The following is a 57,671-nucleotide window of genomic DNA, read 5'->3' as shown; positions in this document are numbered from 1 at the left end:
ATGGCAAGCAGCTTGGCTTGGTTTTCGTGCAAGGCGTGACCATGGCTTTAGGGTTCGCAGGCGTCTTTTTACTATTACACAGCTTTGTTGCGGATGCGGTTTTCTCGCTGAGTAGTGCCAGTGATCAAGTGAAACACTATGGTCAGCAATATTTCTCGACCCGAGCATGGAGTGCACCTGCTGCGCTAACTAACTTTGTAATTTTAGGTTGGTTGCTCGGAACCCAAAATGCTAAAGCGCCAATGTGGATGGTGATCATCACCAATATCACCAATATCACCAATATCGTTTTGGATATCGTTTTTGTTATAGGATTAGGGTGGCAAGTGGAAGGCGCAGCATTGGCATCTGTAATGGCTGATTATGCCGGTCTAACATTTGGCCTGATTTGTGTTTACCGAATCTGGGTGAAGAAGCAGTTACCATCGCCATGGGAGCTGCTTAAGAAAACCAGCCAAGGTTTGAGTCGTTTCGTAAAACTGAATCGCGATATCTTTCTGCGTTCATTATGCCTACAAGCGACTTTTACTTTTATGACTTTCCAAGGTGCAAGCTTTGGTGATGATGTTGTGGCCGCAAATGCGGTGTTGATGAGCTTCTTGATGATTATCTCTTATGGGATGGATGGCTTTGCCTATGCTATGGAAGCCATGGTGGGTAAAGCGATTGGCGCGAAAGATAAATACGAGTTAAACCAATCATTGATTGGCACCTTCTTCTGGAGTTTCAATATCTGCTTGGTGCTTACTATTGTGTTTGCGATAGCGGGGTCTAGCTTGATTAATATGATCACCACAATCTCAGACGTTAAGAGCCAAGCTGAAGTGTATTTACCATGGTTGATTGCAATGCCGCTTGTTTCTATGTGGTGCTTCCTACTCGATGGCATTTTTGTGGGGGCAACCAAGGGCAAGGATATGCGCAATAGCATGTTCGTGGCGACCTGCAGCTTCTTTGTAATTTTCTACTTGGCCTCAGGTTTAGAAAACCATGCGCTGTGGCTAGCAATGTTGAGTTTTATGGCGATGCGTGGCATTGGTCTTGGTGTGTTGTTTGTTTCTCAGTGGAAGAAAGGGGAGTTTCTCGCTTAGTTTGCATAGCTTAGTTCAGGGAACGAAAAATAAAAACAGCAAGCTCATGGCTTGCTGTTTATGTATTTGGCCTACAGGTGGTCAAATAGTCCTGTTGCTTCTTTGTTTAGAACAAACGGTTAAGTCCGTTAAGCGCTGCTACGCGATACGCCTCGGCCATCGTCGGATAGTTAAAGGTGGTATTCACAAAGTATTCGATGGTGTTGGCTTCGCCTTTTTGTTCCATGATCGCCTGACCAATGTGAATGATTTCAGCGGCACGTTCACCAAACACGTGGATACCTAAAATCTCTTTAGTTTCACGATGGAAAAGTATCTTCAAGCTACCAATATCTTTACCTGCAATTTGAGCGCGAGCTAAGTGCTTGAATGAAGAACGTCCCACTTCATACGGCACTTTAGCTGCGGTAAGCTCTTGCTCGGTTTTACCGACAGAGCTGATCTCAGGAATGGTGTAGATACCTGTTGGGATGTCTTCGATAAGGTGTCTTTCTGCTTCACCTTTCACCACGGCTTGAGCCACAAATCGACCTTGGTCATAAGCAGCACTTGCTAGGCTAGGATACCCAATCACATCACCGACAGCGTAAACATGTTCAACACTGGTTTGGTAGTTGCTGTTGACTGATACTTGTCCACGAGAGTCCGCTTCTAAGCCAACCGCACCAAGGTTCAGTTTATCTGTATTGCCCGTTCGACCATTGGCATACAGTAGGCAATCGGCACGCATTTTTTTACCTGACTCTAGGTGAATGATTACACCATCATCAGTTCCTTCAATTTTCTCAAAGGTCTCATCGTTACGAATAACAACGCCACTGTTCCAGAAGTGGTAAGAAAGTGCATCTGAGGTTTCGTTATCTAAGAAGGACAACAGGCGATCGCGAGTATTAATGAGATCGGTTTTAACGCCTAAACCGCGAAATATAGAGGCATATTCACAGCCGATAACACCAGCACCATAGATGATGATGTGCTGAGGATCGTGTTTAAGAGAAAGAATCGAATCGCTGTCGTAGACACGTTCATGCATGAAGTCGACGTTGTCTGGCTGATAAGGACGAGAACCTGTCGCGATAACAAATTTGTCTGCGCTGTAGTGTTCTTCAGTACCGTCGCTTTGCATTACGGAGATCGTGTGGGTATCGATAAAACGTGCAGTACCGAAGACTAACGTGCATTGGTTGCGATCGTAGAAACCTTGGCGCAAGCGAGTCTGTTTGTCGATGACCGATTTAGCATGCCCCAGAATATTGGAAAATGTTGAGTGGATACTTTTATTATTCTGACAAAACAGAGGGTTACTGTTGAATTCAATAATACGACTTACGGCATGACGCAGTGCTTTGGAAGGAATGGTCCCCCAATGGGTACAACCACCACCAACGCTGCTCTCTTTTTCAATGATAGCAACGTTCAACCCGGCTTTGGTTAATCCCATCGCTGCCCCTTCTCCTCCGGGGCCACTACCAATTACGATTACATCAAAGTGGTTGGAGTGCGACATAGATATCTTCCTTGTTATATTTGATTAACATTGCTTTAGCGAGATTTTAACTGATTCTGTTCTTGGGTACATGAAAAGGGCATCAGAGAGTCGGTGAGATCACGTCATGCTACTGAAAAAATAATATTTGGTATGTCGTATGTCTCCAAATGACGGTGCGGATATTGAAATGTTTTCTTTGAACGTATTTACTTCGATACGTGAACAAAGAGGTGTGTTTAGTGTCTTATATAACCAGAGTGCCTTATATAAGTAAGTGATTCGCGTTATATTGAATAGAGTATTAGACATGCCTGTTTAGGCTGTAAAAGAAGATGTTGATAAAGTATGAAACCAATGGGCATTCGCGCACAGCAAAAAGAAAAAACTCGTCGTAGCTTAATCGATGCGGCATTTAGCCAACTCAGTGCCGATCGTAGTTTTTCTAATCTAAGCTTGAGAGAAGTCGCTCGTGAGGCTGGAATAGCTCCGACTTCCTTTTATCGCCATTTTAAAGACATGGATGAGCTTGGCTTAACCATGGTCGATGAAGGTGGCTTATTGTTGCGTCAGTTGATGCGTCAAGCTAGGCAACGCATAGTAAAAGAAGGCAGCGTGATTCGCACATCGGTTGAAACCTTTATGGAATTCATTGAAAGCAGCCCAAACGTATTCAGACTGTTATTGCGGGAGCGCTCAGGAACTTCATTTGAGTTTCGTGCAGCGGTAGCTCGTGAGATACAGCATTTCTCTGCTGAGTTAACCGAATATTTGATCACAACAGGAATGACAAGAGACGAAGCTTTTACTCAAGCGGAAGCCTCCGTCATCTTGGTTTTTAACTCAGGGGCAGAAGCATTAGATTTAGATCGACGTCAGCGAGATGAATTGGCTGAGCGTTTGATCATGCAATTGCGAATGATGGCCAAAGGAGCTTTTTGGTATCGTAAAGAACGTGAACGTAACCGATTAAAAGGCGGGATTGAATAATGTCGAATGAAAATAATACTGTAAACCGTGGTTCTGAAAGAAAGACACTCGTACTTGCTGTTGTAGCAGGTGTGTGTGGTGATGCACTGTTATCTTGGGTAACAATGAGCGAAGTGGGCTTCTCTATTTTCCCGCTGATTGCTTTAGTGTTGGCTGTACAAGCGCTATACCAAGAGTACCTAACAAATCCAGTATCTGAAGATATTCCGTTAGTGGGTTTAGCTTGTTTCTTTGTAGGTGCATTTGGCCACTCGGCTTTTGTGAAAGCACAACACCCTGATGCCGGGTCAAACTTCTTTGCGATTATCGTCGCGATGCTACTGCTCGCTTGGGTAGGTAAGAAGCTAGGCTTTATCGGTAAAACTGCTTAAACCAATCTATCAATAAAAAAACGAGCCAATTGGCTCGTTTTTTTGTATCTGCTGCTTAGCTTCGACTTAGAGAGCGAGGTTTACGCTTTACGCTCTAGGAACACACCCGCTTCCATGTGGTGTGTGTAAGGGAACTGGTCAAATAGAGCAAAACGAGTGATGTCGTGTGTTTCGCTTAGAATGTCTAGGTTCTCTTTCAATGTCTCAGGGTTACAAGAGATGTACATGATGCGCTCGTAGCCTTGAACCATCTTACAAGTATCAACATCCATACCTGAACGCGGTGGATCAACGAAGATAGTGTTGCAGTTGTAGCTCTTAAGATCGATGTTCGCTTGCTGTAGACGACGGAATTCACGCTTGCCTTCCATTGCTACGGTAAAATCTTCCGCAGACATGCGGATGATCTGAACATTTTCAATCTTGTTGGCTGCGATGTTGTATTGCGCAGATTCTACTGACGGCTTCGCCAGTTCTGTTGCCAGTACACGTTCGAAGTTCTGTGCCAGTGCTAGTGAGAAGTTACCGTTACCACAGTAAAGTTCAAGTAAGTCGCCTTTGCTGTCTTGAGTACAGTCGACTGCCCACTCCAACATTTTCTCTGCTACTTTACCGTTTGGTTGAGTAAAGCTGTTCTCAACTTGCTGGTAGATGTAGCTATCACCATTCACATCTAGCTTTTCAATAACGTAGTCGCGGTCCAGCACGATTTTCATCTTACGCGCACGGCCGATCAGGTTTAGGTTAAAACCTTCATCGTTTAATTGCTGCTTAAGTGCTTTAGCATCTTGAATCCACTGCTCACCTAATTGGCGGTGGTAAAGCAGTGACACCAAAATCTCGCCGCTTAATGTAGAAAGGAAGTCTACTTGGAATAGTTTGTGGCGTAGAGAGTGGTTGTCCTTCATTGCATCCGTTAATAGAGGCATTAGGTCGTTAATCAGGCGGCTAGCCGCAGGGAACTGGTCGACACGGTATTTTTCTTTAGTTTCTTGATTGAACATGACGTAATACATATCGTCACCTTCATGCCACACGCGGAACTCTGCACGCATACGGTAGTGTTGTTCTGGAGATTCATACACTTCCAGCTCAGGCACATTATATTCTGAGAACATTTCAGTAAGACGCTCAGTCTTTTCTGCCAGTTGTTCTTGGTAGCGTTGCGGGTTTACTTCTAAATTCGCCATTGTTATGCCTTTTGCTATCGTGCTTTTAAATCAAGAGCGCAGATTTTATTCAATCTCAGCACTATGTCCAGTGTTGTCCTAACAATGAGTAAAAGATCGTTCGTAAATAATAGCAATCTAATATCACTAAGGTTCTGTAGCACGGAAATTTTGAATATTGACTGGACAAAAGAAAGATAGCTTAATACCATCTTTGCAAGCTGGTGCTATCTAGATGTATAGATGGCTGAAAGGGAATCTGGTGAAAATCCAGAACTGACGCGCAGCGGTAAAAGAGAACAAGTATTCATAGACACTGCAAATAGCATTTTGTGGGAAGTCGAATATTAGGTAACCGCAAGGTTGTGCTCTTGAGTCCGAATACCTGCCAGCAGCTAAACCATAAAATGTGGTTTGGTAGGACTTTACGCGATTTAGGATCACAACAACATGAACAAATCCCTTTTAGCGGTTGCTGTAGCATCGCTGCTTTCACCTATCTCCAATTTACACGCACAAGAAGCATCTGCTGACGAAACCATGGTGGTTACGGCTAACCGCTTTGAGCAGTCTGTGGGTCAAGTTACAGCAACAGTCGATATTGTGACTAAAGAGCAAATTGATAACCTGCAAATCAAATCTCTAACGGAAGCTTTAGCATTATTACCTGGTGTGCAAGTAACGCAAAATGGCGGACGTGGACAAAACAGTTCAGTCTTTGTTCGCGGTACCTCATCGAATCAAAGCATTGTCCTCTATAACGGGGTGAGAATTGGTAGTGCGACAACTGGTAGTGCGAACTTCTCAGCGATTCCTCTAAGCGGCGTTGAACGTATCGAGTTAGTAAAAGGTGCTCGTGCTGCGGTATATGGTGCTGATGCAATAGGTGGTGTAATTAACATTATTACTTCATCAGGGGCTGATGTTGACTCTGGTACTGTTCAAGTTGGTGCTGGTACTGATAACTATCGCCAAGGTGCAGCTGGTGTGAGCTCTAAAGTTGGTCAGAAATCTTGGATCAATATGTCTGTAAACACTGAAGCGTCAGATGGTTTTGATGTCGTAGGCACTGGCCCGGCTCAACCTGATGAAGATGGCTATAGCCGTCAAGACTTAACGCTTGAGGTTGGGACAAACTTTTCACCTGAGTGGTCTGCCAAAGTGATGGGCTTCTATCATAAAGGTGTGACTGAATATGAAAGTTATAAGGACTTTTCAACAGGTAAGCTATCAGCTGATGAGCAAGAATCTATTCTTTTCAACTACGCAGCGCTTGTTGCATATAATGGTGAGAAGTATCGTTCATCTTTGTCTGTATCAACTAACCGCGACGATAGTAACAATAAAGGCGGTCAAGTTCCGGGTAGCCACTTAATCACTGACCGCCATGCTCTTAACTGGCTGAACTCTTATAAGTTATCTGAGATCTTTGTACTTAATGCAGGCGTCGACCTAACTAAAGACACCGTGGCTGATTCCAAAATTTGGAGCAGCAATAGTTACCAGAAATATGACGGTACTAGTCGTAAGAATAATGCAGTATTCGCTTCGGCTTTCTATGACAATTCAGGTTTGCAAATTGAAGCAAGTGTTCGTCATGATGACAACGAAGTCTATGGCGGAAAGTCGACATGGCAGCTAGGAATTGGTTATCTTGTTAATCAGAATTGGCGTTTGATTGCGTCTGGTGGTACTGCCTTTCGAGCTCCGACATACAATGACCTATTCTGGCCTGGCTATGGTAAGAGTGACTTGAAACCAGAAGAGTCTTTGAGTTTTGAGGCTGGATTTGAGTTCTTCTCTGACGTATCAGATATACGCGTTGTAGGTTATTCAAACAAAATTACTAATTTGGTAAGTTATCAGTCAAAAGGTGAAGTTTTAAAGAATTCTGATGCGACAATACGTGGTATTGAAGTAAGCTCGCAGTTTGAGACCGGCGTGATTTCACACTCAGTGTCGCTAGACTTCCTAGACCATAACAACAAAATCAATGTTGCTGGTTATGGTCAACCAGAAGACATTCAAGATAAAGAGCTGTCTCGTAGAGCAAACTTTGCAGCGAAATGGTTGGTCAGCTATGAACACAATCACTGGCGTGGTGATTTGAGCTATCAGTATCAAGGTAAACGCTATGACGATGCAAAAAATACGGTGGAACTTGAACCGTATAGCCTCGTGAACTTTACACTAGCTTACCAGTTGACCGAACAATGGAAACTACGAGCTAAAGTTGAAAACTTGTTTAATACTCAATACCAAACGGTGGATAAGTATGAAACGCAAGATCAAGCATACTACCTAAATGCTTCATATCAGTTCTAACTGGTATGCAAACCGCCTTCGGGCGGTTTTTTCTTATTGGATGTATCAATGAAAAAGAAAGTCGTCATAAGTTGGTCGTCAGGTAAAGACTCTACGTTAACGTTAGAGCGCCTACTTGAAAGCACCGAGTATGAAGTTGTTGCTCTGTATACTACGTATGTTGGAGATGAAGTTCCTTTCCAGGTAACTCCTATTGAGGTAGTTGCAATGCAAGCTCGATTGGTCGGTTTACCATTAATCATGATTGAGCTACCGGAAGTCTTCCCAAGTAATGAGGTTTACCAAAGTACGATTGTCTCGGTACTTAAAGATTCTAGCTTATCAATCGATGCGGTCGCGTTTGGAGATATGTTCTGTAATGGCATTGCCGATTACCGAAGAAGTTATATAGAGCCAGCTGGTTGGGAGTGTGTGTTTCCCCTAATGGGAGAGAGCAGTCAGGTACTTGCGAGTGAAATAATAGACAGAGGAATCGAAACCTTTCTCGTCACGGTCGATACCGATGCATTAGACATGAGCTATTGCGGGAAAGAATACACGTTTGAGCTAATCGACAGTTTACCGAGTCACGTCGACCCATGCGGCGAAGATGGTGAGTTCCATACTTTAGTCACGTCAGCGCCATGCTTTAAAGGAAGGCTTGAGATAGAGCTGGAAAATGTAGAGCAGGGTGAGCGCTTTGTGCATCAACGCTACCGAGCCTGCATTATGTAGAGTGATGATTGGCGAAAACTAAGTGAAGGGGTATCATTGCAACGGAACTTATTACAGGTAATGGTTGTGTCGGAAAGCATACAAAAAAACATATTGATCTTTGATTCTGGAGTTGGCGGTCTGTCCGTATATAAAGAGATAAGCCAGTTACTACCGAATCATAACTATACTTATGTATTCGATAACGAAGCTTACCCATACGGTGAGCTAGACCAGCAAGTCCTTATCCACAGAGTTCAAAGCATCGTCGCCAGTTTTGTGGCTAGCCACGCTATTGATATTGTGGTGATAGCCTGCAATACAGCAAGTACAATTGTGTTGCCTACACTAAGGGCAAATAACCCAATCCCTATTGTCGGGGTTGTTCCGGCAATCAAGCCAGCATCCCTACTTGCCAATAAAGCCGTTGGTCTTATTGCGACACCCGCAACGATTACTCGTGAATACACACACGAGCTCATCAAAAACTTCTCTAGTAATAAAAGAGTTGATCTTTTAGGTTCGACTCAGTTGGTGGATATGGCCGAAGATAAACTCAGAGGTGAGGTGATTAACCTTGAAGAGCTGCAGCAAATCCTTCAACCAATGATCAACACAATTGATGTGGCTGTTTTAGGGTGCACTCATTTTCCACTGATCAAATCAGAGATTCAGCAAGTGCTAGGTAAAAACGTGATGTTGATTGATTCAGGTAAGGCTATTGCTAAACGGGTTCAAGATTTATTGGATTTAGAGAGCAGTACTGAAGAAGGGGGAGTGCGTGAGGCTTTTTGTAGTGCACTTCCTAAAAAAGAAAGTGCACTAAATAGTATGCTGAAGCAGTTAGGGTTTAGCTCAGCTCAGCTTCGTCCGTTTCTGGATGTTTAGGATCGTTTGCAACGCGTACTTTTAAAGTACGTTGCATGTAATCTTTATCGTTAAGTTCTGAAATAGCATGATTCACATCATTACTTGCCATAACAACAAATCCAAAACCTCTTCTTTTACCAGTACGTTTGTCTTTCATTAAACGTACAGCAAATACTTCACCATATTCAGAGAACAATTCACGTACATGTGATTCATTCGCTTTGTATGGAAGGTTACCTACATAAAGTGTTTTTGTTGAAGCCTTAGGTTCTGACTCTGATTTTGAGTTGGTGCTTGAAAAATTAACAACAAAAGCGGAAGCCAAGACACCAAGGATAAAGGTAATTGCAGGCGATATATCTACCTGAGAGAAAACAATGCCGCCCAATACAGCTAGCGCGACAATTAACAACATCGATTTTTTTGAGTTCATATCGGAATACTACATATTAATAAACGAAATATACGCATCTACCATTAACAAAATAGACACATGAATCTTACGTTCATGGCTTCCATTTTGCCAATGTATTGCTGTGATACGTCTCAAATGTTTAGTTTTTATTCGAAAAATGCGGATGTGGTGGCTTTTTAGGCGAACAAAACTTTTATTTAAAAAAGCTCTTGTGCTCTATATCGAACTCTCTATAATGCCGCCTCACCGACAAGGAGTGAGACGAAAGTCACGCAGCGAAATCGGTAGAGAATAAGAGTTTAAAAATAACCCTTGACTCTCTAAGTGGTGCAGGTATAGTACGCACCCCTAGCGACTGAGATTTGAGTCACAAAACGCTAGCGCTCTTTAACAATTTAAACCTATCAATCTGTGTGGGCACTCGTTGATGAATATCAAAACGTTATTACTTAGGTAGTAACAGTTACTTCGGTAACAACATTGATTTCAATGAACTGAGTGACCAATACGTTTAACTACTTGTAGTTATTCGGCACAGTCAATTCATTACCATTCTGTTGGAATGGTAATAGCTTTAAAATTACATAGTAGTTTTGAAGTCAGTATTCGTTGAGTCACAAAATCTTAAATTGAAGAGTTTGATCATGGCTCAGATTGAACGCTGGCGGCAGGCCTAACACATGCAAGTCGAGCGGAAACGACATTAACAATCCTTCGGGTGCGTTAATGGGCGTCGAGCGGCGGACGGGTGAGTAATGCCTAGGAAATTGCCTTGATGTGGGGGATAACCATTGGAAACGATGGCTAATACCGCATAATGCCTACGGGCCAAAGAGGGGGACCTTCGGGCCTCTCGCGTCAAGATATGCCTAGGTGGGATTAGCTAGTTGGTGAGGTAATGGCTCACCAAGGCGACGATCCCTAGCTGGTCTGAGAGGATGATCAGCCACACTGGAACTGAGACACGGTCCAGACTCCTACGGGAGGCAGCAGTGGGGAATATTGCACAATGGGCGAAAGCCTGATGCAGCCATGCCGCGTGTATGAAGAAGGCCTTCGGGTTGTAAAGTACTTTCAGTTGTGAGGAAGGGTGTGTAGTTAATAGCTGCACATCTTGACGTTAGCAACAGAAGAAGCACCGGCTAACTCCGTGCCAGCAGCCGCGGTAATACGGAGGGTGCGAGCGTTAATCGGAATTACTGGGCGTAAAGCGCATGCAGGTGGTTCATTAAGTCAGATGTGAAAGCCCGGGGCTCAACCTCGGAACTGCATTTGAAACTGGTGAACTAGAGTGCTGTAGAGGGGGGTAGAATTTCAGGTGTAGCGGTGAAATGCGTAGAGATCTGAAGGAATACCAGTGGCGAAGGCGGCCCCCTGGACAGACACTGACACTCAGATGCGAAAGCGTGGGGAGCAAACAGGATTAGATACCCTGGTAGTCCACGCCGTAAACGATGTCTACTTGGAGGTTGTGGCCTTGAGCCGTGGCTTTCGGAGCTAACGCGTTAAGTAGACCGCCTGGGGAGTACGGTCGCAAGATTAAAACTCAAATGAATTGACGGGGGCCCGCACAAGCGGTGGAGCATGTGGTTTAATTCGATGCAACGCGAAGAACCTTACCTACTCTTGACATCCAGAGAAGCCAGCGGAGACGCAGGTGTGCCTTCGGGAGCTCTGAGACAGGTGCTGCATGGCTGTCGTCAGCTCGTGTTGTGAAATGTTGGGTTAAGTCCCGCAACGAGCGCAACCCTTATCCTTGTTTGCCAGCGAGTAATGTCGGGAACTCCAGGGAGACTGCCGGTGATAAACCGGAGGAAGGTGGGGACGACGTCAAGTCATCATGGCCCTTACGAGTAGGGCTACACACGTGCTACAATGGCGCATACAGAGGGCAGCAAGCTAGCGATAGTGAGCGAATCCCAAAAAGTGCGTCGTAGTCCGGATTGGAGTCTGCAACTCGACTCCATGAAGTCGGAATCGCTAGTAATCGTGAATCAGAATGTCACGGTGAATACGTTCCCGGGCCTTGTACACACCGCCCGTCACACCATGGGAGTGGGCTGCAAAAGAAGTGGGTAGTTTAACCTTTCGGGGAGGACGCTCACCACTTTGTGGTTCATGACTGGGGTGAAGTCGTAACAAGGTAGCCCTAGGGGAACCTGGGGCTGGATCACCTCCTTATACGAAGATACTTACGATGAGTGTCCACACAGATTGATGGTTTAGATTTAGTTAAAGCCAGAGCTTTAATTAATAACGTAAGTTATTGATTAAAGCTTTTTGCTTTATGCTCTTTAACAATTTGGAAAGCTGACTGATTGATTTACTTACGAGTAATTCAATCAAATTTAAAAGTTCTCAATGTTTATCTTTCATTAGATAAACACAACAAACACATTCAAGTGTCTTGTATTCGAATCAAATTTATTTGATTCACAATTGAGTCCGGCAAACAGTTATCAGGAATTAACCCTTCTTGATGACAACCAAAAACCTTGGTTAGTTGCCATACGCTAAGACCCTTTCGGGTTGTATGGTTAAGTGACTAAGCGTACACGGTGGATGCCTTGGCAGTCAGAGGCGATGAAAGGCGTAATAACTTGCGATAAGCCCAGATTAGGTAGTAATAACCTTTTGAGTCTGGGATTCCTGAATGGGGAAACCCACTTACATAAGTAAGTATCCTGTTGTGAATACATAGCAACAGGAGGCAAACCGGGGGAACTGAAACATCTAAGTACCCCGAGGAAGAGAAATCAACCGAGATTCCGAAAGTAGCGGCGAGCGAAATTGGATTAGCCCTTAAGCTTTTAATGATGCAGGTGAAGAGTCTGGAAAGTCTCGCAATAAAGGGTGATAGCCCCGTAACCGACACATCATAATCAGTGAAAACGAGTAGGGCGGGACACGTGATATCCTGTCTGAATATGGGGGGACCATCCTCCAAGGCTAAATACTACTGACTGACCGATAGTGAACCAGTACCGTGAGGGAAAGGCGAAAAGAACCCCTGTGAGGGGAGTGAAATAGAACCTGAAACCGTGTACGTACAAGCAGTAGGAGCACCTTCGTGGTGTGACTGCGTACCTTTTGTATAATGGGTCAGCGACTTAATTTTAGTAGCAAGGTTAACCGTTTAGGGGAGCCGTAGGGAAACCGAGTCTTAACTGGGCGTACAGTTGCTAGGATTAGACCCGAAACCAGGTGATCTAGCCATGGGCAGGTTGAAGGTTGAGTAACATCAACTGGAGGACCGAACCGACTAATGTTGAAAAATTAGCGGATGACTTGTGGCTAGGGGTGAAAGGCCAATCAAACCTGGAGATAGCTGGTTCTCCCCGAAAGCTATTTAGGTAGCGCCTCGGACGAATACTACTGGGGGTAGAGCACTGTTAAGGCTAGGGGGTCATCCCGACTTACCAACCCTTTGCAAACTCCGAATACCAGTAAGTACTATCCGGGAGACACACGGCGGGTGCTAACGTCCGTCGTGGAGAGGGAAACAACCCAGACCGCCAGCTAAGGTCCCAAAGTATAGCTAAGTGGGAAACGATGTGGGAAGGCTCAGACAGCCAGGATGTTGGCTTAGAAGCAGCCATCATTTAAAGAAAGCGTAATAGCTCACTGGTCGAGTCGGCCTGCGCGGAAGATGTAACGGGGCTAAGCTATACACCGAAGCTGCGGCTACGTACCTTAGGGTATGTGGGGTAGGGGAGCGTTCTGTAAGCCGTTGAAGGTGGTCTGTAAGGGCTGCTGGAGGTATCAGAAGTGCGAATGCTGACATGAGTAACGATAAAGGGAGTGAAAAACTCCCTCGCCGGAAGACCAAGGGTTCCTGTCCAACGTTAATCGGGGCAGGGTAAGTCGACTCCTAAGGCGAGGCCGAAAGGCGTAGTCGATGGGAAACGGGTTAATATTCCCGTACTTCTTACAATTGCGATGGGGGGACGGAGAAGGCTAGGTGGGCCTGGCGACGGTTGTCCAGGTTCAAGTACGTAGGCGGAAAGTTTAGGTAAATCCGGACTTTCTTAACGCTGAGATACGATGTCGAGCTACTACGGTAGTGAAGTCATTGATGCCATGCTTCCAGGAAAAGCCTCTAAGCTTCAGATTGTAAGGAATCGTACCCCAAACCGACACAGGTGGTCGGGTAGAGAATACCAAGGCGCTTGAGAGAACTCGGGTGAAGGAACTAGGCAAAATGGTACCGTAACTTCGGGAGAAGGTACGCTCTTATCAGTGAAGTCCCTTGCGGATGGAGCAGACGAGAGTCGCAGATACCAGGTGGCTGCAACTGTTTATTAAAAACACAGCACTGTGCAAAATCGTAAGATGACGTATACGGTGTGACGCCTGCCCGGTGCCGGAAGGTTAATTGATGGGGTTAGACTTCGGTCGAAGCTCTTGATCGAAGCCCCGGTAAACGGCGGCCGTAACTATAACGGTCCTAAGGTAGCGAAATTCCTTGTCGGGTAAGTTCCGACCTGCACGAATGGCGTAATGATGGCCACGCTGTCTCCACCCGAGACTCAGTGAAATTGAAATCGCTGTGAAGATGCAGTGTACCCGCGGCTAGACGGAAAGACCCCGTGAACCTTTACTACAGCTTGGCACTGAACATTGAACCTACATGTGTAGGATAGGTGGGAGACTATGAAATTGCGTCGCTAGATGTGATGGAGTCGTCCTTGAAATACCACCCTTGTAGTTTTGATGTTCTAACGTTGGTCCCTGAATCGGGATTACGGACAGTGCCTGGTGGGTAGTTTGACTGGGGCGGTCTCCTCCCAAAGAGTAACGGAGGAGCACGAAGGTGGGCTAAACACGGTTGGACATCGTGTGGTTAGTGCAATGGCATAAGCCCGCTTGACTGCGAGAATGACAATTCGAGCAGGTGCGAAAGCAGGTCATAGTGATCCGGTGGTTCTGAATGGAAGGGCCATCGCTCAACGGATAAAAGGTACTCCGGGGATAACAGGCTGATACCGCCCAAGAGTTCATATCGACGGCGGTGTTTGGCACCTCGATGTCGGCTCATCACATCCTGGGGCTGAAGTCGGTCCCAAGGGTATGGCTGTTCGCCATTTAAAGTGGTACGCGAGCTGGGTTTAGAACGTCGTGAGACAGTTCGGTCCCTATCTGCCGTGGGCGTTGGAAAATTGAAAGGGGCTGCTCCTAGTACGAGAGGACCGGAGTGGACGAACCTCTGGTGTTCGGGTTGTCATGCCAATGGCATTGCCCGGTAGCTAAGTTCGGAATCGATAACCGCTGAAAGCATCTAAGCGGGAAGCGAGCCTTGAGATGAGTTTTCCCTGACGCTATAAGCGTCCTAAAGGGTTGTCGTAGACTACGACGTTGATAGGCAGGGTGTGTAAGTGCTGCGAGGCATTGAGCTAACCTGTACTAATTGCCCGTGAGGCTTAACCATACAACACCCAAGGGGTTTTGTGGACTCAAAGAAATACCAAACGCTTGAATGAGTTTGATGAGAATTTAACAGCTTTCCGAATTTTAAAATTTGCTTGGCGACCATAGCATTGTGGACCCACCTGATTCCATGCCGAACTCAGAAGTGAAACACAATAGCGCCGATGGTAGTGTGGGGCTTCCCCATGTGAGAGTAGGACATCGCCAGGCTTTAAATTTATTTTCACTTTTTTAAAAGTGAAGACAAAAGCTCGACTTTGTCTATTTAATAGACAAGTCACCATAGAGTTCTAAGTTTTCTTAGAGTTTTATGTTGACTTTCAAAGTGGAAAGCGTATTATACGCGTCCTGCTTAAGTGCTAAGGCACTGAAAGCGTTCTCTTTTTAGAGAACACGCTCTTTAACAATTTAAACCTATCAATCTGTGTGGGCACTCGTTGATGAATATCAAAACGTTATTGGTTCTTTTTCGAAAGAGCGTAATAGCAGTTACTTCGGTAACAAACTTGATTTCAATGAACTGAGTGACCAATACGTTTAACTACTTGTAGTTATTCGGCACAGTCAATTCATTACCATTCTGTTGGAATGGTAATAGCTTTAGAATTACATGTTCATTTTCGAATGAATATTAGTTTTGAAGTCAGTATTCGTTGAGTCACAAAATCTTAAATTGAAGAGTTTGATCATGGCTCAGATTGAACGCTGGCGGCAGGCCTAACACATGCAAGTCGAGCGGAAACGACACTAACAATCCTTCGGGTGCGTTAATGGGCGTCGAGCGGCGGACGGGTGAGTAATGCCTAGGAAATTGCCTTGATGTGGGGGATAACCATTGGAAACGATGGCTAATACCGCATAATGCCTACGGGCCAAAGAGGGGGACCTTCGGGCCTCTCGCGTCAAGATATGCCTAGGTGGGATTAGCTAGTTGGTGAGGTAATGGCTCACCAAGGCGACGATCCCTAGCTGGTCTGAGAGGATGATCAGCCACACTGGAACTGAGACACGGTCCAGACTCCTACGGGAGGCAGCAGTGGGGAATATTGCACAATGGGCGAAAGCCTGATGCAGCCATGCCGCGTGTATGAAGAAGGCCTTCGGGTTGTAAAGTACTTTCAGTTGTGAGGAAGGGTGTGTAGTTAATAGCTGCACATCTTGACGTTAGCAACAGAAGAAGCACCGGCTAACTCCGTGCCAGCAGCCGCGGTAATACGGAGGGTGCGAGCGTTAATCGGAATTACTGGGCGTAAAGCGCATGCAGGTGGTTCATTAAGTCAGATGTGAAAGCCCGGGGCTCAACCTCGGAACTGCATTTGAAACTGGTGAACTAGAGTGCTGTAGAGGGGGGTAGAATTTCAGGTGTAGCGGTGAAATGCGTAGAGATCTGAAGGAATACCAGTGGCGAAGGCGGCCCCCTGGACAGACACTGACACTCAGATGCGAAAGCGTGGGGAGCAAACAGGATTAGATACCCTGGTAGTCCACGCCGTAAACGATGTCTACTTGGAGGTTGTGGCCTTGAGCCGTGGCTTTCGGAGCTAACGCGTTAAGTAGACCGCCTGGGGAGTACGGTCGCAAGATTAAAACTCAAATGAATTGACGGGGGCCCGCACAAGCGGTGGAGCATGTGGTTTAATTCGATGCAACGCGAAGAACCTTACCTACTCTTGACATCCAGAGAAGCCAGCGGAGACGCAGGTGTGCCTTCGGGAGCTCTGAGACAGGTGCTGCATGGCTGTCGTCAGCTCGTGTTGTGAAATGTTGGGTTAAGTCCCGCAACGAGCGCAACCCTTATCCTTGTTTGCCAGCGAGTAATGTCGGGAACTCCAGGGAGACTGCCGGTGATAAACCGGAGGAAGGTGGGGACGACGTCAAGTCATCATGGCCCTTACGAGTAGGGCTACACACGTGCTACAATGGCGCATACAGAGGGCAGCAAGCTAGCGATAGTGAGCGAATCCCAAAAAGTGCGTCGTAGTCCGGATTGGAGTCTGCAACTCGACTCCATGAAGTCGGAATCGCTAGTAATCGTGAATCAGAATGTCACGGTGAATACGTTCCCGGGCCTTGTACACACCGCCCGTCACACCATGGGAGTGGGCTGCAAAAGAAGTGGGTAGTTTAACCTTTCGGGGAGGACGCTCACCACTTTGTGGTTCATGACTGGGGTGAAGTCGTAACAAGGTAGCCCTAGGGGAACCTGGGGCTGGATCACCTCCTTATACGAAGATACTTACGATGAGTGTCCACACAGATTGATTAGGTTTAAAAAAGTAAAGAGACGAAGAACTCCCAAGTTCTTCAATATCCAGTGTCCCGTTCGTCTAGAGGCCTAGGACACCGCCCTTTCACGGCGGTAACAGGGGTTCGACTCCCCTACGGGATACCATCTTTAAGCATTCTTCTAAGCAAAAAGCTGATGAGAATATTTAAAAATGATTACTTCATTATGAAGTGATTTGCTCTTTAACAATTTGGAAAGCTGACTGATTGATTTACTTACGAGTAATTCAATCAAATTTAAAAGTTCTCAATGTTTATCTGCTCTTATTTAATAAGAACGGTATAAACACAACAAACACATTCAAGTGTCTTGTATTCGATTCAAATTTGTTTGAATCACAATTGAGTCCGGCAAACAGTTATCAGGAATTAACCCTTCTTGATGACAACCAAAAACCTTGGTTAGTTGCCATACGCTTATTTGTCTTCACTTTTTTAAAGTGAAAGCAAATAGAAACCCTTTCGGGTTGTATGGTTAAGTGACTAAGCGTACACGGTGGATGCCTTGGCAGTCAGAGGCGATGAAAGGCGTAATAACTTGCGATAAGCCCAGATTAGGTAGTAATAACCTTTTGAGTCTGGGATTCCTGAATGGGGAAACCCACTTGCATAAGCAAGTATCCTGTTGTGAATACATAGCAACAGGAGGCAAACCGGGGGAACTGAAACATCTAAGTACCCTGAGGAAGAGAAATCAACCGAGATTCCGAAAGTAGCGGCGAGCGAAATTGGATTAGCCCTTAAGCTTTTAATGATGCAGGTGAAGAGTCTGGAAAGTCTCGCAATAAAGGGTGATAGCCCCGTAACCGACACATCATAATCAGTGAAAACGAGTAGGGCGGGACACGTGATATCCTGTCTGAATATGGGGGGACCATCCTCCAAGGCTAAATACTACTGACTGACCGATAGTGAACCAGTACCGTGAGGGAAAGGCGAAAAGAACCCCTGTGAGGGGAGTGAAATAGAACCTGAAACCGTGTACGTACAAGCAGTAGGAGCACCTTCGTGGTGTGACTGCGTACCTTTTGTATAATGGGTCAGCGACTTAATTTTAGTAGCAAGGTTAACCGTTTAGGGGAGCCGTAGGGAAACCGAGTCTTAACTGGGCGTACAGTTGCTAGGATTAGACCCGAAACCAGGTGATCTAGCCATGGGCAGGTTGAAGGTTGAGTAACATCAACTGGAGGACCGAACCGACTAATGTTGAAAAATTAGCGGATGACTTGTGGCTAGGGGTGAAAGGCCAATCAAACCTGGAGATAGCTGGTTCTCCCCGAAAGCTATTTAGGTAGCGCCTCGGACGAATACTACTGGGGGTAGAGCACTGTTAAGGCTAGGGGGTCATCCCGACTTACCAACCCTTTGCAAACTCCGAATACCAGTAAGTACTATCCGGGAGACACACGGCGGGTGCTAACGTCCGTCGTGGAGAGGGAAACAACCCAGACCGCCAGCTAAGGTCCCAAAGTATAGCTAAGTGGGAAACGATGTGGGAAGGCTCAGACAGCCAGGATGTTGGCTTAGAAGCAGCCATCATTTAAAGAAAGCGTAATAGCTCACTGGTCGAGTCGGCCTGCGCGGAAGATGTAACGGGGCTAAGCTATACACCGAAGCTGCGGCTACGTACCTTAGGGTATGTGGGGTAGGGGAGCGTTCTGTAAGCCGTTGAAGGTGGTCTGTAAGGGCTGCTGGAGGTATCAGAAGTGCGAATGCTGACATGAGTAACGATAAAGGGAGTGAAAAACTCCCTCGCCGGAAGACCAAGGGTTCCTGTCCAACGTTAATCGGGGCAGGGTAAGTCGACTCCTAAGGCGAGGCCGAAAGGCGTAGTCGATGGGAAACGGGTTAATATTCCCGTACTTCTTACAATTGCGATGGGGGGACGGAGAAGGCTAGGTGGGCCTGGCGACGGTTGTCCAGGTTCAAGTACGTAGGCGGAAAGTTTAGGTAAATCCGGACTTTCTTAACGCTGAGATACGATGTCGAGCTACTACGGTAGTGAAGTCATTGATGCCATGCTTCCAGGAAAAGCCTCTAAGCTTCAGATTGTAAGGAATCGTACCCCAAACCGACACAGGTGGTCGGGTAGAGAATACCAAGGCGCTTGAGAGAACTCGGGTGAAGGAACTAGGCAAAATGGTACCGTAACTTCGGGAGAAGGTACGCTCTTATCAGTGAAGTCCCTTGCGGATGGAGCAGACGAGAGTCGCAGATACCAGGTGGCTGCAACTGTTTATTAAAAACACAGCACTGTGCAAAATCGTAAGATGACGTATACGGTGTGACGCCTGCCCGGTGCCGGAAGGTTAATTGATGGGGTTAGACTTCGGTCGAAGCTCTTGATCGAAGCCCCGGTAAACGGCGGCCGTAACTATAACGGTCCTAAGGTAGCGAAATTCCTTGTCGGGTAAGTTCCGACCTGCACGAATGGCGTAATGATGGCCACGCTGTCTCCACCCGAGACTCAGTGAAATTGAAATCGCTGTGAAGATGCAGTGTACCCGCGGCTAGACGGAAAGACCCCGTGAACCTTTACTACAGCTTGGCACTGAACATTGAACCTACATGTGTAGGATAGGTGGGAGACTTTGAAACCGCGTCGCTAGATGTGGTGGAGTCGTCCTTGAAATACCACCCTTGTAGTTTTGATGTTCTAACGTTGGTCCCTGAATCGGGATTACGGACAGTGCCTGGTGGGTAGTTTGACTGGGGCGGTCTCCTCCCAAAGAGTAACGGAGGAGCACGAAGGTGGGCTAAACACGGTTGGACATCGTGTGGTTAGTGCAATGGCATAAGCCCGCTTGACTGCGAGAATGACAATTCGAGCAGGTGCGAAAGCAGGTCATAGTGATCCGGTGGTTCTGAATGGAAGGGCCATCGCTCAACGGATAAAAGGTACTCCGGGGATAACAGGCTGATACCGCCCAAGAGTTCATATCGACGGCGGTGTTTGGCACCTCGATGTCGGCTCATCACATCCTGGGGCTGAAGTCGGTCCCAAGGGTATGGCTGTTCGCCATTTAAAGTGGTACGCGAGCTGGGTTTAGAACGTCGTGAGACAGTTCGGTCCCTATCTGCCGTGGGCGTTGGAAAATTGAAAGGGGCTGCTCCTAGTACGAGAGGACCGGAGTGGACGAACCTCTGGTGTTCGGGTTGTCATGCCAATGGCATTGCCCGGTAGCTAAGTTCGGAATCGATAACCGCTGAAAGCATCTAAGCGGGAAGCGAGCCTTGAGATGAGTTTTCCCTGGCACTATAAGTGTCCTAAAGGGTTGTCGTAGACTACGACGTTGATAGGCAGGGTGTGTAAGTGCTGCGAGGCATTGAGCTAACCTGTACTAATTGCCCGTGAGGCTTAACCATACAACACCCAAGGGGTTTTGTGGACTCAATAGAAAGACCAGACCTTGAATGCGTTTGAAGAGAAACTTTTAAAGCTCTATTAAATAGAGAAGCAGCTTTCCGAATTTTAAAATTTGCTTGGCGACCATAGCATTGTGGACCCACCTGATTCCATGCCGAACTCAGAAGTGAAACACAATAGCGCCGATGGTAGTGTGGGGCTTCCCCATGTGAGAGTAGGACATCGCCAGGCTCCAAATTTATTTTCACTTTTTTAAAAGTGAAGACAAAAGTTCGACTTTGTCTATTAAATAGACAAGTCACCATAGAGTTCTAAGTTTTCTTAGTATTTTATGTTGACTTTCAAAGTGGAAAGCGTATTATACGCGTCCTGCTTAAGTGCTAAGGCACTGAAAGCGTTCTCTTTTTAGAGAACAAGCTCTTTAACAATTTAAACCTATCAATCTGTGTGGGCACTCGTTGATGAATATCAAAACGTTTTATCGTTAGATAAAGCAGATTCTTCGGAATCAAACTTGATTTCAATGAACTGAGTGACCAATACGTTTAACTACTTGTAGTTATTCGGCACAGTCAATTCATTATCATTCTGTTGGAATGGTAATAGCTTTAGAATTACATGTTCATTTTCGAATGAATATTAGTTTTGAAGTCAGTATTCGTTGAGTCACAAAATCTTAAATTGAAGAGTTTGATCATGGCTCAGATTGAACGCTGGCGGCAGGCCTAACACATGCAAGTCGAGCGGAAACGACACTAACAATCCTTCGGGTGCGTTAATGGGCGTCGAGCGGCGGACGGGTGAGTAATGCCTAGGAAATTGCCTTGATGTGGGGGATAACCATTGGAAACGATGGCTAATACCGCATAATGCCTACGGGCCAAAGAGGGGGACCTTCGGGCCTCTCGCGTCAAGATATGCCTAGGTGGGATTAGCTAGTTGGTGAGGTAATGGCTCACCAAGGCGACGATCCCTAGCTGGTCTGAGAGGATGATCAGCCACACTGGAACTGAGACACGGTCCAGACTCCTACGGGAGGCAGCAGTGGGGAATATTGCACAATGGGCGAAAGCCTGATGCAGCCATGCCGCGTGTATGAAGAAGGCCTTCGGGTTGTAAAGTACTTTCAGTTGTGAGGAAGGGTGTGTAGTTAATAGCTGCACATCTTGACGTTAGCAACAGAAGAAGCACCGGCTAACTCCGTGCCAGCAGCCGCGGTAATACGGAGGGTGCGAGCGTTAATCGGAATTACTGGGCGTAAAGCGCATGCAGGTGGTTCATTAAGTCAGATGTGAAAGCCCGGGGCTCAACCTCGGAACTGCATTTGAAACTGGTGAACTAGAGTGCTGTAGAGGGGGGTAGAATTTCAGGTGTAGCGGTGAAATGCGTAGAGATCTGAAGGAATACCAGTGGCGAAGGCGGCCCCCTGGACAGACACTGACACTCAGATGCGAAAGCGTGGGGAGCAAACAGGATTAGATACCCTGGTAGTCCACGCCGTAAACGATGTCTACTTGGAGGTTGTGGCCTTGAGCCGTGGCTTTCGGAGCTAACGCGTTAAGTAGACCGCCTGGGGAGTACGGTCGCAAGATTAAAACTCAAATGAATTGACGGGGGCCCGCACAAGCGGTGGAGCATGTGGTTTAATTCGATGCAACGCGAAGAACCTTACCTACTCTTGACATCCAGAGAAGCCAGCGGAGACGCAGGTGTGCCTTCGGGAGCTCTGAGACAGGTGCTGCATGGCTGTCGTCAGCTCGTGTTGTGAAATGTTGGGTTAAGTCCCGCAACGAGCGCAACCCTTATCCTTGTTTGCCAGCGAGTAATGTCGGGAACTCCAGGGAGACTGCCGGTGATAAACCGGAGGAAGGTGGGGACGACGTCAAGTCATCATGGCCCTTACGAGTAGGGCTACACACGTGCTACAATGGCGCATACAGAGGGCAGCAAGCTAGCGATAGTGAGCGAATCCCAAAAAGTGCGTCGTAGTCCGGATTGGAGTCTGCAACTCGACTCCATGAAGTCGGAATCGCTAGTAATCGTGAATCAGAATGTCACGGTGAATACGTTCCCGGGCCTTGTACACACCGCCCGTCACACCATGGGAGTGGGCTGCAAAAGAAGTGGGTAGTTTAACCTTTCGGGGAGGACGCTCACCACTTTGTGGTTCATGACTGGGGTGAAGTCGTAACAAGGTAGCCCTAGGGGAACCTGGGGCTGGATCACCTCCTTATACGAAGATACTTACGATGAGTGTCCACACAGATTGATTAGGTTTAAAAAAGTAAAGAGACGAAGAACTCCCAAGTTCTTCAATATCCAGTGTCCCGTTCGTCTAGAGGCCTAGGACACCGCCCTTTCACGGCGGTAACAGGGGTTCGACTCCCCTACGGGATACCATTGGGTCGTTAGCTCAGTTGGTAGAGCAGTTGACTTTTAATCAATTGGTCGCAGGTTCGAATCCTGCACGACCCACCATTCTTTCTCCGCGAAGGAATTAAAACTATCGTGGGCGATTAGCTCAGTTGGGAGAGCACCTGCCTTACAAGCAGGGGGTCACTGGTTCGAGCCCGGTATCGCCCACCATTCTCTAAATATTCTTGGTTATAGTCATGTCCAAACCACTTCTTTTGTCGTTGGTTGGTGTGTTTGACCCTGAGAGTCTTTAGAAAATGTGAATTTTAGAACACTGGTTCTTAAAGTCTCATGCTCTTTAACAATTTGGAAAGCTGACTGATTGATTTACTTACGAGTAATTCAATCAAATTTAAAAGTTCTCAATGTTTATCTGCTCTTAGTTAATAAGAACGGTATAAACACAACAAACACATTCAAGTGTCTTGTATTCGAATCAATGTTTACATTGATTCACAATTGAGTCCGGCAAACAGTTATCAAGAATTAACCCTTCTTGATGACAACCAAAAACCTTGGTTAGTTGCCATACACTAAGACCCTTTCGGGTTGTATGGTTAAGTGACTAAGCGTACACGGTGGATGCCTTGGCAGTCAGAGGCGATGAAAGACGTAATAACTTGCGATAAGCCCAGATTAGGTAGTAATAACCTTTTGAGTCTGGGATTTCTGAATGGGGAAACCCACGTGCACAAGCACGTATCCTGTTGTGAATACATAGCAACAGGAGGCAAACCGGGGGAACTGAAACATCTAAGTACCCCGAGGAAGAGAAATCAACCGAGATTCCGAAAGTAGCGGCGAGCGAAATTGGATTAGCCCTTAAGCTTTTAATGAGACAGATGAAGGCTCTGGAAAGTGCCGCAATAAAGGGTGATAGCCCCGTAATCGACATCTCATAATCAGTGAAAACGAGTAGGGCGGGACACGTGATATCCTGTCTGAATATGGGGGGACCATCCTCCAAGGCTAAATACTACTGACTGACCGATAGTGAACCAGTACCGTGAGGGAAAGGCGAAAAGAACCCCTGTGAGGGGAGTGAAATAGAACCTGAAACCGTGTACGTACAAGCAGTAGGAGCACCTTCGTGGTGTGACTGCGTACCTTTTGTATAATGGGTCAGCGACTTAATTTTAGTAGCAAGGTTAACCGTTTAGGGGAGCCGTAGGGAAACCGAGTCTTAACTGGGCGTACAGTTGCTAGGATTAGACCCGAAACCAGGTGATCTAGCCATGGGCAGGTTGAAGGTTGAGTAACATCAACTGGAGGACCGAACCGACTAATGTTGAAAAATTAGCGGATGACTTGTGGCTAGGGGTGAAAGGCCAATCAAACCTGGAGATAGCTGGTTCTCCCCGAAAGCTATTTAGGTAGCGCCTCGGACGAATACTACTGGGGGTAGAGCACTGTTAAGGCTAGGGGGTCATCCCGACTTACCAACCCTTTGCAAACTCCGAATACCAGTAAGTACTATCCGGGAGACACACGGCGGGTGCTAACGTCCGTCGTGGAGAGGGAAACAACCCAGACCGCCAGCTAAGGTCCCAAAGTATAGCTAAGTGGGAAACGATGTGGGAAGGCTCAGACAGCCAGGATGTTGGCTTAGAAGCAGCCATCATTTAAAGAAAGCGTAATAGCTCACTGGTCGAGTCGGCCTGCGCGGAAGATGTAACGGGGCTAAGCTATACACCGAAGCTGCGGCTACGTACCTTAGGGTATGTGGGGTAGGGGAGCGTTCTGTAAGCCGTTGAAGGTGGTCTGTAAGGGCTGCTGGAGGTATCAGAAGTGCGAATGCTGACATGAGTAACGATAAAGGGAGTGAAAAACTCCCTCGCCGGAAGACCAAGGGTTCCTGTCCAACGTTAATCGGGGCAGGGTAAGTCGACTCCTAAGGCGAGGCCGAAAGGCGTAGTCGATGGGAAACGGGTTAATATTCCCGTACTTCTTACAATTGCGATGGGGGGACGGAGAAGGCTAGGTGGGCCTGGCGACGGTTGTCCAGGTTCAAGTACGTAGGCGGAAAGTTTAGGTAAATCCGGACTTTCTTAACGCTGAGATACGATGTCGAGCTACTACGGTAGTGAAGTCATTGATGCCATGCTTCCAGGAAAAGCCTCTAAGCTTCAGATTGTAAGGAATCGTACCCCAAACCGACACAGGTGGTCGGGTAGAGAATACCAAGGCGCTTGAGAGAACTCGGGTGAAGGAACTAGGCAAAATGGTACCGTAACTTCGGGAGAAGGTACGCTCTTATCAGTGAAGTCCCTTGCGGATGGAGCAGACGAGAGTCGCAGATACCAGGTGGCTGCAACTGTTTATTAAAAACACAGCACTGTGCAAAATCGTAAGATGACGTATACGGTGTGACGCCTGCCCGGTGCCGGAAGGTTAATTGATGGGGTTAGACTTCGGTCGAAGCTCTTGATCGAAGCCCCGGTAAACGGCGGCCGTAACTATAACGGTCCTAAGGTAGCGAAATTCCTTGTCGGGTAAGTTCCGACCTGCACGAATGGCGTAATGATGGCCACGCTGTCTCCACCCGAGACTCAGTGAAATTGAAATCGCTGTGAAGATGCAGTGTACCCGCGGCTAGACGGAAAGACCCCGTGAACCTTTACTACAGCTTGGCACTGAACATTGAACCTACATGTGTAGGATAGGTGGGAGACTTTGAAACCGCGTCGCTAGATGTGGTGGAGTCGTCCTTGAAATACCACCCTTGTAGTTTTGATGTTCTAACGTTGGTCCCTGAATCGGGATTACGGACAGTGCCTGGTGGGTAGTTTGACTGGGGCGGTCTCCTCCCAAAGAGTAACGGAGGAGCACGAAGGTGGGCTAAACACGGTTGGACATCGTGTGGTTAGTGCAATGGCATAAGCCCGCTTGACTGCGAGAATGACAATTCGAGCAGGTGCGAAAGCAGGTCATAGTGATCCGGTGGTTCTGAATGGAAGGGCCATCGCTCAACGGATAAAAGGTACTCCGGGGATAACAGGCTGATACCGCCCAAGAGTTCATATCGACGGCGGTGTTTGGCACCTCGATGTCGGCTCATCACATCCTGGGGCTGAAGTCGGTCCCAAGGGTATGGCTGTTCGCCATTTAAAGTGGTACGCGAGCTGGGTTTAGAACGTCGTGAGACAGTTCGGTCCCTATCTGCCGTGGGCGTTGGAAAATTGAAAGGGGCTGCTCCTAGTACGAGAGGACCGGAGTGGACGAACCTCTGGTGTTCGGGTTGTCATGCCAATGGCATTGCCCGGTAGCTAAGTTCGGAATCGATAACCGCTGAAAGCATCTAAGCGGGAAGCGAGCCTTGAGATGAGTTTTCCCTGGCGCTATAAGCGTCCTAAAGGGTTGTCGTAGACTACGACGTTGATAGGCAGGGTGTGTAAGTGCTGCGAGGCATTGAGCTAACCTGTACTAATTGCCCGTGAGGCTTAACCATACAACACCCAAGGGGTTTTGTGGACTCAATAGAAAGACCAAACGCTTGAATGAGTTTGAAGAGAAATACTTTTATAGCTCTATTAAATAGAGAAGCAGCTTTCCGAATTTTAAAATTTGCTTGGCGACCATAGCATTGTGGACCCACCTGATTCCATGCCGAACTCAGAAGTGAAACACAATAGCGCCGATGGTAGTGTGGGGTTTCCCCATGTGAGAGTAGGACATCGCCAGGCTTTAAATTAAATCTTTAGGTTGACCGACCTGGAGATATGGACGCTCACGTAGTGAGTTGACCACTGCGGAGTGGTAGTTCAGTTGGTTAGAATACCGGCCTGTCACGCCGGGGGTCGCGGGTTCGAGTCCCGTCCACTCCGCCATTTATTAGAGAAGCCCTGCTAGAAATAGCAGGGCTTTTTTACATTTGGAGAAAAGTGTTTTGCACTTCAGTTGAACGAATCCCACAAAGGGTTTGCTCGAAGTTCGCAATCCTGGCTCTTTCTCCATTTATCAGAAAGCCTAGTCTGACGACTAGGCTTTCGTCGTTTCTGAGATGTGAGTTTTATACCAATCCGGAAAATTAACTGATCAGGTTTATCGAATTTCTTCTGCTCATTTTTGTGACACGATCTTTTCACTCAAGAGATCCATTCCAAGTACGACAAACCTTGGAAACAATGTCGTCATAATCAGTGAAACTTTGATTCGCTAGATAATGTTGTCGCAACCAACTCCAAACTTGCTCTATAGGGTTGAGCTCTGGCGAGTAGGGAGGAAGCTTAATAGTAGTGACGTTATTAAATTCTCTCGTAATATCATCAGTATGCCAGCCTGTTCCATCCACAATAACGACTGCATAACGTCCTTTTTCTGTAGCTTTCGATATCTGCTCTAAGTAATTTTTCATTATGTCCTTGTTGACCCAAGGAACCACTATTGCTTCACCAATTCCTCTTTCAGGGCATACCGAACCAAACAAATAAGCGTATTCAAATTGCTGTTGTTTTACCACGCGAGGCCTCGTTTCACGAGTCGCCCAAAGACGTGTAGTTGTGTTCTGTTGACCAAACCTAGCTTCGTCTTGAAACCAGACATCAACATACTCTAGCCCAATATGACCAGGGATCTTAAGGACCGTTTCTATTTTGATTTTTTTAAAATCGTCTTGGATTTGCTGTGATTGTTTGGGGTGTTTGGAGCGAGAAGCTATCCAAGAAAAGCCCATGTGGTCTAGGAGATAATAGATAGAATTCGGGTGGTAGTACTTATCAATGATTTTCACGATTTAGTCATTTATATCGCAGATACAAAAACGCCTAGCGTTTGCTAGGCGTTGATAAATAGTGTTTCTAATACATCCGACTACAGTATTTGCTTAAGCACTCTATCGGCTTTCACTCGAGTGATTTTACGAATCAATTTTTGAACTTCCATCGGGTAGCTCTCTACCTTGTCCAATTGCTTATAAGTACAAATAAGTTGAGTGTGTTGAAGGATATTATCTACTTCAGCTTGGAACTTATCTGTTAGGTGATGGTAGTTGTCTTGGATAAAGATGCCGTTCTCTAGATCCAACTTCCATGCGCGAGGGTTTAGGTTATTACCTGTTAGTAGCATGTAGCGCTTATCTACCCAAATACCCTTTAGGTGGAAGCTATTAGAATCGTGTTGCCAAAGTCGAATTGATAGATTACGGCTAGCAATATGAGCCTCATTAGCTTTAGCGAAACGACGTAAGTTCAATTCGTAAAGGTATGGAAGACCACCAATCGTTTTAAACTCTTCTTCTGGCGAGATAAAGAAATCATTCGCTGTCTTATCGCCAACAACAATGCTGACCTTTACGCCACGCTTAAGCGCTTTCTTCACTTCTTTAGCTAGGCTAGGTGGGAAGTTGAAGTAAGGTGTGCAGATAAAGATTTCATCTTTAGCTTGAGCTACGAGTTGATTGATTCCTTGATTCAGACGGTTACGTCTTTTACCGATACCAACTAATGGTGTTACAGCAACTTGGTCTGCTGAAACCTCTTGGCCATCGAATTGATACTGAGACCTTGCTAATGATGCACGAAACTGACGAATCGCTGGTTTCAGTTCTTTGGTCGAAGGCTTGTTCTTATCAGCCAGGTCATAAACAGCGCTATCCGCAACCATCTGTTCGTGTACGTACGTAAACATTGAATTAGCAAGCGCTGCGTTGTTTAAAACATGGTAACGATCAAAGCGATAGCGGTCATGGTAATTCAGGTAGATATTGTTAAGGCTTGCACCGCTGTATATCACGCTGTCATCGACGATAAAGCCTTTTAAATGCAATACGCCAAAGACTTCTTTGCCGCGAACTGGAATGCCATAGACGGGTACAGAGTGCTGATATTTTTCTGCAAACTCTTTATACATTGCAGCATTACCTTCAGAAGATTCTGCGCCAATCAATCCACGCTGAGCTCGGTGCCAATCGACACAAACGCTCACGTCTAATTCTGGATTCTTTTGTTTTGCTTCATATAAGGCAGTTAGGATTTCACGGCCAGCCTCATCATCTTCAAGATACAAAGCGACTAAACTAATACGAGTCGTTGCGCGAGATATCTCATCAAGTAGACGAGTTCGAAACTCTTGCGCTGATAGTAGTACTTCAAACTTGTCAGGATTCTGCGCTATGGTTGGCAACTGTATGAATGGATTCCTACTGGCAATCATATTGACTGTTTTACCTTAAAAATATGCAAAATTGCGAACCTTTAATTTTACCAAAGGGATAGCATCAAATACTAGATAATCGAGGCATTCTCTAACAATTTTGCTGATAATGCATAGGAATGAGATCTTTTCCGCTATTCGAGTAGCGCTCGTATAAAACTCTTAAACCATTTGGCAGATCTTTAGGGTCTATTTGTATGAATAGGTGCCGCGCGTAAAAATTGGTGAGATGAGCGTACGCAAAGCAATAATCGTCTTCCGTAAGTGTATGTTGCGCACAATAGTCCATAAGTTGGGAGCCTAATTGCTTACCGCGATGTTGTTTTGATATCGCCATTCCAGTAAGTAAGCGATTATTCTCTATTGTACGAAAGCGCACGATACCGCACAGCTCGTTATCCAGTAATAACGAATAGATCAGTTCACTTTTATTCGCTTTTCCCGTTGGGTAATGTTCTTTATAGAAACGTTTAACTAGGGGAACCTTTACTGGGTCTAATTGGGTAATGATGACATTGTTCATTCAGTCACTGCGCCATTGGTTTATCTGCTGTAGAATGACTGCAGTGTAAGTTAATTGAATATCGCCATGCAATTCCATCTCAATGCTAGTTTAAAAAATGTTCATACTTTTTCCATAGATCAGACGTGTGATGCGTTGGTTGAAGTCACCACTATCGAAGAATTAATTTCCGTTTACAGAGCCCCTAAATGGTCAGATTTACCTAAGTTGATACTGGGTAAGGGCAGTAATATGCTTTTTACTGAGCACTTCGCTGGCCTAGTCATTGTGAATAAATTAACCGGGATTGAGTTGACCGAGACGGACAGTCATCACCTACTGCATGTCAGTGGGGGGGAAGATTGGCCAAACTTAGTTGAATGGAGTGTGGATAAAGGGCTTGGTGGTCTAGAAAACCTAGCAATGATACCCGGCTGTTCAGGTTCGGCTCCGATTCAAAATATTGGTGCGTATGGTGTTGAGCTACAAGACGTATGCGAGTATGTCGATATCCTGTGTCTGGATACTTATACAGTTAAGCGATTAAGCAAAGAAGAGTGTCTCTTTGGTTACCGAGATTCTGTTTTCAAGCACGCTCTCTACGATAAGGCGATTGTTGTTGCTATCGGTTTAACGTTGCCGAAGGAGTGGGAGCCATGTAATCACTATGGCCCGTTAAAAAGCCTAGCAGCCGATACGCTCTCTCCTCGTACTATATTTGATGAAGTATGCGCTATCCGTTCAAGTAAGTTGCCAGACCCTAGAGTCCAAGGCAATGCGGGCAGTTTCTTCAAAAACCCTGTGATCACCAAAGATCATTTTGATCGCTTGTTAGCTCTATATTCCAATATTGTCGGCTATGAGAGCAATGACATGATCAAAGTCGCTGCTGGCTGGCTGATTGATCAATGCCAGTTCAAAGGCGTGACAGAAGGCGGTGCGCAAGTTCACCCAAACCAAGCATTGGTTATCATCAATTATGATGAGGCTTCTGCTGTGGATATCCTTAAGCTTGCAGAGCGAGTGCGTCAGTCTGTCTTGAATAAATTCGATATTCGACTGGAACATGAAGTGCGTTTTATGGGACGAGACTGCGAGACAAACCTAGACAAGGCTCTGGAGTCATTGGCATGAGAGAACACAGTACCAAGCTTGCACTATTGAGATGTCTTGCTGACGGTGAGTTTCATTCAGGTGAAGATCTAGGTGAAATGATTGGTGTATCACGAGCGGCTATCAGTAAGCACATTAAAGGTATTCAAGGGTGGGGTTTAGATATCTACCGAGTACAAGGCAAGGGTTATAAGTTAGCTAGCCGTTTAGATATGCTCAACGAAGACAAATTGTCTGTTGTTAGTCGAGATGCTTCTCTTGAGCTGATTCCAATCATAGGTTCTACAAACCAACACCTATTAGAGCGTACTAACACCCTCGAATCGGGTTCTGTCTGTATTGCTGAATATCAAGCTGCGGGACGTGGACGTCGTGGACGAGAGTGGGTATCGCCATTCGGTGCAAACCTCTATCTTTCAATGTATTGGAGACTCGACGCAGGGATGGCTGCCGCGATGGGCTTGAGCCTTGTGGTTGGTGTAGCTGTTGTTGAAGCTTTGGAAGAGATGGGCGTAGAAGGTATAAAGCTCAAATGGCCGAACGACCTTTACCATAATGACAAGAAGCTTGCCGGTATCTTGGTAGAGCTGTCAGGGCAGTCTGGTGGCGCTGCTCATATTGTGATTGGTTTAGGGCTAAACTTATCCATGGATCCAACAACATCAGGTATTGGCCAACCGTGGACTTCTCTTAAAGAAGTGTGTGATGGGAAGGTGCCCGATCGCAATCAGTTAGCACAGGCTCTGATCAATGCCTGGGATAAGTCTCTTGTTGATTATGAGTTGAAAGGGATGTCGAATTTTGTAGAGCGTTGGAATCGCTTTGATAATTTCTTAGGTCGCAATGTTAGGTTGATCATTGGACCTAGAGAAATTGAAGGTGTTGTTCAAGGCATCGATGAACAAGGTGCTGTATTACTCAAAACTGAGAATGGTATCGAGAGCTATATCGGTGGAGAGATATCGCTAAGAAAAGGCGATTAAGGTGTTACTATTTTCTTAGTAACACTTCTTCAACCATATGATCTGCGCCTTTACGTAGAATCAAGTGAGCCCTTTCTCGTGTAGGAAGGATATTTTGTTCTAGGTTCAAGCCATTAATTGAACTCCAGATACCTTCCGCTTTATCCAGTGCCGCTTGGTTCGATAATTTTGTGTAATGACTAAAGTAAGAGCCAGGTTTGGTAAACGCGCCATCGCGGAATTTCATAAAGCGATTGACGTACCACTCTTTGATTTGTTGGCTATCAGCGTCAACATAGAGTGAGAAATCAAGGAAGTCTGAAATAAACACGCGATGTGGCTCGTGTGGATCGTTCATGCCTGTTTGTAGGACATTAAGTCCTTCAATAATAAGCACATCTGGTAGGTCGACACACTTAACGTCATCAGTAATGTTGTACGTAAGATGCGAGTACACGGGAGCCGTGACATTTCTCTTGCATGCTTTTACATCCGAAACAAAGTTCACTAAACGCTTAATATCGTAAGACTCCGGAAAACCCTTTTTACTCATCAATCCTTTTTCTTCTAACACCTCATTTGGGTATAAGAAGCCATCGGTTGTCACTAGCTCAACTTTTGGGTGGTTCTCCCAGCGAGAAAGTAGGGCTTTAAGCAGTCGTGCAGTTGTACTTTTGCCCACAGCGACACTTCCAGCAATACCGATGATAAAAGGTGGTGCTTTCTCGTTTTTATCCAGGAATTGATGGAGTACTGAGTTTCTATTCTGTCTGGCTGCCACATAGAGATTTAATAGGCGAGAGAGCGGCAGGTAGATCTCAACGGCTTCCTCCATTGTGAGCTTTTCATTGATGCCTTGAAGCTCTTTTAAGTCGCTCTCAGAAAGTGTCATCGGAACTAAATTCCTTAGCTCAGACCAACGTTCGCGGTCAAATGACATAAATGGGCTCATATAAACTCTATAGTGGATAACAAAACAAGTGCATGGAAAATACATCAAGCGATAGATAAATAAAATATCTTCCTGTACTAGATGTGGGTTAAAGGCAGAAACCTTGAGCTAAATAGCCGTATATAGGAATTTGATAGGAGAATTTTTCACTTTTTTTCAATTTACTATTGCAAGGTGGAAAATCATTCAATAAAATGCGCCCCACTTGTGCCGACTTAGCTCAGTAGGTAGAGCAACTGACTTGTAATCAGTAGGTCACCAGTTCGATTCCGGTAGTCGGCACCACTTTCTCCCTTTCTTTAAGGTAAGCGAGAGAAAGCTCAAAATTTGGAGGGGTTCCCGAGTGGCCAAAGGGAGCAGACTGTAAATCTGCCGGCACTGCCTTCGATGGTTCGAATCCGTCTCCCTCCACCATATTCTAAAGGTTAAATAGCTCAAACAGAGTTACGTGTTGCGTGCATCGTATAATGGCTATTACCTCAGCCTTCCAAGCTGATGATGCGGGTTCGATTCCCGCTGCACGCTCCAACTCATTTTGTGTGCTGATATAGCTCAGTCGGTAGAGCGCACCCTTGGTAAGGGTGAGGTCCCCAGTTCGACTCTGGGTATTAGCACCAGTCAAAAGCTTCTTCTCCTTTAATAAAGAAAACCATTTTTTTTGGTTGCGTGGTCTTATTTTAAGCCACCTAATCCGTACCTAGAGGGACACCCCATGTCTAAAGAAAAATTTGAACGTACGAAACCGCACGTAAACGTTGGTACTATCGGCCACGTTGACCACGGTAAAACAACTCTAACTGCTGCTATCTGTACTACACTTGCAAAAGTGTACGGCGGTGTTGCTAAAGATTTCGCATCTATCGATAACGCTCCAGAAGAGCGCGAGCGCGGTATCACAATCGCAACTTCTCACGTTGAGTACGATACTCCTGAACGTCACTACGCACACGTAGACTGTCCTGGACACGCCGATTATGTTAAAAACATGATCACTGGTGCTGCTCAAATGGACGGCGGTATCCTAGTTGTTGCTGCTACAGATGGCCCTATGCCACAAACTCGTGAGCACATCCTACTTGGTCGTCAAGTTGGTATCCCTTACATCATCGTATTCATGAACAAATGTGACATGGTTGATGACGAAGAGCTACTTGAGCTAGTAGAAATGGAAGTTCGTGAACTTCTTTCTGAGTACGAGTACCCAGGAGACGACCTACCAGTAATTCAAGGTTCTGCACTTGGCGCTCTAAACGGCGAAAAGCAGTGGGAAGACAAGATCGTTGAGCTTGCAGAAGCACTAGATTCTTACATTCCACTTCCAGAGCGTGCTGTTGATCTACCGTTCCTACTTCCTATTGAAGATGTATTCTCAATCCAAGGTCGTGGTACTGTAGTTACTGGTCGTATCGAGCGCGGTATCCTACGTGTAGGTGACGAAGTAGAAATCGTTGGTATCAAAGAGACTACTCTTACTACTTGTACTGGTGTTGAAATGTTCCGTAAACTGCTTGACGAAGGTCGTGCAGGTGAGAACGTTGGTGCACTTCTACGTGGTACTAAGCGTGATGACGTTGAACGTGGCCAAGTACTTTCTGCTAAAGGTTCAATCAACCCACACACTAAGTTTGAGTCTGAAGTATACGTACTTTCTAAAGACGAAGGCGGCCGTCACACTCCTTTCTTCAAGGGTTACCGTCCACAGTTCTACTTCCGTACAACTGACGTAACAGGCGACATCACTCTACCTGAAGGCGTAGAAATGGTAATGCCAGGTGACAACGTTCAAATGACTGTTGAGCTAATCGCTCCAATCGCAATGGACGAAGGTCTACGTTTCGCAATCCGCGAAGGTGGCCGTACAGTTGGTGCTGGTGTTGTAGCTAAAATCTTTGCATAAGATTTGACGAACCACTAGTAAAAAGGGCATCATTTGATGCCCTTTTTCTGCGCTGAAAAAAGAGTTGGGTGTTTTGACATCAATTTTAACTCTTAGCAAAGAATTAAACGGTCTTTTTAACTAAAATGACTGTTAGATGTGTTGTTTTGCAACGCAAAGGAATGTGCCCTGCAACAGCGGGGTTATTGTCGTCTATATTTAAGACTTATCACAGGTTGGTTTTATGAAAGCAAACGCTGAAACTCCTGATAGCTCAGGTGCAGCAGATACAATGAAGTGGGTAGTCGCTTTTGTACTGTTGGCTGCTGCTGTTGTGGGTAATTACCTGTATGGTGAATTGTCTGTTGTAATTCGCGCTGCAGGTGTAGTTGTGCTGATTGCTGCCGCACTAGGCGTTGCAGCAACAACAACTAAAGGTAAAGCTGCGATCGATTTTGCAAAAGAATCTCGTATGGAGATTCGTAAAGTTGTTTGGCCTACTCGCCAAGAAACTATGCAAACTACATTGATCGTTTTAGCTGTATGTATTGTTATGTCTCTAGTGCTTTGGGGAATTGACGGCATTATGGTCCGTTTAGTTTCTCTAGCAACTGGAGTGTAGAGGGTTCTGATTCATGAGTGAAGCTCCAAAAAAACGTTGGTATGTAGTTCAAGCCTTTTCTGGCTATGAAGGTCGTGTATCTCAATCGTTACGCGAACATATTAAAATGCACGACATGGAAGAATTCTTTGGTGACGTTTTAGTACCTACTGAAGAAGTAGTGGAAATGCGTGCAGGTCAACGCCGTAAAAGCGAACGTAAGTTCTTCCCTGGCTACGTATTAGTGCAAATGATCATGAATGATGAATCATGGCACTTAGTACGCAGCATTCCTCGTGTTATGGGCTTCATTGGTGGTACCTCTGATCGTCCTGCACCAATCACTGATAAAGAAGCTGATGCTATCTTGAACCGTCTAGAGAAAGCGAGCGAGTCTCCACGTCCTAAGACAATGTTCGAAGCGGGTGAAGTGGTTCGTGTGAACGATGGTCCGTTTGCTGATTTCAACGGTACAGTTGAAGAAGTAGATTACGAGAAAAGCCGCATTAAGGTATCTGTATCGATCTTTGGTCGTGCAACACCGGTTGAGCTTGAATTTGGTCAAGTTGAAAAGCTGGACTAAAACTCTAACTTTTGAACAAGCTGTGGATAAATACTTCATAAGTTGTTTAAAATAAAAGAGTATAAAAAACCACCTTTTTAGGGTTGTTAAAGGCGCGAATTATGATTATAATTTCGCGCCTTTTTACTTCTATCGAAGTAAGAAAGAGTTAATTGAAATTAAGGGGAGCTTGCCTCAGGGCTAGCGCATGTACCCAAAAATTAGGAAATATCATGGCTAAGAAAGTTGAAGCTTATATCAAACTGCAAGTTGCAGCTGGTATGGCAAACCCAAGTCCACCGGTTGGTCCTGCTCTAGGTCAACACGGCGTGAACATCATGGAATTCTGTAAAGCGTTCAACGCAAAAACAGAATCTGTTGAGAAAGGTCTACCTACTCCAGTAGTAATTACTGTTTACAACGACCGTTCTTTCACGTTCGTAACTAAGACTCCACCTGCTGCTGTTCTTCTTAAGAAAGCTGCTGGCGTTAAGTCTGGTTCAGGTCGTCCAAACACTGAGAAAGTTGGTACTGTAACTGACGCTCAAGTTCAGGAAATCGCAGAAACTAAAGCTGCTGATATGACTGGTGCTGACATCGAAGCAATGAAGCGTTCTATTGCTGGTACTGCTCGTTCAATGGGCCTAGTGGTAGAGGGATAAGATCATGGCAAAACTTACTAAGCGTATGCGCGTAATCCGCGACAAAGTTGAAGTAACTAAAGAATACGAAATCAACGAAGCTGTTGCTCTTCTTAAAGAACTAGCTACTGCTAAATTCGTTGAGTCTGTAGATGTTGCTGTTAACCTAGGCATCGATGCTCGTAAATCTGACCAAAACGTACGTGGCGCAACTGTGCTACCTCACGGTACTGGCCGTGACATCCGCGTTGCTGTGTTCACTCAAGGTGCAAACGCAGAAGCAGCTAAAGCAGCTGGCGCAGATATCGTTGGTATGGAAGATCTTGCTGAGCAAGTGAAAAAAGGCGAAATGAACTTCGACGTTGTTGTTGCTTCTCCTGATGCAATGCGTGTTGTTGGTCAACTAGGTACAATCCTAGGTCCACGCGGCCTTATGCCAAACCCTAAAGTTGGTACTGTAACTCCTAACGTTGCTGAAGCGGTTAAGAACGCTAAAGCTGGTCAGGTTCGTTACCGTAACGACAAGAACGGTATCATCCACACTACTATCGGCAAAGCATCTTTCGAAGCTAACCAGCTTCAAGAGAACCTAGAAGCACTTCTAGTTGCTCTTAAGAAAGCTAAGCCTTCTTCAGCGAAAGGTACTTTCCTGAAGAAAGTAAGCATCTCTACTACAATGGGTGCTGGTGTTACTGTTGATCAAGCTAGTCTTGACACTCAAGCAAACTAATTTGCTTCGGCGCAGATTTAGTGTATACTTCTGCGCCTAATATTTGTGGTTGGGTGATTTTTGAAGCAATTCAGGTCATCCGTCCCAAGACCGTAGGCGCTGTACTCTTCGGAGGTATGGCTTAATAAAACCTACGTAGGCGATGTTGTGGTTTGAAGTGAATTTATTCATTTTTAAATAACATCGTAAACGCTCATTACATTTTGTATGAGTGCTGTAATCACAACCAGAGGTTAATCCAAATGGCTTTAAATCTTCAAGACAAAAAAGCAATTGTTGCTGAAGTCAACGAAGCTGCCAGTGGTGCACTTTCTGCAGTTGTAGCTGATTCTCGTGGCGTTACTGTTGGCGCAATGACTTCTCTACGTAAACAAGCTCGCGAAGCGGGTGTTTACATGAGAGTTGTTCGTAACACACTAGCACGCCGTGCGATTCAGGGTACAGACTACGAGTGTCTAACTGACACTTTCACTGGTCCAACTCTGATCGCATTCTCTAATGAGCACCCAGGTGCTGCAGCGCGTCTTTTCAAAGACTTCGCTAAAGAGAATAAAGATTTCGAGATCAAAGCTGCTGCATTTGAAGGCGCAGTTACTGATGCTGAAGTACTAGCGACACTACCAACTTACGACGAAGCTATCGCACGCCTAATGATGTGCATGAAAGAAGCTTCTGCCGGCAAGCTGGTTCGTACTATCGCTGCTGTTCGCGACCAAAAAGAAGAAGCTGCGGCTTAAGCCTTGCTTTTCACTGGTTGCTATTTAAACTTATTGTTGACTTAAAAGAGAATTGTTATGTCTATTACTAACGAGCAAATCCTAGACGCAGTTGCAGAAATGTCTGTAATGCAAGTTGTTGAGCTTATCGAAGCTATGGAAGAGAAATTCGGTGTTACTGCTGCTGCTGCAGTTGTAGCTGGTGGTGCTTCTGCTGAAGCTGCTGCTGAGCAAACTGAATTCGACGTAATCCTAACTGCTGCTGGCGCTAACAAAGTACAAGTTATCAAAGCTGTACGTGGCGCAACTGGCCTAGGTCTTAAAGAAGCTAAAGGTCTTGTAGACTCAGCTCCTGCAGCGCTTAAAGAAGGCGTTGACAAAGCTGAAGCTGAAGCTCTTAAAGCACAGCTAGAAGAAGCTGGCGCTTCTGTTGAAGTTAAGTAATTATTACTTAATTTCTTAGCCGCAAGGCTAATGGCTGGTGGTTTATTAACCACCGGCCTTTTTGCGCTGTAGGGCTATGACGAAATTTCCGCTGTTTAACCGTCATAATCCAAGCAAAAAAACAATCATTTTTTCGAAATGATTGTTCACTACAGTAAACAGCTGTTTGTCACCGCCCCCTCTGAAGAGTGTTTTGGGTGGTTTGGGTCACTTATCAGCGAGCTGAGGAACCCCATGGTTTACTCTTATACCGAGAAAAAGCGCATCCGTAAGGATTTTGGTACTCGTCCACAAGTTTTGGACATTCCATACCTGTTATCGATCCAGCTTGATTCTTTCGACAAATTCATCGAACAGGATCCTGAAGGTCAATACGGTCTTGAAGCTGCTTTCCGTTCTGTATTTCCAATTCAGAGCTACAACGGCAATTCTGAGCTGCAATACGTTAGCTACCGTCTTGGTGAGCCAGTTTTTGACGTTAAAGAATGTCAAATCCGCGGTGTTACTTACTCAAAGCCACTACGCGTAAAACTGCGTCTAGTTATCTTTGATCGAGATGCACCAGCAGGTACTGTAAAAGACATTAAAGAACAAGAAGTCTACATGGGCGAAATTCCGCTTATGACAGACAATGGTACTTTCGTAATTAATGGTACCGAGAGGGTTATCGTATCCCAGCTGCACCGAAGCCCAGGCGTGTTCTTCGACAGTGATAAGGGTAAGACCCACTCATCAGGTAAAGTTCTTTATAACGCACGTGTAATTCCTTACCGTGGCTCATGGTTAGACTTTGAGTTCGATCCTAAGGATAACTTATTCGTACGTATCGACCGTCGTCGTAAGCTACCAGCATCGATTATCCTTCGTGCACTTGGTAAATCGACTGAAGAGATCCTAGATCTGTTCTTCGACAAAGTGAACTTCGAAGTGAAAGACCAAACTCTACTTATGGAGTTGGTTCCTGATCGTCTACGTGGTGAAACTGCGTCATTCGACATCGAAGCAAACGGCAAAACTTACGTTGAGACTGGTCGTCGTGTAACTGCTCGCCATATCCGTCAACTTGAAAAAGATGGCGTTGAGCACATCGAAGTACCAGTAGAGTACATCGTTGAAAAGATTGCTGCGAAAGATTACATCAACGAAGCAACTGGCGAGATCATCGTTGGCGCAAACCAAGAGATTAGCCTAGAAGCACTTGCTAACCTGTCTCAAGCAGGTCACAAGACTCTAGAAGTGCTGTTCACGAATGACCTAGACCATGGTCCATTCATGTCAGACACTCTACGTGCGGATAGCACAGTAGATCGCATCTCTGCATTGGTAGAAATCTACCGCATGATGCGTCCTGGCGAGCCACCAACGAAAGAAGCTGCAGAATCATTGTTCGAAAGCCTATTCTTCTCTGAAGATCGTTACGACCTATCAACTGTAGGCCGTATGAAATTCAACAGCTCTATCGAGCGTGAAGAAGAAGAAGAGCGCGGTACTCTGGATGAATCAGACATCATCGAAGTGATGAAGAAACTGATTGGTATCCGTAACGGCATTGGTGAAGTGGACGATATCGACCACCTTGGCAACCGTCGTATCCGTTCTGTAGGTGAAATGGCAGAAAACCAATTCCGTGTTGGTCTAGTTCGTGTAGAACGTGCCGTTAAAGAACGTCTAAGCCTTGGTGACCTTGATGCAATCATGCCTCAAGATCTTATCAACGCTAAGCCGATCTCTGCTGCAGTTAAAGAATTCTTTGGCTCTTCACAGCTTTCACAGTTTATGGACCAAAACAACCCATTGTCAGAAGTTACGCACAAGCGTCGTATCTCTGCTTTAGGTCCTGGTGGTCTTACTCGTGAGCGCGCAGGCTTCGAAGTACGTGACGTTCACGTAACTCACTACGGTCGTCTATGTCCGATCGAAACGCCTGAAGGTCCAAACATCGGTCTAATTAACTCGCTATCTGCATTTGCACGTTGTAACGATTACGGTTTCCTAGAAACTCCGTACCGTCGTGTAGTAGATGGTGTAGTAACAGAAGAAGTTGATTACCTGTCTGCAATCCAGGAAGGTCAATTCGTAATCGCGCAAGCAAACACCATTCTTACTGAAGAAGGTACGTTTGCAGATGAGCTAATCACAGCTCGTCAAAAAGGTGAATCTGGTCTTCACCCACGCGATCACGTTGACTACATGGACGTTGCGACAAACCAAGTAGTATCTATCGCTGCTTCGCTTATCCCGTTCCTAGAACACGATGATGCGAACCGTGCATTGATGGGTGCCAACATGCAACGTCAAGCTGTACCAACACTGAGAGCTGATAAGCCTCTAGTAGGTACGGGTATCGAACGTAACATCGCAGTTGACTCTGGTGTTACAGCGGTTGCTAAACGTGGTGGTCAAGTTCAGTCTGTTGACGCTTCTCGTATCGTAGTTAAGGTTAACGAAGATGAATTGGTACCTGGCGAAGCTGGTATCGATATCTACAACCTGACTAAGTACACGCGTTCGAACCAAAACACATGTATTAACCAACGTCCAACTGTACTTCCTGGTGAACCAGTTGCACGCGGCGATGTTCTTGCTGACGGTCCTTCAACAGACCTTGGTGAACTAGCTCTTGGCCAAAACATGCGTATCGCATTCATGCCTTGGAACGGTTACAACTTCGAAGACTCGATCTTAGTATCTGAGCGCGTAGTTCAAGAAGACCGTTTCACGACAATCCACATTCAAGAATTATCTTGTGTGGCTCGTGATACTAAGCTGGGTTCTGAAGAGATCACAGCTGATATTCCAAACGTAGGTGAGTCTGCTCTGTCTAAACTAGACGAGTCAGGTATCGTTTACATTGGTGCTGAAGTTAAGGGTGGCGACATCCTAGTTGGTAAAGTAACCCCTAAAGGTGAAACTCAACTGACTCCTGAAGAGAAGCTACTACGTGCTATCTTCGGTGAGAAAGCATCTGATGTTAAAGATACTTCTCTACGTGTACCAAACTCTGTTTCGGGTACTATCATCGATGTACAAGTCTTCACTCGCGATGGCGTAGAGAAAGACAAACGTGCACTTGAAATCGAACAGATGCAGCTTAAAGAAGCTAAGAAAGATCTAACTGAAGAGTTCCAAATTCTTGAGGGTGGCCTTCTTAACCGTGTTAAAGCTGTACTTCTGTCTGGTGGTTACTCTGAAGCTAAGCTTGATACTATCGGTCGTAAGCAATGGCTAGAGCAAGTTCTAGAAGACGATGCGCTACAAACACAGCTTGAGCAACTTGCTGAGCAGTGGGATGAGCTAAAAGCAGACTTCGATAAGAAGTTTGAAACTAAGCGTCGTAAAATCACTCAAGGTGATGATCTAGCGCCTGGCGTTCTTAAGATTGTTAAAGTTTACCTAGCGGTTAAACGTCGTATCCAGCCTGGTGATAAGATGGCCGGTCGTCACGGTAACAAAGGTGTAATCTCTAAGATTAACCCTGTTGAAGACATGCCATACGATGAGAAAGGTCAGCCTGTAGACATCGTACTTAACCCGCTGGGTGTACCATCGCGTATGAACATCGGTCAGATCCTAGAAGTTCACTTAGGTTTGGCTGCGAAAGGTATCGGTGACAAGATCAACCAAATGGTTAAGGAACAACAAGAACTGCATAAGTTCCGTGAGTTCCTACAGAAGGTTTACGATCTTGGCGATACTCGTCAGAAAGTTGATATTGCTGAACTGTCTGATGATCAAGTTCGTACACTGATCAAGAACCTACGTGGCGGTCTACCGATTGCTACACCTGTGTTCGACGGTGCTTCTGAGTCTCTAATCAAAGAACTACTTAAACTGGGTGATCTGCCAGAATCTGGTCAGCTTAAACTGTTTGATGGTCGTACTGGTGATTCGTTTGAGCGTCCTGTAACTGTTGGTTACATGTACATGCTGAAACTGAACCACTTGGTTGATGACAAGATGCATGCTCGTTCAACTGGTTCTTACAGCCTAGTAACTCAGCAACCACTTGGTGGTAAAGCTCAGTTCGGTGGTCAGCGTTTCGGTGAGATGGAAGTATGGGCACTAGAAGCATACGGTGCTGCATATACTCTACAAGAAATGCTAACAGTTAAGTCGGATGACGTTAACGGCCGTACTAAGATGTACAAGAACATCGTAGATGGTAACCATAGCATGGAACCTGGCATGCCAGAGTCGTTCAACGTACTGTTGAAAGAGATTCGCTCGCTAGGTATCAACATCGAGCTAGAAGACGAAGAGTAATCCCTCTTTTTTATAAAGAAGATTGGATTACTTGGTAAAGGGGGCTCACTTTAGTCGGTGAGCTCCTTTAACTCCTTACAGGAGCTGAACGTGAAAGACTTATTAAACTTTCTAAAAGCACAGCATAAGACCGAAGAATTTGATGCAATCAAAATCGGTCTATCTTCACCAGACACGATCCGTTCGTGGTCTTTTGGTGAAGTTAAAAAGCCAGAAACAATTAACTATCGTACGTTCAAACCTGAACGTGATGGTCTGTTCTGTGCACGTATTTTTGGTCCAGTTAAAGACTACGAATGTCTTTGTGGCAAATACAAGCGCCTGAAGCACCGTGGTGTTATCTGTGAGAAGTGTGGCGTTGAAGTTACACAAACTAAAGTTCGTCGTGACCGTATGGGCCACATCGAGCTTGCTTCACCAGTTGCTCACATCTGGTTCCTAAAATCACTACCGTCTCGTATCGGTTTACTAATGGATATCCCTCTGCGTGATATCGAACGTGTTCTTTACTTCGAAATGTACGTAGTAACTGAACCGGGTATGACTGATCTAGAAAAATCTCAGATGCTTACTGAAGAAGAGTATCTGGATCGTCTAGAAGAGTGGGGTGACGAATTCACTGCTAAGATGGGTGCTGAAGCGATCAAAGATCTGCTTTCAACAATGGACCTTCATCAAGAAGTGGAAGAAATGCGCGAAGAGTTGGAAACAACTAACTCTGAAACTAAGCGTAAGAAAGTTACTAAGCGTTTGAAGCTAGTTGAAGCGTTCATTTCGTCAGGCAACAAGCCTGAGTGGATGATCCTAACTGTACTTCCAGTGCTACCGCCAGATCTACGTCCTCTAGTACCACTAGATGGCGGTCGTTTTGCGACCTCTGATCTGAACGACCTTTACCGTCGTGTGATCAACCGTAACAACCGTTTGAAGCGTCTTCTAGAGCTAGCGGCTCCAGACATCATCGTACGTAACGAAAAGCGTATGCTGCAAGAGTCTGTTGATGCCCTTCTAGATAACGGTCGTCGCGGTCGTGCGATCACGGGTTCTAACAAGCGTCCTCTGAAATCTCTTGCTGATATGATCAAGGGTAAACAAGGTCGTTTCCGTCAGAACCTTCTAGGTAAACGTGTAGACTACTCTGGCCGTTCTGTAATCACAGTTGGTCCATACCTTCGTCTACATCAGTGTGGTCTTCCTAAGAAGATGGCACTTGAGCTATTTAAGCCGTTCATCTACAGCAAGCTAGAAACTCGTGGCATGGCTACGACAATCAAAGCTGCTAAGAAAATGGTAGAGCGCGAAGAAGCGATCGTTTGGGATATCCTAGACGAAGTGATCCGTGAACACCCAGTACTGCTTAACCGTGCACCTACACTTCACCGTCTAGGTATCCAAGCGTTTGAACCAGTACTAATCGAAGGTAAAGCGATTCAGCTTCACCCACTAGTGTGTGCGGCATACAACGCCGACTTCGATGGTGACCAAATGGCGGTACACGTGCCTCTAACTCTAGAAGCACAGCTTGAAGCTCGTACCCTAATGATGTCGACGAATAACATTCTGTCGCCAGCATCAGGTGATCCAATCATCGTACCTTCTCAGGACGTTGTATTGGGTCTTTACTACATGACACGTGACAAGATCAACGTGAAAGGTGAAGGTATGTACCTTGCTGGCCCTGCTGAGGCTGAAAAGGCATACCGTACTAAGACTGCTGAGCTACACGCTCGCGTTAAAGTACGTATCACTGAAACTGTAGTAGATGAAGACGGCAATAGCACAACGAATACTGGCCTAGTTGATACGACTGTAGGTCGTGCAATGCTATGGCAGATCGTTCCAGCTGGCCTACCGTACAGCATCGTTAACCAAAAGTTAGGTAAGAAGCAGATCTCTACTCTTCTTAACGAGTGTTACCGTAAGCTTGGTCTAAAAGATACAGTAGTATTTGCTGACCAAATCATGTACGCAGGTTTCGCATACGCGGCACTTTCTGGTGTTTCTGTAGGTATCAACGATATGGTTGTTCCTCAAGCGAAATACGATGAAATTGAATCTGCTGAAGAAGAAGTTCGTGAAATCCAAGAGCAATTCCAATCAGGTCTTGTTACTGCGGGTGAGCGTTACAACAAAGTTATCGATATCTGGGCATCTACGAATGACCGCGTTGCGAAAGCAATGATGGATAACCTATCTTCTGAAACAGTTATCAACCGTGACGGCGAAGAAGAACAGCAAGAATCGTTCAACAGCATCTACATGATGGCCGACTCGGGCGCACGTGGTTCTGCTGCTCAGATTCGTCAGCTAGCAGGTATGCGTGGTCTGATGGCGCGTCCAGATGGTTCAATCATCGAAACGCCGATCACAGCGAACTTTAAAGAAGGTCTAAACGTCCTTCAGTACTTTATCTCAACGCACGGTGCTCGTAAGGGTCTTGCGGATACAGCACTCAAAACAGCAAACTCGGGTTACCTAACTCGTCGTCTAGTAGACGTTGCTCAAGACGTTGTAGTACACGAACATGACTGTGGCACGCATGAAGGTATCGATATGATGCCTCACATCGAAGGTGGTGACGTTAAAGTTGCACTTTCTGAGCTTGCTCTAGGTCGTGTAGTAGCTGAAGACGTTCTTAAGCCTGGTACTGAAGATGTACTGATTCCACGTAATACTCTGATTGATGAGAAGTGGTGTCAAATCATGGAAGACAACTCAGTAGATAGCATGAAAGTGCGCTCTGTTGTTACCTGTGATGCAGACTTCGGTTGTTGTGCACAGTGTTACGGTCGTGACCTAGCACGTGGTCACCTAGTGAACCAAGGTGAAGCAGTTGGTGTTATCGCTGCACAATCTATCGGTGAACCGGGTACACAGCTAACGATGCGTACGTTCCACATCGGTGGTGCGGCATCTACTGCAGCAGCAGAGAACAGCATCCAAGCTAAGACAACTGGTACTGTGAAACTTCACAATGCTAAGTTCGTAGTTAACAAAGATAAGAAACTGGTTATCACTTCTCGTGCATCTGAGATGACGATTATTGATGAATTCGGCCGTACTAAAGAGAAGCACAAACTTCCTTACGGTTCTATGCTAACCAAAGGCGACAACGCAGCAGTTACTGCTGGTGAAGTTGTAGCTAACTGGGAAGCGCATACCATGCCAATCATCACTGAAGTGGCAGGTCGTATCCAATTCGTAGATATGATCGATGGTATTACAGTTTCTCGTCAAACTGACGATCTAACGGGTCTTTCTTCAAGTGAAGTAACAGACGCAGCAGCTCGCCCAGCAGCAGGTAAAGATATGCGTCCAGCTATCAAACTTGTTGATGAGCAAGGTAACGACGTAATGATTCCTGGTACTGATATGCCAGCTCACTACTTCCTACCTGGCAAAGCGATTGTAAACATCGAAGATGGCGCTGAAGTTGGCATTGGTGACACACTATCTCGTATCCCTCAAAAATCGAGCGGAAACAAAGATATCACCGGTGGTCTACCACGCGTAGCTGACCTATTCGAAGCTCGTAAGCCTAAAGAGCCTGCGATCCTTGCTGAGCACACAGGTACTGTGTCTTTCGGTAAAGAAACGAAAGGTAAGCGTCGTCTAGTAATCACTCGTGAAGGCGGTGACGCTTACGAAGAGATGATTCCTAAGCACCGTCAATTGAACGTGTTCGAAGGTGAGAAGATTGAACGTGGTGATGTAATCGCCGACGGTCCTGAAACTCCACACGATATCCTGCGTCTACGTGGTATCCACGCTGTGACTCAGTACATCGCGAACGAAGTTCAAGAAGTTTACCGCTTACAAGGCGTAAAGATTAACGATAAGCACATCGAGACTATCGTTCGTCAAATGCTACGTAAGTGTACAATCACTCATTCTGGTGACTCTCCGTTCCTACCTGGCGAACAAGTTGAGTACCACAATGTTAAGATTGCTAACCGTAAGCTAGAAGCTGAAGGTAAAGAACTAGTACGTTTCGAACGTGATCTACTAGGTATTACTAAAGCATCTCTTGCAACTGAGTCATTCATCTCAGCTGCATCGTTCCAAGAAACGACTCGCGTACTAACAGAAGCTGCGGTTTCTGGTAAGCGTGATGACCTTCGTGGCCTGAAAGAGAACGTAATTGTTGGTCGTCTGATCCCAGCTGGTACTGGTTTCGCATACCACCAAGAGCGTCAAAAGCAACGTGAAGAAGAGCAAGAAGGTCCTTCAGCTGAGCAAGCTACTGACAATCTAGCAGCACTTCTAAACGCTGGTTTCTCTTCAGAAGAGTAAGCTCTACGAGTAGTCTCTAAGAGATAAGAAAAAGGCACCTTCGGGTGCCTTTTTTGTATCTGGCGTATTGATGTATTGGTGTTTAACGAGAGGCTTAAAGATTAGACGTTGATATGGCTGGTAGACTTAGTCACGAGTATTTTCTCGTCGGCCGTTTTGGGTGTTTGCAGGGAGAGCGTGAGGATGAAACTTACGTCTAGCTATCGCAAACTTCTGAGTAGGGACGAACCAATAGGCTCTGGCTGAAGAGTTGGATGTTTTGCGTAACGTTACAGACAAAACAAAAAGCTTGCACAGAGGCAAGCTTACAAGGAGTTAAGCCCTTACGCTCCTGGTGGAACTGCTAGGCTGTCGGCAATTTGTTGTATCAACTGGTCTTCAACCGCAAACCTCGCCTCAAGAATCTCACCAACGAGTGATAGCTCACTATCAAAGCTTTCTAATGTATCGGTCGCTTCAATGGCTGCGTATTTATCGGTGAAGTTGAGTAGTGGATCTGTGGTAAGAACGATATGACCATAAGATTGGTTGATTTCGTCTGTTGCTTTGAAGCCAGTAGACTGCCATTTGTCCATCACCATGTCATAGATTTTGAAATGACCTTCGGAGATGTAATCGACTAAATGTTGGCTGAATTTTTGGAGTTCTTCTGGAGAAGGCAGTTCGGTGATTGCCGTTGCTTTCGACGATGAAGGCTGTAGAGCGGCAAGCTTACAATACTCAACGATTAGAGACTGTCGAGTTTCGAGCCAATGATCGATGACCTCATTAGAGCCACCCCATTGTTCTTGTATTTGTTTGAATTTATTTAGCATGACCATGTCCTCATGATCTGATCACAACCTTGTGATCAAGTAATTGCCTAAGCAGGGTCCGTTTTATTGGTAGCTACTAAAAGTAATAGCTTGAAATATTCTCTGCTACAACTCTAGTATGAAATTAGATTGCCAGTAAAATGAACGAACTGCAAGCAATGAGGCATAGGGATGTTAAAAAAAAGTGATAACAAAATGACAGATCAAGCGTATTGGTGCGTCGTTTCTGGTAGTGATATTTGGGTTAATGATGATCAGTTTCCTTTTGGCTCTGCTGAAGAGCTAGGGCTGAGTGTTGAGCATGCTATCTGCATTGGTCAGCATCAAGGTCGTAAGGTTTATTGGCTCAACGATTGCGATGTGGAGATTGAACTGAGCATGGTCAGCCTAAGAGATTTGCTTCACTGGCCTGAATCAAGTTTTCTGATCGCAAGCAAAGCTATCCAGTATGGGCACATGACACAAAGTATGCGTTTTTGTCCTCAGTGCGGCGGTCGTAATCATCTGAATCATAATCAGGTGGCGATGCAATGTGGAGACTGCCGAACGCTTCATTACCCTCGTATCTTCCCGTGCATCATTGTCGCTGTACGAAACGACAACAAGATATTACTTGCGCAGCACCCAAGGCATAAAACGGGTATGTACACCGTAATAGCGGGCTTCCTAGAGGTTGGAGAAACCCTAGAGCAGTGTGTGACGCGAGAAGTCAAAGAAGAAACGGGTATCGACGTGAGTAACATTCGTTACTTTGGTAGCCAGCCATGGGCGTTTCCATCGAGTATGATGATGGCCTTTCTTGCTGACTATGCTGGTGGAACGCTCAAACCTGATTACAGTGAACTGTCGGATGCCCAATGGTTTGACGTAACAAGCCTACCTGATGTTGCTCCAGTCGGAACGATTGCGAGACAATTGATTGAGAATACAGTCGATGACATAAGGAAAGCCGGCGTCGCGGAGCAAGAACTAGAACATTAAATTACCTGTGATAGTATTTGGCCTATGGGTGGTCAAACACTAAAAAAAACCCTCCACAAGTGGAGGGGGTAAGTAAGATGTCGTTATGAGATGCTGAGTAGTGACTACTCAGTTGTTATAATTGTAATTTTCGCTAGCGAACAAATTTTTAACATGCTCCTGTAATTGGGTGCAAATTAAGCATGGATTTAAAAGTTAATAACTTGATCTAGGTTGCAAAGCACACAGCTTTTACCCTTCAATCAGTGTTAGAATACTTGCCATCAAAACTAGACAAGATTGAATTGGAATTTAACGGAATGACCGAATTAAAAAACGATCGCTATTTACGCGCACTTTTAAAACAGCCTGTTGATTACACACCGGTATGGATGATGCGCCAAGCTGGCCGCTATCTTCCAGAGTACAAAGCAACGCGCGCTGAAGCGGGCGATTTCATGTCTTTGTGCAAAAACGCTGAACTAGCATCAGAAGTAACACTTCAACCTTTACGTCGTTTCCCGCTTGATGCGGCAATCTTGTTCTCTGACATCCTAACTATCCCAGATGCGATGGGGTTAGGTTTGTACTTCGAAACAGGTGAAGGTCCTAAGTTTGAGCGTCCGATTACTTGTAAAGCTGACGTAGAGAAGATTGGCCTACCAGATCCAGAAGGCGAGCTTCAATACGTAATGAATGCCGTTCGTCAGATCCGTAAAGACCTGAAAGGTGAAGTACCACTGATTGGTTTCTCTGGTAGCCCTTGGACATTGGCAACTTACATGGTTGAAGGCAGCAGCTCGAAGGCGTTCACTAAGATCAAGAAGATGATGTATGCAGAGCCACAAACGCTGCACTTACTTCTAGATAAGCTGGCTGACACTGTTATTGAATACCTGAACGCGCAAATTAAAGCAGGTGCACAATCGGTAATGGTATTCGACACATGGGGTGGTGTACTTACTCCGCGTGACTACAACCTGTTCTCACTGCAGTACATGCACAAAATTGTCGATGGCCTAATTCGTGAAAACGAAGGTCGCCGTGTACCGGTTACTCTGTTCACTAAGAACGGTGGCATGTGGCTAGAATCTATCGCAGCGACTGGTTGTGATGCAGTTGGCCTAGACTGGACAATCAATATTGCTGATGCAAAAGCTCGTATTGGCGATAAAGTGGCTCTACAAGGCAACATGGACCCATCAGTACTTTACGCACAACCTGAGCGTATTCGTGAAGAAGTCGGCACTATCCTTGAAGGTTTTGGTGACGGCGGTACTGGCCACGTATTTAACCTTGGCCATGGTATTCACCTAGATGTGCCACCAGAAAATGCTGGTGTATTTGTGGACGCAGTTCACGACCTATCTAAGCCATACCATAAGTAATTCAGTATGTGTTTTTAGAAAAAGCGCTGTCGAGAAATCGGCAGCGCTTTTTTATTATCTTTCTATCCGCACTCAATATCGGCTAAATCATCGTTGATGTGCAGCTAATTAGGCATTTGGATCATGGCAGGCCAAATGCTCTGATACGTGCTTCCTGATATAGGGAATGACTTCACTTTCGAACCATGGGTTTTTCTTGAGCCAGATATTATTACGTGGTGAAGGGTGGGGAAGTGGCAAAAATTCTGGAGCCCAAGCCTGCCAGTTACGTACCGTTTCAGTGAGTGTGCTGGTGGCTTTATCTTTTAGATAATAGTTTTGCGCATACTGACCAATCAGCAAGGTCATTTGGATGTTGGGCAGTGATTGCAGTACTTTTTTGTGCCATAGCGCAGCGCACTCCTTTCGAGGCGGTAGATCGCCACTTTTTCCCTTTCCTGGATAGCAAAAGCCCATCGGGACAATCGCGACTTTTTGTTCGTCATAAAACGTATCGCTGTCCATCTCTAGCCATTCTCTCAATCGCTCGCCACTGGCGTCGTTCCAAGGGATAGATGATTCATGAACCTTAATACCGGGTGCTTGGCCTATGATTAACAAGCGCGCGTTTGGGTGTGCCTGAATCACTGGGTTTGCACCGTGTGATAAATGAGGTTCACAAGCGGTGCATTGTCGTATCTCGGTGAGCAGTGACGAGAACATCAGTAGCCTTTATCAAAATCAATGGTGTGATTAAGTGTAAAACCATCTCGCCATTGTTGGTAATTATTGGCGAAGATCTCCACGACCTGTCTTGGCTCACTTAGAGCCGCAATGTGTGGTGTGATGGTTACTTGAGGCAATTTCCAAAACGGGTGTTCTTGTGTGAGAGGTTCGCATTCAAAGACATCTAAGAAAGCGTGTTCAACCCATTTATTCTTAATCGCAAGCAGTAACGCTTTATTATCTACGCTTTCCCCACGTCCCACATTAAACAGCAATACGTTAGAGCAGTAGCTTAAGGTGGTTTGATTCAGTAGTTGGTAGGTATCATCCGTTGATGGCAATGTGTTCACTACAATATCCGCTTGCTTGAGGGCGGCTTCTAATTCATTAATGTGGAAAGTTTCTTTGAAGGTTTCTTGCTTTGATGGGATACCTGTCCGGTTGACACCTATGGTGTGAATACCAAAAGCAGCAGCTGTTTTAGCTAAATGACTGCCAATTGACCCCGTTCCTAAAATCACCATGGTTTTGTCAGTTAGGCTAGTATAAAGCTGTGGCTGCCAGTTTCGTTGTACTTGTTGCTGGTGGTAGTGAGGAAAGTGTCTACAGTGGCTGATCGTGTAACCCAACACGTATTCAGCAATCGCAGGGCCGAAGATGCCTTTGACGTTGGTCAGCGTATAATCTTGGCGCAGATCCGGCTGAGTGAGTTTATTGATTCCTGCATAGGTACTTTGCATCCAGTCTAGATTTTTAAACTCATTAAGTCGCTCCGCTATTAAAGGAGGAGCTGCCAGTACGATCTCAGCTAATTCGGGGTTTTGAGTGATTTCGAGGTCAGGTAACCCTTGGTTTAGAATCAGTTGCGTATAGGTATCGTCATGCTCGGTAAGAATATAGAGCTTATTCGTAAAATTGTTCATCGGCTTACCTTTTCCCCCCAGGGTTTATCAAGTACACTTTCGCTGTCTTTTTCTGCAATTATTGAGTGACTATGCTTCAGAATCCACTGCAGGTTCGTCTTGAAAAGTTAGAACCTTGGCAACAAATTACTTTTATGGCGTGTCTATGTGAGCGTATGTATCCTAACTATGCCATGTTTTGTGAGAATACAGAATTTGCGGAAGCTCGAATCTACCGTGATGTTTTGGATAGCATTTGGGAAATCCTAACCGTTAAAACGGCAAAGGTGAACTTTGAGCGTCAACTTGAGAAAGTAGAAGAGCTATTCCCTAGCGCAGATGATTTTGATTTCTATGGTGTTTACCCTGCAATGGACGCATGCCAAGGCTTAGCAACATTAATCCATGGTCTACTTGATCGTGAGCATATGTTGGAAGCGGTAATTAAAGTGAGTCAACAATCGGTGAAGACGGTTGCTGAGCTTGAGTTTGCTCAAGGCGCTGAAGAAGTGACGAACGAAAACCAGAAAAAAAACGAAGCTGTATGTGAAGAGTGGGACGTTCAGTGGGCCATTTTCCGACCTCTACGTGAAACGACTGAGCGTGACTTAGAGCTGATCAAAGACCTACGTCACGAACTGCGTGAAGACCCGGTCAGTAACATTGGTGTTGCACTATAATCTGCAATTGCATCAAGGTACGAATAGAAACAAAGGCTCCCTAGGGCTGTCTCTTATACACAAATCCCTAAGCCACGCTTGGGGATTTTTTTTGAACTATTTTTAGGTTTCATGATCTGATCATCTAAGCAATGACAAGGATGATTATCATGACCTATATAGAGCCAACCCTTTGGGCACAAAAACAGTTCGGTCAAGCCCACCTTAATGACCCTAGACGCACTCAAAGACTCGTTGCTCTCGCAGCCTCACTGGCCGAGCAACCTGGCGTACCCGTCTCGAAACTCATTATCTCCCCTGCTGAAATGGAAGGGGCTTATCGCTTCATCCGTAATGAGCAAATCAAAGCAGAAGATATCGCAGAAGCGGGTTTTTATGTCACTGCACAAGAAGCATTAGAGCAACAGACACTTCTTGCCTTAGAAGACACCACTTCTCTCAGTTACTCCCATCGCAGCATTCGAGATGAACTCGGGCACTCCAATCAAGGTAATCGACATCGCGCCATGTTCGTACACTCAACCTTACTTTTTGCTCCCGACACTCAATCTGTTATTGGTTTAATTGAACAACAGCGCTGGACTCGTGATATAGAAAAGCGAGGTCAAAGGCACCAGCATGCGACTCGACCATACAAAGAGAAAGAAAGTTATAAGTGGGAACAAGCCTCTCGCCATGTCGCTGAGCGACTTGGCGATAAAATTTCGGATGTCATTTCTGTGTGCGATAGAGAAGCCGACCTATTTGAATACCTCACTTACAAGCGAGAGCAACAACAAAGGTTCCTCGTTCGCTCAATGCAAAGCCGCTGTATTGAAGAGCATGATAATCGTCTTTATAGCTATGCCTCTACCCTGTTATCAGCCGGAGAGAAAGTGCTCGAAATACCGCAAAAAGGCGGTCGTAAAGCTCGCAAGGCTCATTTAGATATCAAATATGCCCCCGTGACACTCAAGTCTCCTGCTAACAAGAAAGAGTTCGATAACATTCCGCTTTACTACGTGGGATGTATAGAACAAGGAGAGAGTGGTAATAAGCTCGCATGGCACTTACTGACTTCAGAGCCGATAACGAGCAAGGAAGAGGCACTCAAAATCGTCAGTTATTATGAGCGGCGCTGGCTAATAGAAGATTTTCATAAAGTCTGGAAAAGTGAAGGGACTGAAGTTGAGCAACTGAGAATGCAAAGTAAGGATAACTTAGAAAGGCTCAGCGTCGTTTTGGCTTTTATCGCGACTCGGTTACTCCAATTGAGGTTTATGAATGAATCAGACGAGTTATCTAAGACCAGTTGTGAGCAGGTATTAAAAGGCAAAGCGTGGAAGTTAATGTGGCTCAAGTTGGAGAGCAAAAAACTACCGAAAGAAGCGCCTAATATATCATGGGCTTACAACGGTATTGCTCGGTTAGGTGGTTGGAAGAATACCAAGCGAACAGGTCGCGCTTCTATAAAGACGTTATGGCAAGGATGGCTTAGGTTACAAACCATCCTTGAAGGGTATGAACTCGCTAAGTCTCTTGATTAACCAGACTTGTGATCAAGAGACAGCCCTAGGGAGCCTTTGTTGTATCTGACGCTATCAAATTTAGATTAAGCGTCTTTCTTGTCTTCTTTTTGAACCTTGCTTTCATCCGCTGACTTTGAGTCTGAGGTGTCGTTGTCTGCTAGAGTTTTTTCTTCTAGCTCGTCCTCTTCATCGCGGTTTTCGATAACACCGTGTGTCTCTTTCCAAGTTTCCCAGCGTTGGAACGCCAGTTCTTGCATGTCTGTGGTTTTATCTGCTTCGTCGACAATCTCTTCACCCACTAGGTGTTCAAAGATATCTTCTAGGGTGATGATGCCCTGAATTGTGCCGTACTCGTCCACAACTAAAGACAGTTGCAGGCGGTTTGCCATCATTTGGTCAAAGGCCTTAGCTAAGCCCATGTTGTTTAGCAAGACGTGGATAGGGCGCATCACTTCACCCAGAGCCTTCTCACCGCAACCCGCTTGCTGCAATCTAAACAGCTCTAAGCGGTGGACAAAACCGATGATATTGTCAGTTTGCTCGCTGTAAACCAGTGGGCGTGAGAATGGCGTGTCTTTGTGTTGTTCTAGGAACGTATTAACACTCATTTCTGCATCAACGCGGAATACAACAGGGCGTGGTGTCATGACTTGAGTCACGGGCACATCTTGAATACCTAACAGATTGCTCAGGATTTTTGATTCACCTTCAGCAAATTCACCGCTCTCTTTTGCCAAAATAGCCATTGCAGATAGCTCATCACGCATTTTTGGTGCCTGGTGGCCGCGAGCTAAACGTTTGGTGATTTGCTCTGAGAACCACACAAATGGTGTTAGGAAAAAGACCATCCAGCGAAGCACATTTGATGATGCTGGAGCAAGTTGACGCCAGTAGGTCGCGCCAATGGTTTTTGGAACAATCTCAGACAGAACTAAAATACCCAGAGTTAATACGGCAGAGAATACGCCTAACCATTGGCTACCAAAAACGACTGCTGCTTGTGCACCCGCTGTCGCAGCACCGATGGTGTGCGCGATGGTGTTGAGCGTTAAAATTGACGCCAGTGGGCGGTCAATATCGGTTTTCAGTTTGTCTAATGACTCTGCTGCAGGGTGCCCATTTTGTTTTAGTTGAGCAATGTAGCTCGGACTAATACTCAAAAGTACAGCTTCCAAAACAGAACAAATGAAAGAAACTCCAATAGCAATGGAGACATAAATAGTTAGCAGCAGCATGTTTGCCCTTAAATTAAATTGTACGCTTTAGCAGCGATTCAGCGTGGATTATAGAGAATAAGTAGTGGCTAGGTCATCATTAATTTTGCTCTCAGCCCCTTTTAAACAAGGGCTTGCTCAGTAAAATCAGTAACAAATTGTGAGTTATTACTCATATTATGGCTAAAACTACGGCATTAGAGCTAAAGATCGACGACAAACCTTTGCCAGATGGGGCATTTATGTTTTAGAGTGAATCGAATTCAAAAATACAAAGAAGGGAAACCTAAAATGAACAAGACTCAATTAATCGACTTTATTGCTGAAAAAGCGGACCTTTCTAAAGCACAAGCTAAAGCTGCTCTAGAAGCGACTCTTGGCGGTGTTACAGATGCTCTTAAAGATGGCGATCAAGTTCAGCTAATTGGTTTTGGTACTTTTAAAGTAAACCACCGTGCAGCTCGCACTGGTCGTAACCCAAAAACTGGTGACGAGATCCAAATCGCTGCTGCAAATGTTCCAGCATTTGTTGCAGGTAAAGCGCTGAAAGATTCAGTGAAATAATCTAAACTGTACCGAGGTAGTCGTATTCCACCTCGGTACAGGTTTTTATGAAAAAAGCATTTCTTCTCGTTTCACTATTATCTACATTTCTCATTGGCTGTTCATCAACCAGCCCTCGCAAAAACCTAGAGCAATTTGAAACTCACACCAGCGGCCAAGTCATGGGCGACGCGACAAGTTTCTACTGGGTTACAAACAAGCTAACACAACCTCATACTTCAGCTGACTACGTCACTGTAGGCGATTACGGCTGGTACCAAACGGACTATGCTTGGTCGGAAGGTATACTTCGTGAATTTATTCGTGAAGGTGAGCAACGTAATTCTTCTAATGAGCTGGTTCCGTATAGTGTCCATGTGCGTTTTAATAAGTCAGGCGAAGCTGTATATCAGCAGTATCGTATTGATAGCAAAATTTTGCCTATCCAAGTGAAGCAACTTGAAAGCTACCAGAAAGAAGCCAAGTCGGTTTTAGAAACTACGATGAAGCAGCATGACGAAGGGCTCAGACTGGTTCAGGGTTACTGGAATGGCAAAACGTTCCAGACTTGCTCTGGTAAGCAAATTTCTGACATTGAATTTAATCAAACACTACCTAATTTTGTGATTAACCGTTTGTCGTCTGTAGAGAGCTATGGTGCTTTTGTCGGCAAGGAGTCTCTCAGAAAACTATCTGTTGCTGAATTTTTGATGTTGGCAGATGACAACCATCAGTGTGTTACAAGACCATCATTGTTGAAAGAATAGAGCGTATTTAAAAGGGTTAAGAGAATTTACCCGCTGTAGGTCAGTGCTTATTTGTGTGTACAGGAACAGACCCCAGAACAGATTAAGCAATAAAAAAGGCGCCAATCGAGGCGCCTTTTCTGTTGTTACTTGCTTGCGGTCATTCGAACATAAGCGAGTCGTAGATTGATTACTGTTCTTGCTCGCGCGCAATCGCACGGTAACCGATGTCATTGCGGTGGAACATACCATTCCAGCTAACTTGCTTCGTCAACGCGTAAGCGCGCTCCTGAGCTTCAGAAACCGTATTGCCCAGTGCCGTTGCACAAAGTACACGGCCACCGTTTGTCACAACGTCGCCAGCTTCGTTATTTGTCGTACCCGCGTGGAAAACCTTTTGGCCTTCAACTTCGCTGGTTGGCAGTGAAATAACGTCACCTTTTGCGTAGTCAGCAGGGTAACCGCCAGCCGCAAGAACAACACCGATAGAAGCGCGTGGGTCCCACTTTGATTCTGCTTCGTCTAGCTTCTCATCGATAGCCATTAGGCAAAGTTCAACAAGGTCTGACTCCATACGCATCATGATAGGTTGCGTTTCAGGGTCGCCAAAGCGGCAGTTGTATTCGATAACCTTAGGCGTGCCGTCAGCATCGATCATTAGTCCTGCGTAAAGGAAACCAGTGTAAGGTGCGCCTTCTGCGTCCATACCACGTACCGTTGGGTAGATAACTTCCTCAAGGATGCGGTTATGGATTTCAGGAGTTACCACTGGAGCTGGAGAGTAAGCACCCATGCCGCCAGTATTAGGGCCAGTGTCTTTGTCGCCAACACGTTTGTGATCTTGGCTGGTGGCCATAGGAAGCACGCTAGAACCGTCAACCATTACGATGAAGCTTGCTTCTTCGCCTTCAAGGAACTCTTCAATTACCACGCGGCTGCCTGCTTCGCCAAATGCGTTGCCTGCTAGCATGTCTTTGATTGCGTCTTCAGCTTCTTCAAGTGTCATCGCAACGATAACGCCTTTACCCGCCGCAAGACCGTCAGCTTTTACTACGATTGGAGCGCCTTGCTCACGTACGTAAGCGATAGCTGGCTCAATCTCAGTGAAGTTTGCGTAGTAACCCGTTGGGATGTCATGACGAGCTAGGAAGTCTTTAGTGAATGCTTTCGAACCTTCAAGCTGTGCTGCTGCTTGAGTTGGACCAAAGATAGGAAGACCCACTTCGCGGAATGCGTCAACTACACCAATAACTAATGGCGCTTCAGGGCCAACGATAGTCAGTTCGATTTTTTTCTCTTGAGCAAACGCCACTAAACCAGCGGTGTCTTCAACGCCGATGTTTACGTTCTCAAGTTTAGGCTCAAGTGCAGTGCCTGCGTTACCTGGAGCGATGAATACTGTTTCAACGTTTGGGTTTTGTGCTGCTTTCCAACCTAGTGCGTGCTCACGACCGCCAGCACCGATGATTAAAACTCGCATTGTAAAATCCTTAATCTCAA

34 protein-coding genes, 9 tRNA genes, 9 rRNA genes, 1 pseudogene and 1 riboswitch (1 of these 54 only partly in view) are annotated in these 57,671 nt (G+C 45.7%); of the genes and pseudogenes, 41 read left to right on the top strand and 12 right to left on the bottom strand.

Annotated features, from left to right (window positions below; translation table 11 throughout):
- On the top strand, positions 1-1,091 hold the 3' portion of the coding sequence (gene dinF, locus OCV30_RS14835; protein ID WP_209439699.1) for an MATE family efflux transporter DinF. It extends 274 nt beyond the left edge of the window; 1,091 of the gene's 1,365 nt are visible here — the last part of the coding sequence; the start codon falls outside the window, past its left edge; it ends in the stop codon at positions 1,089-1,091.
- 106 nt (positions 1,092-1,197) lie between these two features.
- Here dinF and sthA read toward each other — a convergent pair whose 3' ends face one another.
- Positions 1,198-2,598 carry a Si-specific NAD(P)(+) transhydrogenase gene (gene sthA, locus OCV30_RS14830; protein WP_009848252.1) on the bottom strand — a complete coding sequence of 467 codons (1,401 nt, stop codon included), beginning with the start codon at positions 2,596-2,598 and terminating at the stop codon, positions 1,198-1,200.
- A gap of 327 nt (positions 2,599-2,925) precedes the next feature.
- On the opposite strand from sthA, the gene fabR reads away from it, so the two are divergent.
- Both fabR and OCV30_RS14820 read left to right on the top strand, forming a co-directional pair.
- On the top strand, positions 2,926-3,567 hold the full coding sequence (fabR, locus tag OCV30_RS14825) for an HTH-type transcriptional repressor FabR (RefSeq protein WP_010438693.1): 642 nt from the start codon (positions 2,926-2,928) through the stop codon (positions 3,565-3,567).
- Entirely contained in the window at positions 3,567-3,938 is a 372-nt protein-coding gene (locus tag OCV30_RS14820) for a YijD family membrane protein (RefSeq protein ID WP_004736696.1), read from the top strand. The genes fabR and OCV30_RS14820 overlap by 1 nt, the downstream gene beginning before the upstream one ends.
- A gap of 80 nt (positions 3,939-4,018) precedes the next feature.
- Here OCV30_RS14820 and trmA read toward each other — a convergent pair whose 3' ends face one another.
- Positions 4,019-5,128 carry a tRNA (uridine(54)-C5)-methyltransferase TrmA gene (gene trmA / locus OCV30_RS14815; protein WP_009848254.1) on the bottom strand — a complete coding sequence of 370 codons (1,110 nt, stop codon included), beginning with the start codon at positions 5,126-5,128 and terminating at the stop codon, positions 4,019-4,021.
- A 184-nt stretch (positions 5,129-5,312) separates the two neighbouring features.
- Positions 5,313-5,514: riboswitch (cobalamin riboswitch) on the top strand.
- Between the two features lie 43 nt (positions 5,515-5,557).
- Between trmA and OCV30_RS14810 the strand changes: the two genes are divergently transcribed.
- From OCV30_RS14810 to murI, 3 genes are read left to right on the top strand one after another with little or no spacing between them, the layout of a single operon-like run.
- On the top strand, positions 5,558-7,432 hold the full coding sequence (locus tag OCV30_RS14810) for a TonB-dependent receptor domain-containing protein (RefSeq protein ID WP_065679468.1): 1,875 nt from the start codon (positions 5,558-5,560) through the stop codon (positions 7,430-7,432).
- A gap of 48 nt (positions 7,433-7,480) precedes the next feature.
- Complete coding sequence (locus OCV30_RS14805; protein WP_065679469.1) at positions 7,481-8,146, top strand: Dph6-related ATP pyrophosphatase; 666 nt, start codon at positions 7,481-7,483, stop codon at positions 8,144-8,146.
- Positions 8,147-8,206: 60 nt separating this feature from the next.
- Positions 8,207-9,013, top strand: a complete 807-nt coding sequence (gene murI / locus OCV30_RS14800) for a glutamate racemase (RefSeq protein WP_065679470.1) — start codon at positions 8,207-8,209, stop codon at positions 9,011-9,013.
- Here murI and OCV30_RS14795 read toward each other — a convergent pair.
- On the bottom strand, positions 8,976-9,428 hold the full coding sequence (locus tag OCV30_RS14795; RefSeq protein ID WP_009848258.1) for an RNA recognition motif domain-containing protein: 453 nt from the start codon (positions 9,426-9,428) through the stop codon (positions 8,976-8,978). The two genes, murI and OCV30_RS14795, sit on opposite strands and share 38 nt — an antisense overlap.
- Positions 9,429-10,036: 608 nt before the next feature.
- Here OCV30_RS14795 and OCV30_RS14790 point away from each other — a divergent pair.
- The 14 genes from OCV30_RS14790 (at position 10,037) to OCV30_RS14725 (ending at position 26,732) form a co-directional block, all read left to right on the top strand.
- Positions 10,037-11,591: ribosomal RNA gene (locus tag OCV30_RS14790) — 16S ribosomal RNA — on the top strand.
- Between the two features lie 354 nt (positions 11,592-11,945).
- Positions 11,946-14,838 (top strand): 23S ribosomal RNA (locus tag OCV30_RS14785).
- A 93-nt stretch (positions 14,839-14,931) separates the two neighbouring features.
- Positions 14,932-15,047 (top strand): 5S ribosomal RNA (rrf, locus tag OCV30_RS14780).
- 460 nt (positions 15,048-15,507) lie between these two features.
- Positions 15,508-17,062, top strand: a 16S ribosomal RNA gene (locus tag OCV30_RS14775).
- Between the two features lie 91 nt (positions 17,063-17,153).
- Positions 17,154-17,229 (top strand) — tRNA-Glu (locus tag OCV30_RS14770).
- Between the two features lie 367 nt (positions 17,230-17,596).
- A 23S ribosomal RNA gene (locus OCV30_RS14765) occupies positions 17,597-20,489 on the top strand.
- Between the two features lie 116 nt (positions 20,490-20,605).
- Positions 20,606-20,721 (top strand): 5S ribosomal RNA (gene rrf / locus OCV30_RS14760).
- A gap of 447 nt (positions 20,722-21,168) precedes the next feature.
- Positions 21,169-22,723 (top strand): 16S ribosomal RNA (locus tag OCV30_RS14755).
- Positions 22,724-22,814: 91 nt separating this feature from the next.
- A tRNA-Glu gene (locus OCV30_RS14750) sits at positions 22,815-22,890 on the top strand.
- A gap of 2 nt (positions 22,891-22,892) precedes the next feature.
- Positions 22,893-22,968: transfer RNA gene (locus OCV30_RS14745), tRNA-Lys, on the top strand.
- 32 nt (positions 22,969-23,000) lie between these two features.
- Positions 23,001-23,076: transfer RNA gene (locus OCV30_RS14740), tRNA-Val, on the top strand.
- Between the two features lie 384 nt (positions 23,077-23,460).
- A 23S ribosomal RNA gene (locus OCV30_RS14735) occupies positions 23,461-26,353 on the top strand.
- 119 nt (positions 26,354-26,472) lie between these two features.
- A 5S ribosomal RNA gene (gene rrf / locus OCV30_RS14730) occupies positions 26,473-26,588 on the top strand.
- Together the 16S, 23S and 5S rRNA genes with 5 tRNA genes alongside form the textbook arrangement of a ribosomal RNA operon.
- A 67-nt stretch (positions 26,589-26,655) precedes the next feature.
- A tRNA-Asp gene (locus OCV30_RS14725) sits at positions 26,656-26,732 on the top strand.
- A gap of 269 nt (positions 26,733-27,001) precedes the next feature.
- Here OCV30_RS14725 and OCV30_RS14720 read toward each other — a convergent pair.
- From OCV30_RS14720 to OCV30_RS14710, 3 genes and pseudogenes are all read right to left on the bottom strand, one after another.
- A pseudogene (locus OCV30_RS14720) lies at positions 27,002-27,601 on the bottom strand (IS630 family transposase); the annotation flags it as partial.
- Between the two features lie 113 nt (positions 27,602-27,714).
- Entirely contained in the window at positions 27,715-29,055 is a 1,341-nt protein-coding gene (gene pssA / locus OCV30_RS14715) for a CDP-diacylglycerol--serine O-phosphatidyltransferase (protein ID WP_065679896.1), read from the bottom strand.
- Between the two features lie 91 nt (positions 29,056-29,146).
- A complete protein-coding gene (locus tag OCV30_RS14710) occupies positions 29,147-29,578 on the bottom strand; it encodes a GNAT family N-acetyltransferase (protein WP_065679895.1) in 432 nt (143 codons plus the stop codon).
- A gap of 66 nt (positions 29,579-29,644) precedes the next feature.
- Here OCV30_RS14710 and murB point away from each other — a divergent pair, with 66 nt between their 5' ends.
- Positions 29,645-30,691, top strand: coding sequence for a UDP-N-acetylmuramate dehydrogenase (gene murB, locus OCV30_RS14705; protein WP_065679894.1), 1,047 nt, complete (start codon positions 29,645-29,647; stop codon positions 30,689-30,691).
- Positions 30,688-31,653, top strand: coding sequence for a bifunctional biotin--[acetyl-CoA-carboxylase] ligase/biotin operon repressor BirA (gene birA / locus OCV30_RS14700; RefSeq protein ID WP_065679893.1), 966 nt, complete (start codon positions 30,688-30,690; stop codon positions 31,651-31,653). The genes murB and birA overlap by 4 nt, the downstream gene beginning before the upstream one ends.
- Positions 31,654-31,660: 7 nt before the next feature.
- Here the strand turns inward: birA and coaA are convergent, their stop codons facing one another.
- Positions 31,661-32,584 (bottom strand): type I pantothenate kinase, encoded by a 924-nt coding sequence (gene coaA, locus OCV30_RS14695; protein ID WP_009844725.1) that lies wholly within the window; start codon positions 32,582-32,584, stop codon positions 31,661-31,663.
- A 209-nt stretch (positions 32,585-32,793) separates the two neighbouring features.
- On the opposite strand from coaA, the gene OCV30_RS14690 reads away from it, so the two are divergent.
- From OCV30_RS14690 to rpoC, 13 genes are all read left to right on the top strand, one after another.
- Positions 32,794-32,869: transfer RNA gene (locus OCV30_RS14690), tRNA-Thr, on the top strand.
- Positions 32,870-32,913: 44 nt separating this feature from the next.
- Positions 32,914-32,998 (top strand) — tRNA-Tyr (locus tag OCV30_RS14685).
- A gap of 39 nt (positions 32,999-33,037) precedes the next feature.
- Positions 33,038-33,112: transfer RNA gene (locus OCV30_RS14680), tRNA-Gly, on the top strand.
- Between the two features lie 13 nt (positions 33,113-33,125).
- Positions 33,126-33,201, top strand: a tRNA-Thr gene (locus tag OCV30_RS14675).
- 95 nt (positions 33,202-33,296) lie between these two features.
- Positions 33,297-34,481, top strand: a complete 1,185-nt coding sequence (gene tuf / locus OCV30_RS14670; protein ID WP_012604914.1) for an elongation factor Tu — start codon at positions 33,297-33,299, stop codon at positions 34,479-34,481.
- 223 nt (positions 34,482-34,704) lie between these two features.
- Positions 34,705-35,082, top strand: coding sequence for a preprotein translocase subunit SecE (gene secE / locus OCV30_RS14665; protein WP_017096511.1), 378 nt, complete (start codon positions 34,705-34,707; stop codon positions 35,080-35,082).
- A 13-nt stretch (positions 35,083-35,095) separates the two neighbouring features.
- Complete coding sequence (gene nusG / locus OCV30_RS14660; RefSeq protein WP_012605006.1) at positions 35,096-35,644, top strand: transcription termination/antitermination protein NusG; 549 nt, start codon at positions 35,096-35,098, stop codon at positions 35,642-35,644.
- A gap of 212 nt (positions 35,645-35,856) precedes the next feature.
- Positions 35,857-36,285, top strand: a complete 429-nt coding sequence (rplK, locus tag OCV30_RS14655; protein WP_010435555.1) for a 50S ribosomal protein L11 — start codon at positions 35,857-35,859, stop codon at positions 36,283-36,285.
- Positions 36,286-36,289: 4 nt separating this feature from the next.
- A complete protein-coding gene (gene rplA / locus OCV30_RS14650) occupies positions 36,290-36,994 on the top strand; it encodes a 50S ribosomal protein L1 (RefSeq protein WP_012605004.1) in 705 nt (234 codons plus the stop codon).
- Positions 36,995-37,236: 242 nt separating this feature from the next.
- Complete coding sequence (gene rplJ, locus OCV30_RS14645; RefSeq protein WP_009844673.1) at positions 37,237-37,731, top strand: 50S ribosomal protein L10; 495 nt, start codon at positions 37,237-37,239, stop codon at positions 37,729-37,731.
- A gap of 57 nt (positions 37,732-37,788) precedes the next feature.
- Positions 37,789-38,154: a 50S ribosomal protein L7/L12 gene (gene rplL, locus OCV30_RS14640; RefSeq protein ID WP_009844674.1), complete on the top strand. Its 366-nt coding sequence runs from the start codon at positions 37,789-37,791 to the stop codon at positions 38,152-38,154.
- Between the two features lie 234 nt (positions 38,155-38,388).
- Positions 38,389-42,417 (top strand): DNA-directed RNA polymerase subunit beta, encoded by a 4,029-nt coding sequence (rpoB, locus tag OCV30_RS14635; protein ID WP_009844675.1) that lies wholly within the window; start codon positions 38,389-38,391, stop codon positions 42,415-42,417.
- A 90-nt stretch (positions 42,418-42,507) separates the two neighbouring features.
- Entirely contained in the window at positions 42,508-46,710 is a 4,203-nt protein-coding gene (rpoC, locus tag OCV30_RS14630) for a DNA-directed RNA polymerase subunit beta' (protein ID WP_009844676.1), read from the top strand.
- A gap of 323 nt (positions 46,711-47,033) precedes the next feature.
- On the opposite strand, the gene OCV30_RS14625 is transcribed toward rpoC, so the two are convergent.
- Positions 47,034-47,531 (bottom strand): Rsd/AlgQ family anti-sigma factor, encoded by a 498-nt coding sequence (locus OCV30_RS14625; protein WP_048605474.1) that lies wholly within the window; start codon positions 47,529-47,531, stop codon positions 47,034-47,036.
- Positions 47,532-47,696: 165 nt separating this feature from the next.
- Between OCV30_RS14625 and nudC the strand changes: the two genes are divergently transcribed.
- On the top strand, positions 47,697-48,506 hold the full coding sequence (nudC, locus tag OCV30_RS14620) for an NAD(+) diphosphatase (RefSeq protein ID WP_065679892.1): 810 nt from the start codon (positions 47,697-47,699) through the stop codon (positions 48,504-48,506).
- Positions 48,507-48,805: 299 nt separating this feature from the next.
- Positions 48,806-49,873, top strand: a complete 1,068-nt coding sequence (gene hemE / locus OCV30_RS14615; RefSeq protein ID WP_004729761.1) for a uroporphyrinogen decarboxylase — start codon at positions 48,806-48,808, stop codon at positions 49,871-49,873.
- Positions 49,874-49,981: 108 nt separating this feature from the next.
- Here the strand turns inward: hemE and OCV30_RS14610 are convergent, their stop codons facing one another.
- Together OCV30_RS14610 and OCV30_RS14605 are read right to left on the bottom strand one after the other, a co-directional pair.
- Complete coding sequence (locus OCV30_RS14610) at positions 49,982-50,575, bottom strand: uracil-DNA glycosylase family protein (protein WP_065679891.1); 594 nt, start codon at positions 50,573-50,575, stop codon at positions 49,982-49,984.
- Complete coding sequence (locus tag OCV30_RS14605) at positions 50,575-51,501, bottom strand: D-2-hydroxyacid dehydrogenase (protein ID WP_009844681.1); 927 nt, start codon at positions 51,499-51,501, stop codon at positions 50,575-50,577. Before OCV30_RS14605 ends, OCV30_RS14610 begins: the two co-directional genes overlap by 1 nt.
- Positions 51,502-51,572: 71 nt before the next feature.
- On the opposite strand from OCV30_RS14605, the gene OCV30_RS14600 reads away from it, so the two are divergent.
- Positions 51,573-52,160, top strand: a complete 588-nt coding sequence (locus OCV30_RS14600; protein ID WP_065679890.1) for a YjaG family protein — start codon at positions 51,573-51,575, stop codon at positions 52,158-52,160.
- Positions 52,161-52,309: 149 nt separating this feature from the next.
- The gene (locus OCV30_RS14595) at positions 52,310-53,686 is read left to right on the top strand and encodes an IS4 family transposase (protein ID WP_261879028.1); all 1,377 of its coding nucleotides are present in this window, start codon (positions 52,310-52,312) and stop codon (positions 53,684-53,686) included.
- A 65-nt stretch (positions 53,687-53,751) separates the two neighbouring features.
- Here OCV30_RS14595 and OCV30_RS14590 read toward each other — a convergent pair whose 3' ends face one another.
- On the bottom strand, positions 53,752-54,903 hold the full coding sequence (locus tag OCV30_RS14590; protein WP_009844683.1) for a CNNM domain-containing protein: 1,152 nt from the start codon (positions 54,901-54,903) through the stop codon (positions 53,752-53,754).
- A 270-nt stretch (positions 54,904-55,173) separates the two neighbouring features.
- On the opposite strand from OCV30_RS14590, the gene hupA reads away from it, so the two are divergent.
- Both hupA and OCV30_RS14580 read left to right on the top strand, forming a co-directional pair.
- Positions 55,174-55,446, top strand: coding sequence for a nucleoid-associated protein HU-alpha (gene hupA, locus OCV30_RS14585; protein WP_004729753.1), 273 nt, complete (start codon positions 55,174-55,176; stop codon positions 55,444-55,446).
- A 47-nt stretch (positions 55,447-55,493) separates the two neighbouring features.
- Positions 55,494-56,192 carry a DUF1481 domain-containing protein gene (locus tag OCV30_RS14580; protein ID WP_065679754.1) on the top strand — a complete coding sequence of 233 codons (699 nt, stop codon included), beginning with the start codon at positions 55,494-55,496 and terminating at the stop codon, positions 56,190-56,192.
- A gap of 169 nt (positions 56,193-56,361) precedes the next feature.
- On the opposite strand, the gene purD is transcribed toward OCV30_RS14580, so the two are convergent.
- The gene (gene purD, locus OCV30_RS14575) at positions 56,362-57,651 is read right to left on the bottom strand and encodes a phosphoribosylamine--glycine ligase (protein ID WP_065679753.1); all 1,290 of its coding nucleotides are present in this window, start codon (positions 57,649-57,651) and stop codon (positions 56,362-56,364) included.
- Positions 57,652-57,671: the final 20 nt, after the last annotated feature.

It is taken from the genome of Vibrio atlanticus (assembly GCF_024347315.1).
GTDB lineage: Bacteria > Pseudomonadota > Gammaproteobacteria > Enterobacterales > Vibrionaceae > Vibrio > Vibrio atlanticus.
Note: the sequence above shows the minus strand (reverse complement) of the source record. Positions and strands in the feature narration are given on the sequence as shown.

Coding starts and splice junctions, on each gene's coding strand:
- OCV30_RS14810 (WP_065679468.1), top strand. CDS start 5,558: ATGAACAAATCCCTTTTAGCGGTTGCTGTAGCATCGCTGCTTTCACCT.
- tuf (WP_012604914.1), top strand. CDS start 33,297: ATGTCTAAAGAAAAATTTGAACGTACGAAACCGCACGTAAACGTTGGT.
- rplA (WP_012605004.1), top strand. CDS start 36,290: ATGGCAAAACTTACTAAGCGTATGCGCGTAATCCGCGACAAAGTTGAA.
- hupA (WP_004729753.1), top strand. CDS start 55,174: ATGAACAAGACTCAATTAATCGACTTTATTGCTGAAAAAGCGGACCTT.
- nusG (WP_012605006.1), top strand. CDS start 35,096: ATGAGTGAAGCTCCAAAAAAACGTTGGTATGTAGTTCAAGCCTTTTCT.
- OCV30_RS14600 (WP_065679890.1), top strand. CDS start 51,573: ATGCTTCAGAATCCACTGCAGGTTCGTCTTGAAAAGTTAGAACCTTGG.
- pssA (WP_065679896.1), bottom strand. CDS start 29,055: ATGATTGCCAGTAGGAATCCATTCATACAGTTGCCAACCATAGCGCAG.
- sthA (WP_009848252.1), bottom strand. CDS start 2,598: ATGTCGCACTCCAACCACTTTGATGTAATCGTAATTGGTAGTGGCCCC.
- coaA (WP_009844725.1), bottom strand. CDS start 32,584: ATGAGCCCATTTATGTCATTTGACCGCGAACGTTGGTCTGAGCTAAGG.
- OCV30_RS14605 (WP_009844681.1), bottom strand. CDS start 51,501: ATGAACAATTTTACGAATAAGCTCTATATTCTTACCGAGCATGACGAT.
- purD (WP_065679753.1), bottom strand. CDS start 57,651: ATGCGAGTTTTAATCATCGGTGCTGGCGGTCGTGAGCACGCACTAGGT.
- OCV30_RS14710 (WP_065679895.1), bottom strand. CDS start 29,578: ATGAACAATGTCATCATTACCCAATTAGACCCAGTAAAGGTTCCCCTA.
- OCV30_RS14625 (WP_048605474.1), bottom strand. CDS start 47,531: ATGGTCATGCTAAATAAATTCAAACAAATACAAGAACAATGGGGTGGC.
- secE (WP_017096511.1), top strand. CDS start 34,705: ATGAAAGCAAACGCTGAAACTCCTGATAGCTCAGGTGCAGCAGATACA.
- OCV30_RS14590 (WP_009844683.1), bottom strand. CDS start 54,903: ATGCTGCTGCTAACTATTTATGTCTCCATTGCTATTGGAGTTTCTTTC.
- OCV30_RS14820 (WP_004736696.1), top strand. CDS start 3,567: ATGTCGAATGAAAATAATACTGTAAACCGTGGTTCTGAAAGAAAGACA.
- OCV30_RS14580 (WP_065679754.1), top strand. CDS start 55,494: ATGAAAAAAGCATTTCTTCTCGTTTCACTATTATCTACATTTCTCATT.
- OCV30_RS14795 (WP_009848258.1), bottom strand. CDS start 9,428: ATGAACTCAAAAAAATCGATGTTGTTAATTGTCGCGCTAGCTGTATTG.
- rplJ (WP_009844673.1), top strand. CDS start 37,237: ATGGCTTTAAATCTTCAAGACAAAAAAGCAATTGTTGCTGAAGTCAAC.
- birA (WP_065679893.1), top strand. CDS start 30,688: ATGAGAGAACACAGTACCAAGCTTGCACTATTGAGATGTCTTGCTGAC.
- OCV30_RS14595 (WP_261879028.1), top strand. CDS start 52,310: ATGACCTATATAGAGCCAACCCTTTGGGCACAAAAACAGTTCGGTCAA.
- murB (WP_065679894.1), top strand. CDS start 29,645: ATGCAATTCCATCTCAATGCTAGTTTAAAAAATGTTCATACTTTTTCC.
- hemE (WP_004729761.1), top strand. CDS start 48,806: ATGACCGAATTAAAAAACGATCGCTATTTACGCGCACTTTTAAAACAG.
- trmA (WP_009848254.1), bottom strand. CDS start 5,128: ATGGCGAATTTAGAAGTAAACCCGCAACGCTACCAAGAACAACTGGCA.
- fabR (WP_010438693.1), top strand. CDS start 2,926: ATGAAACCAATGGGCATTCGCGCACAGCAAAAAGAAAAAACTCGTCGT.
- rplL (WP_009844674.1), top strand. CDS start 37,789: ATGTCTATTACTAACGAGCAAATCCTAGACGCAGTTGCAGAAATGTCT.
- OCV30_RS14610 (WP_065679891.1), bottom strand. CDS start 50,575: ATGTTCTCGTCACTGCTCACCGAGATACGACAATGCACCGCTTGTGAA.
- rpoB (WP_009844675.1), top strand. CDS start 38,389: ATGGTTTACTCTTATACCGAGAAAAAGCGCATCCGTAAGGATTTTGGT.
- nudC (WP_065679892.1), top strand. CDS start 47,697: ATGTTAAAAAAAAGTGATAACAAAATGACAGATCAAGCGTATTGGTGC.
- OCV30_RS14805 (WP_065679469.1), top strand. CDS start 7,481: ATGAAAAAGAAAGTCGTCATAAGTTGGTCGTCAGGTAAAGACTCTACG.
- murI (WP_065679470.1), top strand. CDS start 8,207: ATGGTTGTGTCGGAAAGCATACAAAAAAACATATTGATCTTTGATTCT.
- rplK (WP_010435555.1), top strand. CDS start 35,857: ATGGCTAAGAAAGTTGAAGCTTATATCAAACTGCAAGTTGCAGCTGGT.